The following is a 52,177-nucleotide window of genomic DNA, read 5'->3' on the forward strand; positions in this document are numbered from 1 at the left end:
ATGCGCCATGCGGCCGCCATGCTCGTGGCCGCGATGGAACAGCAGGATGGCACCCTTGCGATGTTCCGACAGCGCCGGCCAATAGCGATAAAAGATCTCGGTGCCGTCATGGCTCTTGAAGCTGCGCTCCTGCGCCACCCGCTCGACGTTGGCTGGAGCCACGGCGGCAACCGTCTGTTGGTGAAGCATGTTGTTCTCCCTGGCGAGACCGGAATTCAGCTGCCGTTCCCGTTAAGGCCGCCGCGTATCCGGTTGATGGCGGTCACCAGCGAGAGTGTAGCCATGGCCGGAAACACGAGCGGCGTGAGCGCCGGGACCCACAGGCCGGACGCGATAAGCACCGCGAGGATGCCAAGCGCCAGCGCCCGATCGCTTTTGCCGAAGGGGCCGGCATAGTTGCGCCCCGCTCCGGCCGCGATGCCGAGCACGCCGGCGAATTCCGCAATCACCGCCGCGATAGCGAATGCAACGACGGCCCAGGCAGGAAAAATGACGGCAAAGGCCAGGATCAAAGCGAGATCGGAGACAACATCGCAGAGCTCGTTGAGATACATGCCGAGCTTCGAGGCCTGGCCATGTTCCCTTGCCAGCATGCCGTCGATGGCATTCAGCGCCATTCGCGTAAACAGCACGAGCGGCATCAGCAGAAAGACCATGCGGTGGCCGGCAAGGGCTGCCACCACAAGGCCGGTGAAGAGCGAGAGGGCAGCGGCCAGCAGCGTGATCTGGTTGGCGGTGACGCCGGCCCTGGCCAGTCCGTCGGCAAGCGGCCGCAACCTGGCCTGAAAGGCCGGTTTCAGCGCATAAAGCGTCGGCATATGCGAACCCCCCGGCCGCGGTGCAAATAATGTTGGCGAGGATGGTCAATTGGCGCGCAAGACGCAAGGGCGTCGCCCTGCCACTTTTCGACATCCGGATGTGTCGGCGCTAGCTTTCGCTGTTGACATTGTCGCCCGGGAACAGTGCGGGCAAGCTTTGTTCGGCCGCCGCCCAGGCGCGACTGTGGTAACGCCGCAGGATGAGAATGCATGCGGCGAAGACCAGCAGCCCGCAAATCACGCCGAGCGTCATGCCCCCGCCAAACGCGGACTTTACAACGATGCCGGTGAAGACGCCGGCGATGGCGCCATTGATCGTGCCCACCATCCCCGCGGTGGTCATGAAATATTGCAGCGGTGAGGGCCTGAGGCCCTTGTCGACCAGCACCGCCGAGGGATCGTCATGGGTGGAATTGACAAGGTATCTTTGCAGGACGGGCGTCAGCTCGACGAAATAGTGGCGGATCCTGGCCATGCCGCGGGCATGCACCATGTCCTCGATGGCAACCTGCACCGCGCGCACGAAGGTGACCAGGCCGATGAAGAAAAGGCAAGGCAGCAAGATCAGGCTGAACAGCACGAACGGCCTGCCCATCTCCGTGACCTGCGCGACGAAGGACAAGGCAATGGTTGCGCTCGAGACCGAGGTCAGGAACAGATCGGCTCGCTGGTTCGCTTCCTGAATGGTCGCGGCGCGAGCATTTTGCAGCACGAAATGCTCGGTCGTCAGGCACTGCAGGGCTTGCTGCGCCTGGTCAGGCGGAACCGGAGCGTCGGGAGAACGGGTCATCGACAGTTGCCCCCTCTGCCCGCCGGAACCGGCAGGGCAGAAGGGAGGGTCGTCGTCCTGATGTGAGCCATCAGGACTTGCCGTTGCCGTCGTTGATGGCGATACGCTTGGCCTTGGCCTGGGCGCGCTCCGTCTTCGGCAGCGTCACGCTGAGCACTCCGTTCCGGAAGGCGGCGTTCACCTTGCCTTCGTCGACTTCGTAGCCGAGCGGGATACGCCGCTCGAAACGGCCATAGAAGCGTTCGGAGAACTGCCTGTCCTTGTCCTCGGTCTCTTCACGCTTCTCGCCGCGCAGCGTCAGTACGCCGTCATCGAGCAGCAGCTCGATGTCCTTCTCGTCCATGCCGGGGATCTCGGCGGTGACGCGGATCTCCTTTTCGCCATCGGAGATTTCGACACTGGGCCAGCTGGCGCGGGCAGCGGAGAAGCCACCGAGCGACGGCAGCCGCGTGTCGAAGCCGCGGAACGCCTCGTCGAACAAGCGGTTCATCTCGCGATGCAGCGTCAGGAAGGGATCGCGATCGCCGTCGCGGAACAGGCTGGGGGCCTGATTGTTCTCCCGGCCCCAGGGAATGAGATCACGAATAGCCATTGCATAGTCTCCTTTCTCGACTGGTGCATTCAGGCAGCCTGCTTGTTTGCTTCGTCTTGCGCGACCTTCGGCCCGGTCTTCGGCGAGGCGACATCGGTCGCGATGGCGATGCGCCGAGGCTTCATCTCCTCGGGCACCTCACGTACCAGATCGATGCTGAGCAGGCCGTTGTCGAGCGTGGCGCCCGCGACCTTGACGTGATCAGCAAGCTCGAAACGGCGGGTAAAGGGCCGTGCGGCGAGGCCATGATGCAGATACTCCGCGTTATCCGGCTCCTTGTGCTGGCCGGAGACAATCAGGAGGTTGGGTTCATGGGTGATTTCGAGGTCGTCCTCGGAAAAGCCAGCGACGGCGATGGTGACGCGGTAGTTGTTCTCGCCGCTGCGCGCGATGTCATAGGGCGGCCACGCGTCGAAAGCCTGCGGGGCATTTTCCAGCAGGTTGAAGACGCGGTCGAAGCCGATGCTCGACCGATAGAGCGGGGAAAAGTCGAATGCGGTTCTCATAGCTACATCCTCCATCGAGCAACATAGATACGAGGAGCGCCAAAGAGCTGGCGCTCCCTGGTTTCGCCGGCCCCATTTCGGCGACCGGTGCCATCGATCTGGTTATTGTCCGCCGCAAGTCAAGACCCGGCGGCTTTCGCGTTGCCGGTTTTTCGGTCGGTTCGGCGAGGCTGCCAATTCCCTATTTGCGGCGAGATGTCCGGCAGGAGATTGCCTGTTTGCCAGCTGGCTTCAATCGCCAACGCCGAGTTCCCCGGCGGGTTATTGTCTGCCGCAGGTCAAGACCCAGATTCCTCTGTTGCCGGGGCTCCGTTCCCGGCAATCGCAGATGGAGCTGACCATGACACGCGACGAGATCATTTCTGTGGTGGGCCCGGTCGACGACGCCGTTATCGCCGACATTGCGGCGACAGACGGGACGGTCCAAGAATTGCGTGAGGCCCTGGCCTGGATCGCCGCCGACGAGGCGCTGGTGAACGAGGGCCGACCGCTGCCGACGGCAAGAGTAGCGATGCTGATCGAACTGCTGCAAGGGCCGGACGAGGAGGAATAACCGGCCATTTCCGCGATGCTCTTGAACCGCGCAGAGAGACGAACCATGTCCTTCAGCGGCGCCGGCCGACCGCCGGTGCCCGCCAGCTTGACGTTGCTGCTCAAACAAGAAGACGATCACAAGACACGGAGGAAGTGATGGACGACGTCCGCTTTGCCGAGCCGATCACGTTGAAATTCCAATCCAGCGAGCGCAAGGTCGCCAGCAGTTGGGAGGCCATCGAATGCATGCGCCAGCAGTGGCCGGACCGTGCACGCGGCCGGAGTTGGCGCGCTGCCTATCGGACCTGCCGGGACGCGCTCGACGGTTGGCACACCGCGCGTGATGCGCGCAAGGCCTTCGCCAGGGCGGCGCGCAAGGCCGGGTTGCTCGCATCGGCCCGCAAGCCTGTCGACCACGCCGGCTAGTCCGGACCCCTCCGATATTGTGAGATCCAAAACAAGTGGGGAGAGGCAGCTGCCTTTCCCCCACTCCGGAGACTTTGTCCGCTGTCTAGTGGTACCCACCTGACTTGTACCCACTGACATAAGAGTCCGGCTCGGGATTTCCCTTGGCTACACGCGAAGGAGCGGGATTTTGCTTGGGCCAACTCAGTTAGTCACCGTCGTGAAAAGTTCGAGTACCAATTCCATTCCCACGTTCTGCCTGCATCAGCGGAGAACGCACGGCTGTAAATCGGGGTTTGCGGGTTGCGCTTATCCCAGTGGAATTTTGCGATAACGTCCTTGCCGGCCACAACCTCACGGCCGAAGAATTCGCCTTCGTCGCCATTGAACGAGCCCACCTTTCCGTCGTCGAGTTTGCCCGCGTTGCTGTCGGCCCAGTAGATCGTCCAGAGACGCGTCTTTGGATCGAACAATCGCACGGTGAGGCCCTCGAACGGCTTTCCTCCCAACTCCGTACGAAAAATGTCGAAGTTGCCCAAACCCACCAGGATTTGGCGGAACTCTTGGGTCGCGTCGAATTCCTCCCACTCGTCGCTGCCGGCCAGCGGTTCCTTCAACGTACGGTTCCTGATGTTCCAGTTGCCCACCAAATAGTCGAAGTCATTTTTGGACGACGTCTGGCTCGCCGTTATCGCAAGTTTCCCGTCCGATGAAAGAGAGAACGCACTCATCTACTTTCCTTTGGATCGACGTCGTGCCAGCACTGCCATCGCCGCGGACATGACGAATGTATGGGCGTTTCTGCGATGACTTCGGCGCGCTTCGCATGTCCAATCGCGGCAACAAGTGGATGGGACCCAACCGCGCGTCGTGAGGCACGCCCGCCGTCGCCTCCATGTTGCAACGCGTAAGCCGAAGACCCGTTCCGGACACGATCCGCTTCGGTTAGCTCCGCCACTCCGTCGCGAAGTCGCGTTGCTCCGCGCTCCACACAGGATTTGCTAACCGCCTTGAACCCCTGAACCGACCGCCCAACCGGATACCAAGTGTCAGATTCTGACCACTAGCGGCTGATCGGCTTGCTCTTCAGTGGACGGTGATGATGCCGTTTACGGCCCGCCATTCGGAGGGCTGGATCAGGTGATGATGGGCGACGCGCACCGAATGCAACGGGCCTTCGATCTCGCGCTCCCAGAAATCAAGGAAATGCTTCAGCGTCGGGAAATCAGGGGCGATATCGTATTCCTGCCAGATATAGAGCTGCAGCAGGCTTCGATGATCGGGTAGGCGGTAATGGATCTCCGCCGTGGTGAGGCCAAACCCTTGCATCTGGAGCTGAAAGTCCCTGCTGGTCATGCAATCTTCCTTCCGTTGAAATCTCCGTCCGCGAAAACGCCTCTTGTTCCACATAGGTTCCAGTCGCGTCGGGAGAGCGACGAATGTGCAAGCAATTACAGCACATTGGCACTCTCATTGGTCGAGTGCTAAAATTTTTGCGTGACCCTCTTGAAAGCAGAAAAAAGCGCGACTAGTTCGTATGCACGCGATGCCTGATGAAGGGGTCGCGCACCCCGTGCCGGGCCGATATTGCCGGTCCGGTCAGGAGGATCTTCGAAAATCTGTTTGTCCCGAGAGGAGAACGACATGACGTTCCGTCCATTGCACGACCGTATCCTGGTCCGCCGTATCGAGGTCGACGAGAAGACCGCCGGCGGCATCATCATCCCCGACACTGCCAAGGAGAAGCCGCAGGAGGGCGAGGTCATTGCCGCCGGCCCCGGTGCGCGCGACGACAGCGGCCAATTGCAGCCGCTCGATGTCAAGGTCGGCGACCGCATCCTGTTTGGCAAATGGTCCGGCACCGAGATCAAGCTCAATGGCGAGGATCTGCTCATCATGAAAGAGAGCGACGTGCTGGGCGTTATCGAGGGCGCCGGCGAGATGAAGAGGGCTGCCTGAGGGGGGCCTGAACAAGCATTCCAGTCAACGAAAAGCTGCCTATTCGAAGGAGTGATCCAATGGCTGCCAAAGATGTGAAATTTCATACCGAAGCCCGCGAGAAAATGCTGCGCGGCGTCGATATTCTCGCCAATGCGGTGAAGGTAACGCTCGGTCCAAAGGGCCGCAATGTCGTCTTCGATAAGTCGTTCGGCGCGCCGCGCATCACCAAGGACGGCGTGACTGTCGCCAAAGAAATCGAGCTCGAGGACAAGTTCGAGAACATGGGCGCGCAGATGGTGCGCGAGGTCGCCTCGAAGACCAGCGACACCGCAGGCGATGGCACCACGACCGCGACGATTCTTGCTCAGGCCATCGTCAGGGAAGGGGCCAAGGCGGTCGCTGCCGGCATGAACCCGATGGATTTGAAGCGCGGCATCGACAAGGCGGTCGACGCCGTCGTCGCCGACCTGAAATCCAATGCCCGCAAGGTGACCAGGAACGACGAGATCGCCCAGGTCGCCGCCATCTCTGCCAATGGCGATGCCGAGATCGGCCGCTTCCTCGCAGAGGCGATGGAAAGGGTTGGCAATGAGGGTGTCATCACTGTCGAGGAAGCCAAGACCGCTGAGACTGAGTTGGAAGTGGTCGAAGGCATGCAGTTCGACCGTGGCTACCTCTCGCCCTATTTCATCACCAACCAGGATAAGATGCGCGTCGAACTCGAAGAACCCTATGTGCTGATCCACGAGAAGAAGCTGTCCAACCTGCAGGCCATGCTTCCTGTGCTCGAAGCCGCCGTGCAATCCGGCAAGCCGCTGTTGATCATCGCCGAGGACGTCGAAGGCGAGGCGCTGGCGACGCTGGTCGTCAACAAATTGCGCGGCGGCCTGAAGGTTGCGGCCGTCAAGGCGCCGGGCTTCGGTGACCGCCGTAAGGCCATGCTCGAAGACATCGCCATCCTGACCGGCGGCACGGCGATCTCGGAAGACCTCGGCATCAAGCTCGAGAACGTCACGCTGGAGATGCTCGGCCGCGCCAAGAAGGTGCTGATCGAGAAGGAGAACACCACCATCGTCGACGGTGCCGGCCGCAAGGATGAAATCCAGGCGCGCATCAGCCAAATCAAGGCGCAGATCGAGGAAACCACCTCCGACTACGACCGCGAGAAGCTGCAGGAGCGGTTAGCCAAGCTCGCTGGCGGTGTCGCCGTCATCCGCGTCGGAGGCTCGACCGAGATCGAGGTCAAGGAGCGCAAGGATCGCGTCGACGACGCCATGCATGCCACACGCGCGGCGGTCGAGGAGGGTATCCTGCCCGGCGGCGGCGTGGCGCTGCTGAGGGCGGCGAAGGCGCTCGATAACGTTGTCGTCGACAATCCCGATCAGAAGACCGGTGTCGACATCGTGCGTCGCGCCATCGAAGCGCCGGTGCGCCAGATCGCCGAGAACGCCGGTGCGGAAGGTTCGATCATCGTCGGCAAGCTGCGCGAGACAACCGACTTCGGCTATGGCTGGAACGCCCAGACCAACGAGTTCGGCGACCTGTACGGGCAGGGCGTCATCGATCCGGCCAAGGTCGTTCGCACTGCGCTGCAGGGTGCCGCCTCTGTTGCCGGCCTGCTGGTGACGACCGAGGCGATGGTGGCCGAGAAGCCGAAGAAGGAAACGCCCATGCCTCCGATGCCCGGCGGTGGCGGCATGGACTTCTAAGATCAGGCTTTCAAAGCGAGATTTCGAAACGGCAGATGGGCCGTGTCCGCCAACGCGGGCACGGGCTTGCCGGTTCGGGTCGAATGCTGAGCAGGTGTTGCCATGGATATGACGGACAGTTTTGGGAAGATCGCGGCGCCGACCCGCCCGAAGAACGATTTCAACTATGAAACCGATTGCAGGGCGGCGCTGGCGCCTTTGGTCGACGGCCTGCTGGATATGGCCGAGTCGGCCGGCTGGGACCGCCGCAAGGCTGCCTACACGCTGATGTTTTTGTCGGCTCAACGCGTGGGAGCCGGCAAGGAAGGAGCGTAAATGATCGCGGCGCGGATGCGCGATTGCCTGCTCTAGTGGGGAAATTGGCAGCTTCGCCGACAGCGCTCTAAGCCATCGGTAGCAACCGGCGCATAATCAGCGAGGCGTGGCCGCCCACCCCGTGTGCAGCCGGCCGGCGCTCGACCACTTCGAAACCGTGCTTGCGATAAAAGGCGATTGCCCGGTCGTTGCCCTCGATCACCTCCAGCGCGATGCTGGGAATCCCCGCATGCGCTGCAAGAACCGCGTGCAAAAGATCGGCCGCCAGCCCGGTGCCGTACTCGCTTTTGTCGATATGGAGCCGCTCGAGCATGACATCGCCCTTGTTGCCCATCGCGGCCATCGCGTAGCCGGCGAGCGAGCCGTCCGCCCGCTCGGCTACGAACCACATCTTGCTGTCGTCCCCGAGCTCGGTCACCAGCCGCTCCGGCGCGTGCTTCTCATCCGACAGCCGTGCCGTGGTCTCGGCACCCAGGATTGGCGAATAGGTGTGGCGCCAGGATTGGCCCAGCAGCCGCGATACCGAGGGCACGTCCTGTTCGGTCATGGTTCTTATTTGGGTCATTGGCACCTCGCCTCAGAAACCTGCCCCTTTTGAGCGGAGATGTTCGGCAGGACAGAGAGGTGCTGTCCCGCCGATCCTGCACGGCCGAGTTCAGCGCACATCCGCGCCGGCCGTCATGACTATGTGCTGGCAGACATTGTCGATATCGCGAATGACGTCGTCGTTCCAGAAGCGCAGGATAGTCCAGCCGCTGCTCTCCAAATAGGCGCTGCGTATCCTATCCCGCTCGGTGTGCTCAACGTCGGCGTGCTGGCTGCCATCGACCTCGACGATGAGGCCGTGCGTCGGGCAGGCAAAATCCACAATGTAGGGTCCAATCGGCACCTGCCGGCGAAAGCTCAAATCCATGAGCCGATGCGCGCGAAGCTCATTCCACAGTTTCAGCTCGGCGTCGGTCATCGCGCGACGCATGGATTTTGCATTCTTGCGCTGGCGTGACGGAACGAGATCGTGCCCCACTAGGCGCTCCTGTCTTCGTGATTGGCGAAGTCATGGGTGACGGCCGATCTCCCCCCTTGTGGGGGAGATGCCCGGCAGGGCAGAGGGGGTGCTGTCCCGCCAGCTTGTCAGCCATTTGCAGTCTAATCCTCCTGCTGGAATGGGCTTGGAAGCGGCTTACATTGAGACGTTGGCGATCCTTCCCACCCCCCTCTGTCCTGCCGGACATCTCCCCCGCAAGGGGGGAGATTGGCTGTTGCCAGCGCTTTCGCCAACCTCTTGCTGCCTTGCAGCGAAAATCGTCGCCCCCGCCATCACCGCCTTACCCGCGATTTCAGCCAGCGGTCGAACGCGACGGCGAGGATGAGGATCAGGCCGATGACGATGCTTTGCGTGTATGACGAGACGTTGTTGAATTGCAGCCCGTTCTGCAGGACGCCGATCAGCCCTGCACCGACCACCGTGCCGCCGACGCTGCCGATGCCGCCGAACAGCGAGGTGCCGCCGATGACGACCGCCGAGATCACCGTCAGCTCGTAGCCGATGCCGGCGACGGCTTCGGAGGAGTTGAGCCGCGCCGACAAAACGAAGGCGGCAAGGCCGGCGAAGAAGCCGACGATGATGTAGACCGAGATCAGGATGCGGTCGACGCGCAGGCCGGAGAGCCGCGCGGCCTCGGCATTGCCGCCGACGGCGTAGACGGCGCGACCGTAGCGCGTGTAGCGCAGCACGATGTGGCACAGGATTGCGGCAATCGCGAAGATGATCGCCGGCACCGGCACCGGGCCGATCAGGCCGGTACCGAACCAGCGCATCGAGGCGTCGAAGCCGGAGATCGGGCCGCCATTGGAGATCGTCAGCGTTAGGCCGCGAAACACGGTGAGGCCGCCGAGCGTGACGACGAAGGGCGGTACTTTCAGCCTGGTGATGGCAAAGCCCTGGACACCGCCGGCCACGGCGCCGACGACGACGGCGGCGAGAAGGGCGGCGAACCAGCCATAGCCCAGCGTGCCCGTTGTCGACAGCGACAGCGTGTTGGCGGTGCCGCCCTTGGCCACCACCGCCGCGACCATGCCGCAGAAGGCGAGCAGCGAGCCGACCGACAGGTCGATGCCGGCGGTGAGGATAACGAAGGTCATGCCTAGCGCGATCAGGCCGGTGATCGAGATCTGGCGCATGATGTTGAACAGGTTGATCGGGTCGATGAAGCTCGGCTTCAGCACGGTGAAGACGACGATCAGCACCGCCAGGAACATCAGCGGGCCGAAGCTCATCAGCAGGCGCGCAAGATTGACGCCGCCGCGCTGGCTCCGTTCGGTCGTGCTGGTCATTGCGTTGCTTCCTGATTCTGGGCTTCCTGCTTCTGGTCGAGCGCCATCAGTTCCATCAGTTTCTCCTCGGTCGCCTCGATGCCAGGCATCTCGCCGGTGATGCGCCCGCGCCGCATGGTGACGATCCTGTCCGACACGGCAAGCACTTCGGGCAGCTCGGACGAGATCATCATGATGGCGATGCCGCGCGCGGCGAGCTCTACCAGGATCTGATGAACCTCCGCCTTGGCGCCGACGTCGACGCCGCGCGTCGGTTCATCGACGATCAGCACCTTGGGATCGCGTGCCAGCCAGCGGGCAAGGATGACCTTCTGCTGATTGCCACCGGACAGTCCCTCGATCGCCTGCTCGGGCGAGGCCATGCGGATCGACAGCATCTTCCTGTAGTTCGCCAGCGCTTCTCGCTCGCGCCGCTCGGCCATGAAACCGACATTGGAGTAGCGGTCGAGCGCGGCGATCGAGAAATTGGTGAGGATGGCGAGTGCGGCGAAGATCGCCTGGTGCTTGCGGTCTTCCGGCACCAGGCCGATGCCGAGCTCGATGGCATCGGCGGGTGAGGCCGGCGCGATCGGCCTGCCATCGAGCCTGATGGTGCCGGCGGCAATGCGGTCGGCGCCGAAGATGGCGCGGGCGAGCTCGGTGCGGCCGGAACCGACGAGCCCGGCGACGCCGAGGATTTCGCCCGCCTTGAGGTCGAGATCGACGCCTTCGAGCACGATGGCGTGCGGCGCCTGCGGATCGCGCACCGTGCGCAGGCCGCCCACCGAGAGCCGGACGTCGCCGGCGACATCGCGCTGCGTCGGCCTCGCATAGAGCTCGGAAGCGGCGCGGCCGACCATCTTCTCGATGATCTTCGGCAGTTTGATCGGCCCACCTTCGCGGTCGAGATGGCCGGCCAGCCTGCCGTCGCGCAGCACCGTCATACGGTCGCAGATTGCCGATGCCTCCTCCAGCCGGTGGGTGACGAACATGATGGCGACGCCGTCTTTGCGCAGCCGGCCCATAATCGCCATCAGCTTCTGCACTTCGGTTTCGGTCAGCGCCGAGGTCGGCTCGTCCATGATGATCAAGCGGCTCTTCAGCGATAGCGCGCGGGCGATCTCGACCAGCTGCTGTTCGGCCACCGACAGTGCGGAAACCGGCGTCGCCGGGTCGAGATCGAGGCCGACACGAGCGATGATCGCGCGGGAATCTTCCTCCATTCGCCGCCAACTGACCAGCCCGAACCGGCCGAGCGGTGCGCGGCCGATGAAAATATTCTCCGCCACGGTCAGCGTCGGGATCAGGCTCAGTTCCTGGTAGATGGTAACGATGCCGTGGCGTTTCGCATCCTGCGGATTGTGCGGATTGAATTCGACGCCGTCGAAGACGATGCGACCGCTGGACGGCGGCATCACGCCGGACAGGATCTTGAGCAGCGTCGATTTGCCGGCGCCGTTCTCGCCGAGCAGGCCGAGTATCTCGCCGGGGCGGACTTCGAGCGAAACGTCGTTCAGCGCGGTGACGCCGGCAAAGCGCTTGGTCACGCCCTCGACGGTGAGCAGGGCGGGGGAGGGCACAATAGCGGCTGCCTTGGGCAAAGTTTGCTCCTCGATCATTCGGTTGTACGCAAGGCTGGCGGGACAGCACCCCCCCTCTGTCCTGCCGGCCATCTCCCCCTCAAGTGGGGAGATTGGCAGCCTCGTTGGCCTCGCTTCTTCTGCAAGATCGAAAATTAGCGAAAGCCCGGGTAACATCCAATCTCCCCCTTGAAGGGGGAGATGGCCGGCAGGCCAGAGGGGGGTGCTGTCCCGCCGGCTTCGCCTACTTCGTCTCGCCCAGCCTCTCCGCCTTGTCGAGATTGTCCTTGCCGATGACGATCGGCGTCAAAAGCACCAGCTTTTCCTTCGGCTCGGTCTTGTCCCTGGCGTAGGCGACCGCGATCTGCACGGCGGTGCGCGACTGCTCGCCGGGGAATTGCTCGACCGTGCCGGCCAGCTTGCCGTCGCGCACAGCGACCAACGCTTCGGGAAGCGCGTCGAAGCCGTAGATCTTGACGTCGGTGAAGTTGCGCGCCGCGCAGGCTTCAACCGCGCCAAGCGCCATGTCGTCATTGGCGCAGATGATCGCGTCGGGCTTGCCGTTGGCGGCAAGGCCGGCCTCGGTGACGGACAGCGCCTCGGCGCGGGCGAAGTTGGCGGTCTGCTCGAAGATGATCTGGTACTTGTCCTTCATGGGATCAAGGACGTTGTGCACACCCTTGTTGCGGTCGATCGCCGGGCCGGCACCGGGCTGGCCCTGCAGATGGAAGATCTTGGCGCCGTTCGGGAACGCCGCCACCATGGCCTGTGCTTCGGCCTCGCCGCCCTTGACATTGTCGGCGCCGACATGGGCGAGGATGCCTTCGACGCCCTCGACGCGGCGGTCGATAGTGACGACGGGAACGCCGGCCTTCACCGCTTCCTCGATGGCTGGGGCCAGCGCGTTGACGTCGAGCGGCGAGATGACGATGGCGTTGACCTTTTGCACCAGTGCCGCCTCGATGTCGGCGGTCTGCTTGGGCGCCGAATTCTGGCCGTCGCTCTCGACCAGGTTGACGCCTTGCGCCTGCGCCTCAGCCTTGATCTGGTTCAGCATGTGCACGAAGAACGGAAAGCCGAGGCTCGGCACCGAACCGAGGATGGTCAGCTTGTCCTGGGCGAAAGCCAATTGCGGAGCGGCCAGCGCCAAGGCGCCCATCGCCGCGGTCGACAGCAGGAATTCACGTCTGTTGATCAATTTAGTCTCCTCCCAGATGAGCGCACGACCCCGAAACCGGAATGGGTTTTCCGGAAGGTTCCTTGCGTCGATTCAAAAATGGAGTGTCCTTCGAGCGCCCAACTCGTGTTTGAAGGGACGCAACGGCGCTCCAGCCGGTCCACCGCGACGTTCTCCTCCGCTCGGTGCCTGCCGGCGGATGCTAGCCAAGGCCGGAGCTTTGCGCAAGAACGGGTGGGACTTGCTCTTTCCCACAAGGGGTGAGGGGAAGATCTTTCGCTTACCGATCGATCATCACCATGGTGCGCTCGCCGTAGCGCGGACCGGCGACCTTGCCCGGCGCCAGCGCGTCGTCGAGCACCTGCATCTCGGCGGCGTCCAGCTTGATCGAAGCCGCGGCGACGTTCTCCTCGAGGTATTTTCTGCGCTTGGTGCCGGGGATCGGCACGATGTCGATGCCGAAGTCGCTCCCCTTGTGGAGCAGCCAGGCCAGCGCGATCTGGCCAGGCTTGACGCGCTTGGCCGCGGCGATGTCGAGTACCATGGCTGCCGCCTGCATGTTGGCGTCATAGTTGGCGCCCTGGTAGCGCGGATCGCCGCGCCGGTAATCGCCCTCTGGATAGTCTTCGGCGCGCCTGACATCGCCGGTGAGAAAACCGCGGCCGAGCGGCGAGAACGGCACCAGGCCGATGCCGAGCTCCTTCAGCAGCGGAATGATTTCCGGCTCGAGATTGCGCTCCCACAGCGAATATTCGCTCTGCACTGCCGACACCGGATGCGCCGCATGCGCCCGGCGGATGTTGGCGGCACCGGCTTCCGACAGGCCGAAGAAGCGAACCTTGCCCTGAGCAATCAGCTCGCCGACAGCACCCGCCACCTCCTCGATCGGCACCGCCGGATCGACGCGGTGCTGATAGAGAAGGTCGACATGGTCGGTGGCGAGCCTTCTCAGCGAACCTTCGACAGCCTCGCGGATATGCTCCGGCCGGCTGTCGCGCTCGGTGCCGACTTGCTTGCCGTTTTCGATGCGAAAGCCGAATTTCGTCGCGATCGTCACCTCATCGCGCCGGCCCTGCAGCGCGCGGCCGAGCAGTTCCTCGTTAGCGTGCGGCCCATAGACTTCCGCAGTGTCGAGGAAGGTGCAGCCGAGTTCGATGGCGCGGTGCAGCGTGGCGGTCGATTCCGCCTCGTCGGCCGGGCCGTAGGACTGGCTCATGCCCATGCAGCCGAGGCCGATCATGGAAACCTGCAGCCCCTGGCCGCCGAGTTTGCGTGTCGTCAACGTCATGTGAAGTTCTCCAGGTCAGCATCGCGTTCCAAGCCGCCACGTTCAATATAGCGCGCCGGCTCGGTTTCCACAGAGCGAGAGACGCCACCGCGCGAGGGCTCGCAGCGGCCGCCAAATTGACAGCCGACCCGCTCTCGGTCATCCTTAGGCATGCCGCCTTGCGGCTTTGTGCGTGAGTAACCAGCATGGCCAGTTCCGTCACCAGCCAGAAATCCAAGCGTGCCGCGGTGCGCAAGGCGCTCGACCGCCACAAGGTCTACATCACCGCGCAGCGTTTTTCCGCCGGCGGCTACAGTGCGCGGGTGCTGGTCGACGGCGAGGCCTATTGGGTCGACGAATTCCGGCTCAGCCAGCTGCAGCAGGGCCTGTCGCCGGCCGAGCTCGAATTGACGCCGGCCACCGACGATTGAGCGGCGTGACCTCCCATCCTTCGTCATCCCAGGGCGGAGCAGGAGCGAAGCGACGTCGCGGAGACCCTGGGATCCATGCCGTGACATTGGAGTGCCGCTGCGATGGGATTTTGATGCTGCGCTCGTTGCTTTTGCCCACCACCTACGCCTAGTCCATGCCAGCTCCTTCGAAGCTCAAGGCCTATCGCGCCAAGCGCGAGTTCACGAGGACGCCGGAACCGGCCGGTGGCCTGGCTGCCGGTGAAGGCAACCGCTTCGTCGTCCACAAGCACCACGCCACCGCCGATCACTATGATTTGCGCCTGCAGGTCGGCGACGTGCTGAAGAGCTGGGCGGTGCCGCGCGGCCCGTCGCTGAACCCGGCCGACAAAAGGCTGGCGGTCGAGACCGAGGACCATCCGCTCGAATATATCGATTTCGAGGGCGTCATTCCCGAAGGCGAATATGGCGGCGGACCGATGATCGTCTGGGACACCGGCGTCTGGGCGCCGATGGACGATGTCGAAAAGAGCCTGCGCACCGGCTCCTTCAAGTTCCGGCTCGCCGGCGAGAAGCTCAATGGCGGCTGGATGCTGACGCGGCTGAAACCGAAGCCCGGCGAGGATGAGGGCAAGAAGAACTGGCTGCTGTTCAAGGAGCGCGATCTCGCCGCCGATGCCACGCTCGACATACTGGAAGCCCGGCCGGAAAGCGTCAAATCCGGCCGTCGTATTGAGGAACTGGTGGCACCGCCGAAGCCTGCCGCCAAACCTGCCAAGCCGGTGGTGCTGAAACCCGGCGCTTTGCCGGGCGCCGTCAAGGCGCCCCCGCCTTCCCGGATCGAGCCGCAGCTGGCGACCTCCGTGGCCAAGCCGCCGGACGGTGAGGATACTGGGGTGGAATGGCTGCACGAGATCAAGTTCGACGGCTACCGCACCATGGCGCACCTGGCCGACGGTGCGGTCAGGCTGATCACCCGCGCCGGCCTCGACTGGACGAAGCGCTATGGCGACCTGCCGCTTGCCTTCGCCAGGCTGCCGTGCCGGGAGGCGATCATCGACGGCGAGGTCGTCGCGCTCGACGCCAAGGGCATCAGCCGCTTTGCCCTTCTGCAGGACGCGCTGGCCGAAGGCGCCGGCAACAAGCTCCACTTCTACGCTTTCGACCTCGTCTATCTCGACAGCTGGGACCTGACAAAAGCGCCGCTTCGGCGGCGCAAGGCGCTGCTTTCGCAACTTCTGTCCGGTCTCGGCGCCAACTCCGCCATCCAGCTCAGCGATCATGTCGAAGGCGACGGCCAGGCGCTCTATGACCAGGCATCCGAGATGGGGCTGGAGGGTGTGGTGTCGAAACGCGCCACGGCGATCTACCAGAGCGGCCGCACCAAAACCTGGACCAAGACCAAGGCGCTCCAGACCGGCGACTTTGTCATCGCTGGCTACACCGTCTCCGACGCGGCCGAGGGACTCGCTGCACTTGGCCTCGGCGAATTCGAAGACGGCGAGCTGCACTATCGCGGCAAGGTCGGCACCGGCTTCGATGCCGCGACCGCAGGCGAATTGCTGGCGCGGCTGGAGCCGTTGCGGGCCGGTGCATCCGCGCCCGAGGGCGTTCCGCGCGAGATCATGCGCGAGATGAACTGGGTGCGGCCGCTGCTTTCGGCGCATATCCATTACGCCAACCGGACCACCGACAATGCGCTGCGCCATGCCGTGTTCCGCGGCCTGCGTGACGTCGGCCTGTCGACGCCGGTTTCGGCCAAGCGCAAGCGGCTGATCGCCGAGGCCGACCTCGCCACAATCTGGGTGACCAACCCGACGCGGCGGCTGTTCGGCAAGACCGGCCCGACCAAGCTCGACATCGCCGTCTATTACGCGCTGGTCGGCGATTTCATGCTGCCGCACATTCTCGGCCGGCCGGTCTCGCTGGTGCGCTGCCCGACCGGCAAGCCGCAGGACTGTTTCTTCCAGCGCCACGCCTTCACCGGCATGCCTTCCTCGGTGGCGACCTTCGAGGCGACGAATTCGGAGGGCGAGACCAAATCCTATCTCTCGGTGGAAGACGCCAAGGGCTATCTGGCTCTGGCGCAGTTCGGCGTCGTCGAGTTCCACACTTGGGGCACCCATCGCACGCGGCTCGACAAGCCGGACCTGATCGTTTTCGACCTCGACCCGGGCGAAGGGATCGCCTGGCGCGAGGTGGTTGAGGCGGCGGTGCACATTAAGGGCGAGCTGGAAGCGCTAGGGCTGGTGCCGTTCGCCAAGACCTCCGGGGGGCACGGCATCCACATCACCGTGCCGGTGACGCAAAAGCAGAACTGGAAGAAACTGCACCAGGCGACCAGCGCCATCTCCACGCATCTTGCCGCCACCGCGCCCGACACTTTCACCACCACCATGGGCAAGGACAACCGCAAGCGGCGCATCTTCATCGATTTTCACCGCAATGCGCGCGGCCACACCTCGGCGGCTCCCTATTCACTGCGCGCCCGCACCAATTTGCCGGCCTCGACGCCGGTCAGCTGGAGCGATCTGGAATCCATCGATGCTCCGCAGGATCTGAATTATTCCTCGCTGCCGGGCCTTCTGGCGACGTCAGGCGACCCTTGGGCCGACATGGAAGATTTCGCCAGGGATTTGCCGGCGATAGGCACCGCGACGTAGTTCTGCGAGCGCGGCCCAGACTCCATCGACGCTCCGGAAAATTTGAATTATTCTTCGCCACGGACCTCTTGCCTGCAGGCGGCTCCCAGCGGAGGAAGATTTCGCTAGGGATTTGCCGGTATTGTAAGGGGCAATGTAGGATTTCGGCAGCCGCATTCGTCCTCCGGACGAAACAGCGCTGCGAACAGTTCGACAGCACAAGGCCGCGTAGGAGTATTTCATGGCGCCCAGGGCAAGTTGGAAAGGTTACCTCAAGCTCAGTCTGGTCAGCTGTCCGGTCCGGCTCTATCCGGCGACCAGTGCCAGCGAGCGCATCAGCTTCAACCAGCTGCACAAGAAGACGCACAACCGCATCAACATGAAGCCGGTCGACCCTGAAGTCGGGTTGGTCGAGCGTTCGGACCTGGTCAAGGGCTACGAATACGAGGACAAGCAATACATCATCATCGACGATACCGATCTCGACGCGGTGCGCATCGAATCCAACCATACGATGAACATCGAGGCCTTTGTCGACGAGCGTTCGGTCGACGTCATCTACCAGGACGCGCCCTATTACCTGGCGCCGGATGGCGCAATGGCCGAGGAGACCTTTGCCGTGTTGCGCGAAGCGATGCGCAAATCCGGCAAGCTGGCGATCGCCCGCCTTGTGCTGTCCAGCCGCGAGCGCGTGGTGACGATCGGCGCGCGCGAGAACGGCATGTTCGTCTGCACCTTGAGGAATCCGAACGAAGTGCGTGGCACGGCTGAATATTTCGGCAATATCCCGGCCGGAAACCCCGATCCGGAAATGCTGCAATTAGCCGAAGCGCTGATCAAGCAGAAGGAAACCACCTTCGACCCGAAGAATTACGAGGACCGCTACGAGATCGCGTTGATGACGATGATCCGCGAGAAGCTCAAGGGCCACAAGCCTATCATCGCGGCGGCACCTGAGCGCGGCAACGTCATCAATCTCATGGATGCGCTGAAGGCGAGCCTGTCGCAGTCGGCCAAGCCACCGGCCAAGTCGAAGAGCAAGGCCGATGAAACAGCCAAGCCTGCGGCGAAATCCGCCAAGGCCGGCGCTGGCGCGGCCAAGGAAAACCCGCTCAAGGCGAACCTTCTCAAAGCCGTCGGCAAGAGCAAGGCGTGACGGCTCTTGCCGGCACGGTCTTCGGCATCGTCGGCGCGCTGGCGGCCTTTCCGCTCAGGCTGGCGGCGCGCGAGGTCGCGCGCCAGCACGGCCAGTTGCGGCGCGGCGTCACTCGGCGCACCACGCATGTCGTGTTGGGCCGCATGTTGCTCGCCAGGGCCGGCGACATCGAGATCGAGCGCCGCGTCGCTGCGGAACGTGCAGCCGGGCGCAGGCTGGTCAGCGAGAACGGCTTCCTGCGGCTGCTCGGGTTGATGAAGGCACCGGAAGCCTCGACGCTGTCGCGGCAGTCGCTGATCGATCAGTCGCGGCTGACCGGCGCCGATCTCGACCTTTTGTCGCTGTTCGACGCCTTCGAGCATGATTGCGAACCGTATTCCTTCCGCGACCTGATCCTCGCCCGCAAATATGCCGGGCTGGTCGCCGGCGGCGCCTCATGGGGGGCGATCGTGCGGTCGGTGCATCGCTCCGGCCCGATCGCCTCGCTCACCGCCAAATCGCTGAATGTCGGCTCGCAGCACGGGCGGGCCGACGCGATCTATCTCGAGGGCGGCCAGAGCGAAGTCAACGGCCAGCTGCTGTTCGATCTGGGAACGCAGGATGACGACACGCTGGAAGAGCTGTTCGCCGATGCCGAGGCGGCGGAAGGGGCTGAAGACCACGAGCAGGCCGCGGCACTCTACCAGCGCTGCCTAGCCATCGACCCGAGCGATGCCATCGCCGCCTTCAACCGCGCCAACTGCCTGCGCGCCTCCGGCCACGCGGCCGAGGCGGCGCACGACTATGCCCGCGCCATCAAGTGCGACCCGGTGTTCGTCGAGGCATGGTTCAATCTTGCCGGGCTGATGAGCGAAGAGGGGCGGGTGGCGTCGGCTCGGCGGCATCTGCTGAAGGCGATTTCGCTAGATGCGAAGTACGCCGATGCGGTGTTCAACCTTGCGAGGCTGGAGTTCGACGCCGGCAATCTAGCCGAAGCGCGGCGGAACTGGGCGCGCTACCTCGAACTCGACGCGGATTCCGAATGGGCACGTATGGCGGCCAAGGGTATCCAGTTCGTCGATTTGCAGCTGGCGCGGATGTCGGCGGGTTAGGGCTTCATTTGGTCGCGCTTGAACACCCCCCTCTGTCCTGCCGGACATCTCCCCCGCAAGGGGGGAGATCGGCAGCTTCTCCTTACCGCCCGCCTTCCAACGTTGGTGATTGGCGAAAGCGATGGCGACATCCAATCTCCCCCCTTGCGGGGGAGATGGCCGGCGGGACAGAGGGGGGTGCGAAGGAACTCGGCCTTCATCTGCGGGCCACCCCATGACGACCTTCCTCTTCGATGGCCCCGACACTGCCCCAATCACCATCTTGCTCGCCCACGGCGCCGGGGCGCCGATGGACTCTGCCTCGATGACCGCGACGGCAAAAGCGCTGGCCGAGGCCGGCTTCCGCGTTGCGCGCTTCGAGTTCCACTACATGGCGGCCCGCCGCTACGGCCATCGCAAGCCGCCGCCGCGCGCCGAGACGGTTAACCCGGAATATATCAAGGCAATCGCCGATCTCAGGGCGAAGGGCGTGAAGGGTCCGCTCATCATCGGCGGCAAGTCGATGGGCGGACGCGTCGCTTCGATGATCGCCGACGAGATGTTTTCAAAGGGCGAGATTTCAGGGCTGCTGTGTCTCGGCTATCCCTTCCATCCGCCGGACAAACCGACGCAGCTTCGGACAAAACACCTCGCCGACCTCAAGACGCCGACATTGGTCTTCCAGGGCACGCGCGACGAGTTCGGGACCAAAGACGAGGTCGCGACCTATGCTCTGTCCGACGCAATCGAGATCTTCTGGCTGGAAGACGGCGACCATGATCTGAAGCCGCGCAAAAACATCTCCGGCTTCTCCACCGCCGATCATCTGAAGACGCTGGCTGATGCAGTGAAGGCGTGGACCGAACGGATCGTGCGCTGAAGCAGGCCGATGAAGATCGCCACCTTCAATGTCAACAACATCAACGGCCGGCTGCCAAACCTGCTCGCATGGCTGGCCGCCGCCAAACCCGACATCGCCTGCCTGCAGGAGCTCAAGGCCAGGCAGACGCAGTTTCCGCGCACCGCGCTTGCGGCGGCCGGCTACGGGGCGGTGTGGGTCGGGCAGCCGACCTGGAACGGCGTCGCCATCCTTTCGCGTGGCTCGGAGCCGGTGCTGACCCGCGAGGCGCTGCCCGGCGACGACGGCGACCAGCAGGCGCGCTACATCGAAGCGGCGGTCAACGGCATCGTCGTCGCCTGCCTCTACGCGCCGAACGGCAATCCGCAGCCCGGCCCGAAATTCCAGTACAAGCTGGCCTGGCACGAAAGGCTGGAGACGCATGCGGCGCAGTTGCTCGACACCGGCCTGCCGGTGGTGCTGGCCGGCGACTACAACATCGTGCCCGAGCCGCGCGACATCTACCCGACCCGCTCCTATGACGACAACGCGCTGGTGCAGCCGGAAAGCCGGGCATCGTTCCAGCGGCTGCTCGACCAGGGCTGGCTTGATGCGCTGCGCAAGAAGCACCCGACGGAGACGCTCTACACATTCTGGGACTATCGCCGCAATCGCTGGCCGCGCGATGCCGGCCTGCGGCTCGACCATATCTTGCTCAGCAAGAAGCTGTCGCGCCGGCTGGTAGCGGCGGGCATCGACCGCGACGTGCGCGGCGAGGTCGGCGCCAGCGACCACGCGCCGGTCTGGCTGGAGTTGAAGTGAGGCACGAAAGCTGGCGCCGCCTTTCCGGGCGGCAACCAGTCAGGTTGGCCGCGCCGCTTCGCGGGCGAACGCCTCGATCAAAGGGGCGTATCCCTCAAGGTCGGGCTGAGTAGCGAAACTGTAGGTAGCGGCGGTCGAAGCCCAGGGCAGCTTTTCCGAAGTGAAGACTTCGACGAAGGGCACGTACCAATGGTGCTCGTCCAGCATGGTCGCGCGCACGTTGACAAGGAAATCCAGGCCATGCGGACGCGTGAACATCCAGTTCTTGCAGTGCGGGCAATAGAGCTGCCGGTGCGGGCCGTGCAGGCCGCCGACCACCGGCTCGCCTTGCGTTATGGCGAAACCGTCGCTGGGCACGGCGATGGTCAGGGAATACGCGCTGGCGCTCAGCTTCTGGCAGCCGGTGCAGTGACACGCCGTCGTCAGCAAGGGCGGCGCGCTGATGCGAAAGCGTATTCCACCGCACAAGCAACCGCCGTCCCAAGGTAGCTTCCAATCGTCCATCGCTGGCCTCGCCTTAGCCTCTGCCAGCGATCTAGCGCGCGACCGCCAAGCTGCAATCTCACCCTTGAGGGTCCCAGAAGGGAGGAGATCGGCAGCTTCACGTCCTTCCGCCAGGAATCGTGAACACCACGTCGGCGCGGCCGTAGCCGCCATCGGCGACCTCCTCGATCAGCACCATCGTGTAGGGGCGCACGCCTTCGCCGAACATCTCGACGAACAGGGCTGTGGTCTTGTGGACCAGGTCTTCCTTTTGTCCGGCGGACAGCGCGCGCTCAGGCACCTTGAAATTTGCAAACGGCATGATGTCGATTTCCTGTTGGCTGTTGGAGGTAAAGTCAGACCGTGCCACCATTGGCGCGCAGCACCTGGCCGTTGACCCAGCCGCTGTCCGGTCCGGCGAGGAACGACACCACGCCGGCGATGTCGGCAGGCTGGCCGAGCCGCCCGAGCGGGATCATCCTGGTGATCGTCTCGACCAGTGCCTCGGACTTGCCGCCGAGGAACAGCTCGGTGGCCACCGGCCCCGGCGCCACGACATTGACGGTGATGCCGCGCGGCCCGAGTTCCTTGGCCAGCACATGGGTCATCGCCTCGACGCCGGCCTTGGTGGCAGCGTAGACACCGTAGGTCGGCTGGTAGAGCCCGACCACGCTGGACGAGAAGCTGATGATGCGGCCGCCCTGGCGCAGCCGCCTTGCGGCCTCGCGCATGCCGCGGAAGACGCCGCCGAGGTTCACCGCGACCTGTTGCTCGAAACCGGCGTCGTCCGTCTGCGCGATCGGCGCGAGCTTCATGATGCCGGCATTGTTGACCAGCACGTCGAGGCCGCCAAAGGCCTGCTCGGCTGCGTCGAACAGATGCGCGACCCCCTTGGGATCACCGACATCGGCTTGAACTGCGATCGCCGTGCCGCCTGCCGCCTCGATCTCGCGCACCACGCCTTCGGCGGCTTCTGCGCCTCTGGCATAGTTGACGACGACCGAAAAGCCGTCGCGTGCCAGGCGCCTGGCAATTTCGGCACCGATACCCTTCGAGGCGCCGGTCACCAACGCCACCTTTCCATTCCGCGCAGTCATGTCAGCTCTCCAATTCTTGTCGGCTGAAAATAGGCGATAAATCCTGCGGGATAATCGCTCGGGACTTGCCAACACCATTCGGATATGGCGAACAATGGCGATGGACAGTCTCGACCGGATGCGCCTGCTTGCCCGTGTGATCGAGCGCGGCAGCTTCACCGCGGCTGCCGCCGATCTCTCGATGTCGCGATCGACCGCCACCGAGGCGATCAAGGACCTAGAGGCGCGGCTGGGGGTGAGGCTGCTCGAACGCACCACGCGCCATGTCACCCCGACGTTGGACGGCCAGGCCTATTACCAGCGCTGCCTCGCCATCCTTGCCGATGTCGAGGATGCCGAGGCAGGCTTTCAATCGGCGCAGCCGCAGGGCCTTTTGAGGATCGACGTGCATGGCTTCATGGCCCGCCATTTCATCCTGCCGCGGCTTTCCGAGTTCCTCGACCGCTATCCCGGGATCGACCTGCATATCGGCGACGGCGACCGGCTGGTCGATCTGGTGCGCGAGGGCATCGACTGCGTGCTGCGTTCCGGCGAACAGGCCGACAGCGGCATGATCATGCGGCGGGTGGCAACATTGCGCGAAGTCACCTGCGCCAGCCCCGCCTATCTCGAAAAGCACGGCATGCCGGCAACCCCCGACGATCTCGAAGGCCATCTGATGGTCGGCTTCCGCTCGTCGCGGACCGGCGAGGTCATGCCGCTCGAATTCACCGTTGGCGGCGCGTTGCGCTATGTCAGCCTGCCCAACCGGGTGACGGTCAACGGCTCCGACACGATGGCGGAGCTGGCGCGCCTCGGCTTCGGCCTGGTGCAGGCGCCGCATTACCGCTTCGCCGGGGATTTCGCGCGCGGCACGCTTGTCGAAGTGCTGCCGGACTACCCGCCGTCACCGACACCGCTGTCGGCGCTCTACCCGCAGAACCGCCAGCTCGCGCCGCGGGTCCGCGTGTTCATCGACTGGGTGACCGGGATTTTTGGCGAGGATGGGACATCGGGCCGGGCGTGATCGTGCACCGGGGCCGCCAGGCTACTTTGCGAAGGGCCGCGATACTTCACGCCCCCCTCTGTCCTGCCGGACATCTCCCCCACGAGGGGGGAGATCGGCGGCTTCAACGGCGGCGCCGAGCATCCTTGACCCACCTACCACCCACGCTATGCTCGCATCCATGTCAGGGACCAGCCCCGCGGCCACCGCACCGCTCATCGTGATCGACCTTCAGACCGGCATGTTCGACGGCGTTGCCGAGCCGCCGATCCATGATGCCGACGGCATGGTTGCCCGGACCCGCGCGCTGATCGAATGGGCACGGCGCAACGGGCGCAAAGTCGCCTTCGTCCGGCATGATGGGCCGCAGGGCGATCCTCTGGCGCCGGGTGAGCCGGGCTGGCCGGTGTGGCCGGCGCTTGGCCAGGCCGAGGACGAGCCGACTTTCGCCAAGCGTGTCGGCGATGCGTTCAGCAATGCAGCCCTTGCAGAATGGGTGGCCGGGCAGGGCGCCGGCGAGGTCGTTCTCATCGGCGCGCAGACCGATTTCTGCGTGGCGGCCACGGTGAAGGGCGCCTTTGCAGCGGGCCTGGGCGTCACGGTGGTTTCCGACGCCCACAGCACGCTCGACGCCGCCAGCGAGACGGCCGCGGAGATCATCGCCCGGCACAATGCGGCATTTGCCGCCACCGGGGTTAAACTGGTGACGACAAAAGCCCTGACCGATAGCTGATCCGCCGGCTCATCCCTACGCCGTCAAAGCCTGATCCAGCCGGGAAGAAACTGGCGGGTTCAGACAATTTGGCGCGGGGCACCTCACCACTTGCGGGCTTCCGCAAGCGCGGCCTATCGCGTATTGGCGCGGGAACGCTCCTTTGGCCTTTCCCGGAAAACCATGATTCGTCTCGAAAGCATCAGCAAGCAGAACGGCAGGCAGATCGTCTTCATCGAAGCTTCGGCCGCCTTGCAGAAAGGCGAGAAGGTCGGGCTGGTCGGTCCCAACGGCGCCGGCAAGACGACGCTGTTTCGCATGATCGACGGCGAGGAGCAGCCTGACGAAGGCCAGGTCTCGGTCGATCGCGGCGTCACCATCGGCTATTTCAGCCAGGATGTCGGCGACATGTCCGGCCGCAGCGCCGTCGCCGAAGTGATGGACGGCGCCGGGCCGGTGAGCGAAGTGGCGGCCGAGATGCGCGAGCTCGAGCACGCCATGGGCGACCCTGACCAGGCCGACCAGATGGACGAGATCATCGCCCGCTACGGCGAGGCGCAGCACCGCTTCGAGGAACTCGACGGCTATGCGCTGGATGGGCGCGCCCGCGAAGTGCTCGACGGCCTCGGCTTCAGCCAGGAGATGATGGACGGCGACGTCGGCAAGCTGTCCGGCGGCTGGAAGATGCGCGTCGCGCTCGCCAGGATCCTTTTGATGCGGCCCGACGCCATGCTGCTCGACGAGCCGAGCAACCATCTCGACCTCGAAAGCCTGATCTGGCTGGAGCAGTTCCTGAAGAACTATGACGGCGCGCTGCTGATGACCTCGCACGACCGCGAGTTCATGAACCGCATCGTCAACAAGGTGGTCGAGATCGACGGCGGCTCGCTGACCGCTTACTCCGGCAACTACGAATTCTACCAGCAGCAGCGGGCGATTGCCGACCGGCAGCAGCAGGCGCAGTTCGAGCGCCAGCAGGCGATGCTGGCCAAGGAGATCGCCTTCATCGAGCGCTTCAAGGCGCGGGCGTCACATGCCGCCCAGGTGCAGAGCCGGGTGAAGAAGCTGGACAAGATCGACCGTGTCGAGCCGCCCAAGCGCCGCCAGAAAGTGTCGTTCGACTTCCAGCCGGCGCCGCGCTGCGGCGAGGACGTGGTGACGCTGAAGAACATCCACAAAAGCTATGGCAGCCGCTCGATCTACGAGGGGCTGGATTTTCAGGTGCGTCGCCGCGAGCGCTGGTGCGTGATGGGCATCAACGGCGCCGGCAAGTCGACGCTGCTGAAGCTGGTGGCTGGCGCTTCCGAGCCGGATAATGGCACGGTGGCGCGCGGCCCGAGCGTCAAGATGGGCTATTTCGCCCAGCACGCCATGGAAGTGCTGGAGGGCGAGCGCACCGTGTTCCAGACGCTGGAAGACGCGTTTCCGCAGGCCGGCCAGGCGCCGCTCAGGGCGCTGGCCGGCTGCTTCGGCTTTTCCGGCGACGAGATCGAGAAGAAATGCCGCGTGCTGTCGGGCGGCGAGAAGGCGCGGCTGGTGATGGCGCTGATGCTGTTCGATCCGCCCAATTTGCTGGTGCTGGACGAGCCGACCAACCACCTCGACATCGCCACCAAGGAGATGCTGATCACGGCACTGTCGCAGTACGAGGGGACCATGCTGTTCGTCTCGCATGATCGGCATTTCCTGGCGGCGCTGTCGAACCGGGTGCTGGAACTGACGCCCGAGGGGATTCATACCTATGGCGGCGGCTATACGGAGTATGTCGAGCGCACCGGGCAGGAGGCGCCGGGGTTGAGGAGCTGAGGCGCGGACCCAGCTCTGCCGCTCGATTCCTGAGGCTAAGCACGAGCTGCTCAGCCGTGTATCGCAATTTCGCGCAGCGGATCGCCGCCATCGATGAACAGCTGGCCTTGCGTGGTCAACGCGGCGCCGAGCCGCCGCAGGGCGATTTCTCCTGCTTCGGGATGACGCCCATCCAGCGCGCCGACGCGCACCGCAACGGCAATATCGAAGCGCTTCTCGTCGGCCTCCAACTCGAAGTCTTCGATCGCGACCTGGCGAAGACTCAACCGGCCTGCCGCAATCTCGGCGCGCGAGGCGGCCCTGGCCTGCACGATGGCCTTGGCCGAGCGGTCGATCGCCAGCACGTGCCCGCCGCCGATCCGGCGCGCGATCTCGCGCGCTGCAGCACCTGGTCCGCAGCCGATCTCCAGCACGCGCATGCCCGGCCGCAAGGGCAGCGCGTTGACGATCGCCAAAAGCCTTGGCGACAAGTCGTTCGCCATTCCCTGTTCTCCAGCTTTTTCGCGATCCGAGATTAGCGACCGCGGCCGGCGACGGGAAGAGACGCGGACATCGCCGATGCATTCACCCAGCTGCCGGGTCGAGGAGGGACATGATCAACATCGAAGAGAACTGGTCGGTCGCCTCAATTGCGGCGGCCGAGCGGCCCGGCGTCGTTGACCTGAGGGGTAGGGAGGGACTGGCGCCGAGCCTAACCGGTGGGGGGTAGATTACCGGCCGTTTATGTGTATACGCTCAAGCTAATATAAGAGCAAGCTAATGTTATGCGTCAGCGGGCGGGACGTTGGTTTCTGATCAGTGGACGGCCGCCGCCTCCTGGCCGCGCACTCCAACCGGCCCAACACCGCTTATTGCCTTCAAGTCGTGGCTCCAATGCTGTACCCAGCCCGAATTCAAGGAGCCTCCATGACCTCACATCCCGACATCCCCGACGCCAGCATGGCCGTCGATGCGGCCGGCATGACAGCCGATGACGAGCGTGCCGACGAGGCGGATGCCGCATGGCAGGACGATGTTCGCGAGGGCGTGCGGCACATAGGCGATCTGGATTCCCTGCCGCTGTCGCCTGCCGAGCGCGCGGCGGCCGAAGCCGCGGCCACGCGTCACAAGGTTCGCATTCCCAAGGCCTATCTCGACCTGATCGACTGGAGCGACCCGGCCGATCCGATACGGCTTCAGGTCATCCCGTCGCCCAATGAACTGACGGAGCAGGAGGGCGAGCTCGACGATCCGATCGCCGACCACGCCTTCAGTCCGGTGCCGAGATTGACGCATCGCCATGCCGACCGGGTTCTGCTGTTCCCGACCTATCAATGCGCGGTCTATTGCCGGTTCTGCTTTCGCAAGGAGTCGCTGACCTCGATCGGCCGGGGTTTTTCGCGCGAGGCGCTGGAGCCGGCGTTCGCCTACATCGAGTCCCATCCGGAAATCCGCGAGGTGATTCTGACCGGCGGCGATCCGCTCTCCCTGCCGGACAAGGCGCTGACGGAAATCCGCGCCCGCGTCGAGGCGATCCAGCACGTGCGGCTGTTGCGCATCCACACCCGCGTGCCCGTGGCGCTGCCCTCGCGCGTCACCGGCGGGCTGGTTCAAGCCTTGCAGGGCCGGCTGATGGTCACGGTCGTCACCCATTTCAACCATCCGCGCGAGATCACCGAGGCGACCGAGCGGGCCTGCCGTACTTTAAGGCAGGGCGGCTTCGTGCTGCTGAACCAGAGCGTTCTGCTGAAAGGCGTGAACGACACGGTCGAGGTGCTGGAAGAGCTGTGCCGCGAGCTGATGTACCGCCTTGGCGTCAAACCCTATTACCTGCACCACGGCGATCTCGCGCGCGGCATGGCGCACCGGCGCACCACGATCGCCGAGGGCCAGGCGCTGGTCAGCGCCTTGCGTGCGCGCCTGTCGGGCATCTGCAACCCCGTCTATGTGCTGGACCTGCCGGACGGCGGAGGGAAAGTGCCGCTCGGCCGGTCCTATCTCGAGGCGCGGGACGGGGAGACGTGGCAGATACGTGGGCTTGATGGGGTTGTGAGGGCGTACAGGGAGGTTGCTGGGGAGTAGGGGACGCGCAGCCACCGAACCGTCGAGGTCGCGTTCAGCTTATGTAGTAATGTCCCATATAGATATCATGGTCTAGACAGGACATGTTCGGTTCTGGGAATGTGCATTGGACGTTCCGCTAGTTTAGTCAACTAATATATATCGCCCAACTCATATCGTCGGTTTTGGGCTAGCGGGAAAACCTGCCTCCTGCTTGTACGACGGTGCCTGAGGCCACACTTTACAACCGGCTGGCAAAGCTCCCTTTTGTTGATGTCAGCCTAAATCCGGCTGGTGTTTCGATGCGGCGTTGAGGCTATAAAGCCGTTCAACCGGGCGGCCTTGAGATGCATTTCGGTCGGTCGAGAGGGGGTATGGTGATCGACGGAACGCCAAACGTGATTCTGCTGATCGGCAGCGCCCCCGATGTGGTGCGCTGCGCGGCCTGGCCCAAGCAGGCCTTCGGCAAGATCGTCGCCATCAACAATGCCTGGCGCGTGCGCCCCGACTGGGATTTCCTCGTCCATGCCGGCGATTTCCCGGCGGAGCGGATGCCGCAAGGCGATCCCCTGCAGCAGGCGCAGATCTTCAGCGCCTCGCATTACGTTCCGGCGCAAAACAGCTTTGGCGGCTTCGTCTTGCCGGCGGCACCATGTCGATGACGGCGGCCTACTGGACGATCCACAGCCAGAAGCCCGACGTGCTGGCATTCCTTGGCTGCGACATGATCTACGACCAGCCCGGCAACACGCATTTTTATGGCGTCGGCCGCGCCGACCCTTTGCGCAACGACGTCACGCTGCGCAACCTCGAGGCGAAGTCGGCCCGCCTGCTCATCCATGCGCTCCGGCGCGGGTGCCTGTGCGTCAACCTATCCGACCTGCCGCGCAGCCGGCTGATCTTCCCGCGGCTGACGCTCGACGAGCTCGGCGCGCTGTCTTCCTCGCAGCTTTCGGAAATGAAGGCGGAGATGCTTGCCGGCCTGCAACTCGATCAGGCGGAGGAGGCCGACAGGATCGAGAAGGAACTCGGCTATTTCTTCGAGGACGGCATGTACTGGAAGCACCTCGACAAGCTCGACGAGAAATTCCTGGCCGATATCGACCGGCTGTGGATGGCGGCGGTGGAGGCGAGCCAGCCGAAGCTGCCAATCTCCCCCACGAGGGGGGAGATCGGCGCGTCGTCCGCTTAGCTTTTGGCCGCCTCGAGCTTGTCTTGCGTCTTCGTCTCGAAGTCGCTGGCGTCATGGCGCTCGTGCAGCTGCATCGAAGGCTCGCCGAAGGTGCGATTGACCATGCGGCCGCGCTTCACCGCCGGCCGGGCGTCGATGGCGTCGGCCCAGCGCTGCACGTTCTTGTACTCTTCCACCTGCAGGAACTCGCCGGAATCATCATACATGCGGCCCTTGGCCAGGCCGCCATACCAGGGCCACACCGCGATGTCGGCAATCGTGTAGTCGCTGCCGCCTAAATACTCGCTTTCGGCGAGGCGCCGGTCAAGCACGTCCATCTGCCGCTTGGTCTCCATGGCGAAGCGGTCGATGGCATATTCGATCTTCATCGGCGCATAGGCATAGAAATGGCCGAAGCCGCCGCCGAGATAGGGCGCCGACCCCATCTGCCAGAACAGCCATGACAGGGTTTCGGCACGAGCCGGCTGCTCTGTCGGCAGGAATTCGCCGAATTTTTCGGCGAGATAGAGCAGGATCGAACCGGATTCGAAGATGCGGATCGGCTTTTTCCCGCTGCGGTCCATCATGGCCGGGATCTTGGAGTTGGGGTTGACCTCGACGAAGCCGCTGCCGAACTGGTCGCCGTCATTGATCCTGATCGGCCAGGCGTCGTATTCGGCGCCGCTGTGGCCGAGCGCCAGAAGCTCCTCCAGCATGATCGTCACCTTGACGCCGTTCGGCGTCGCCAGCGAATAAAGCTGCAGCGGATGCTTGCCGACCGGCAGTTCCTTGTCATGCGTCGGGCCGGCGATCGGCCGGTTGATGTTGGCGAAAGCGCCGCCATTTGGCTTGTTCCAGGTCCAGACTTTTGGCGGCGTATATTGGTCCGTTGTGTAGTCGTTCATGTCGGGAGGCCTTTGGATTGGAAGGATTGGGGATTGGAAGGATTGGGGAGGATCTCAGGGTATCAACTTGGGTGATGGAGGAGGAACTTTGCATAGGACAGCTTCGGATAGCCGTAGGTACAGATAGGGCGGCCGGCGCTGTTGCAAAACCCCGGCGCCAACGGCGAGGCGCCGGTCCACACCAAAGCCGGCGCCGCCTCTTGCGCCTGGTCACCTGCGCCATACCTATAGCCCATATCGGCCTGCGAACCTCATATCAGCCTGCGAACATTGCCAGGAACCAAAGCATGAATATCGAGCCCCTTTTGCGATCCATCGTGGCCGTCCGCGCCACCGTCCCCGAAGACGCCTTCACGGCAGACGCGCTGGGCACCCGCCGCGAAGGCAGCGGCGTCGTCATCCGCGGCGACGGGTTGGTGCTCACCATCGGCTATCTCATCACCGAGGCCGAGGAGGTCTGGCTGGCCGACCAGGACGGCCGCGTGGTGCCCGCCCATGCGCTCGCCTACGATCAGGAATCGGGCTTCGGCCTGGTGCAGGCGCTGGCGCCGCTCGGACTGCCCGCCATTGCGCTCGGTGATGCGTCCAGGGCGAAGATCGGCGATCCCGTCGTGCTCGCCGACGGCGTCGGCCGCTCGGTGCGGGCGCAGATCGTCACCAAGCAGGAATTCGCCGGCTATTGGGAATATCTGCTCGACGAAGCGATCTTCACGGCGCCGGCCCACCCCTCATGGGGCGGCGCCGGCCTCATCGGCGCTGATGGCAGGCTGCTCGGCATCGGTTCGCTGCGCCTGCAGATGAGCCGCAACGGTGAGGTCGCCGACATCAACATGGTGGTGCCGATCGATCTGCTGCCGCCTATCCTCGACGATCTCCTGACGCGCGGCCAGGTCGCCAGGCCGCCGCGGCCGTGGCTCGGCGCCTTCTCGGCCGAGAGCGACGGCAAGGTCGTGGTGATGAGCGTCGCCGAGGGCGGCCCGGCCGCCCAGGCGGGCCTACGCCAGGGCGACGTCATCTCGGATGTCCGCGACGCGGCGGTCGACGGGCTCGCCGATTTTTATCGCAAGCTGTGGAAGAGCGGCCCGGCGGGCGCCGAGATCCCGATCCGGGTGCTGCGCGACGGCCGCGAAACCTGGCTGCGTGTCAAATCCGCCGATCGCAACAGCCTGCTGTGGAAGCCGCCGCTGCAGTGAGGCAACCGAAACCTCTCACGCTCCGCAAGCGCTGAAGCCAGTGCCTGGGGTCCACTCCGCGAACGGGATGACCTTGCCTTCGACCGATACGGTCGCGTGCCTGGTGGTGCCGTCCGCCAGCTTCTTGCTGCTTTTGCCCTTGCCGGTCAGCACATTGTAGTCGCAGTGGCCGGCAACATTGTCGTCCATGTAATCCCAATATTCGTAGGCGAAACCGGCGACGACGAACGTGCCGTTGCGCCAGGCGAGCGTCAGCGTCTTGTTGGTCCGCTCGCTGCCGATCTCCATCGCCGGAATATAGAGCTTGATCGAGCCGTTGGGGAGCGCGGTGAGTTCGGGCTCGGCGTCGGATGTGGCGGGGCCTGGCCGGTCGTAGTCCTTCCATTCCGCGTAAATCTGTTCATGCACGACCCCGGCAGGCCTGAGAAAATTGCCGTCGCGGTCCCTGAGGAACAAATGCAGGTCCATGGAATAGCCGGGCTCGGTCTCGACGATCATCGCCAGATCGGCGGCGCCATCGCCGTTCCAGTCGCCGGTCGCCGCCGTGATGATCTTCTGGGTCTCGATCGGCTCCGCCAGGGCGGCGGCCGGCAGCAACAGGACCAGACCGAATATTGTCGATCGCATGTAAATCCCCCGAGCTTGGGCAGGCCTGAGACGCACGCGCTTCTCAGGAGGCCCGGCTCTGCCGCGTCTCGGAACGGCTCGTCTCGTTGAGCAGCCGGCAGAGCGAAACCGCTTCACGACGGCTCAGGCCGATCAGCGCGATCTGCGAAAATTGCGCCGGCAGATCGTGAACGATGTCCCACACCATCCATCGTCCGTTCGGCTCCAAGACACATTCGTAGCGCAATAGTTGTTCCTGCATCCGACCCCCCGGCTTTGCTCACCGGACTGGTACAGTGTCGAGGTAAATGAGTTGTTGCGCCGCGAGAGTATTCCACGGCTATCAAAACCAGGCGTTGAATCCCGCAGCGGCGAGCCTGACACACAGCAGGCCGCCCGGCGGGGCGGATCTCGACAAGGCGGCAGGGCAGGGACGCTTCTGGCGTGAGCGGCGCCGGCCGCCAACGTGGATCAGGCGTTGCGGCTCGCCATATGCGCGTCGAGCTTCCTCCTCGAGGGGCCGTAGCGCTTGATAATGGTCGCGGCCTCGCTTTGCGGTATGCCGTATTTGCGGGCAAACGCAGCGACCTCGTATGGCTCTTCGCCGGAGACCAGTTTGCGATCCTGCTTGGTCTTGGATTTGTCGTCGGCCATGGCGTCCTCCATCACATCTGGTCGTTATAGGGCTCCTTGGTCCGGCCGACCATCCTGGCCAGTTCGGCAAAGGACGGCACGCCGGTTTCGCCCTGGGCATTGTTGGCCGCCTGCAGCAGCCTGAGCGGAAAGCAGACGGCGTCGCGGTTGGACGGCGACATGTCTTCATAGAGACGCTCGTCGCTGGTCATCGCCGCCTCGGCTCGGCGCAACGCCATGTCGACTTCGTCGACCGATAACAGGCCCTTGTGGACCAGCGCGTTGTTGACGGCCGCGATTGCCATCATCAGTCCTTCGAGCTGGAGATTGGCGACGTTCATCGTCTTGCGTCCTTGCCGGGCTTCTTGACGGTAGCCTTGCCGTCTGGACGGATCGCTGCGCGCGGCGGGTTCTGGCCCTCCGAATGCCGGGTCTTGTCGTCGAAATCGTCAGCCGGCCTGGTCAATCCCATGCCGCCGGGAGGTGGCTTGTTGCCGGCCGCATCCTGCGAGAATTCGTCGGCCGCGTCGGGGCTCGTCTTTGCCGGATATTTCCTCGCTCCGGTCTCGTAGCGGTTCTGGTCGTCGGCCATGTCCTGTGCTCCGGTTGCAATGAGCAGATAACTTTCATGCGACGGCAGCGGTTCCGTGGCGAAATCGACCTTGCCGGTGCCGCAGCCTTAGCAATCTGTCGGGTTTTCGTGCATTCTTGTGCATGCCAACGATGCTTCGCTCCGACGCGCCGGCAAAATGCTGCTCCTACTGCGGTGGGCGTGACCACAATTACGAGGATTGCCCGAAGCGCAAAAGCGATGCCGAACGGCAGAAGGACGCGTCAGGCAACGCCTACCAGCGCGGCGCTGCGGCTGGAGTGGAAGTCCGCTAAAGCGGTTCCAGAAAAGTGTCGGCGGTTTTCCGTCCGGAACTGCGTCAAACAGACAAGCGGTTTTCAAAGCCAATCTCCATTGTCCGCCTAGCCTGATGGCGAGCTACCAATCGCTACCTTGCATAAACAGGTAGCGTGTTATATACAGCCATTGAATTGGAAGTTACGCATGACCGACTCGATCCAGGTGCAGTTGCGAAAAGGCGCTCTCGAGGTGTGCGTCCTGGCCGTGCTGTCGCGGGGCGAAAGCTATGGCTACGAGATCGCCAGCACGCTGGTCGCCGCTGTGAACATGGGAGAAGGCACGATCTATCCGCTGATGCGGCGGATGCAGAATGACGGCCTCGTCGCCACCCGCATCGTCGAGTCGAGCAGCGGGCCGCCGCGCAAATATTACCGGCTCACGCCGCTCGGCCAGCAGGCTTTCGAAGCTCATCACCGCGACTGGCGCTCGCTCGCGGGCGCAGTCGACAAACTTCTTGAGGATTTGCCATGACCAGGGATGCCTTCCTGCGAAAATTGAGACTGGGGCTCGCCGGCTGCCAACTCAGGAGATCGAGGATATTATTGGCGACTACGCCGCCCATTTCGCCGATGCCTCGGGCCGCAGCGAAGCGGAGGTCGCGGCGGCCCTGGGTGACCCGGCCAGGCTTGCCCGCGAACTCCGCGCCGAAGCTGGGCTGCGCCGTTTTGAAACTCATTGGAGCGTGTCGAACATGTTGGCGGCGACGTTCGCGCTTGCCGGCCTTGCCTTCGTCGACATCGTCTTCCTGCTGCCGCTGCTCATCACCGCGGTCGTGCTTGCGCTCGGCCTTGGCATCACGCTTGTCGCCATCGGTGCGCTGGGCATCAAGATCATTCTGACCACGCTGCTGTTCGAGCCCGGCGGCACGCTCACGGCGATGCTTGGCCGCGTCTTCATCGGCGCCGGACTGGTGTGCGGGTTCCTCGGCGGCGGCGCCCTGCTGTTGCTGGGGTCGAGCGCCGGCATACAGGTCTTCGGGCGCTATGCCCGGATGCATTCCCGTCTGACCCACCCGGACCGCAACCAGGCTTGAGCGGTGCCAAGATCGCAATTTGTCATCACGTTGAAGGAAACGGACCATGACTGGAAAACTGGCATTCGTCGCAGCGGCGGGACTGGCCGGCGCCGCGCTCTTCCTGGCCGTCGGCATCGGGCTGGCCGGGCCGGACTGGATCAACGCCGGGGGTTCATGGATTGGCGGACAATCCACCTGCGGAGCAACCACATCGACCAGAAAAGAGGTCACGCTGCCGTTCCGCAACGACGGCAGTTTCACGATCGCTTTGCCGGCTTCAGTCCGTTATCAGCCGGGTGACAAGGCCGAGGCCGTCGTCAGCGGCGAGTCGACCCTGATCGACCATGTGCGGATGGAAGGCAGCAGGCTCACCTTGGATTGCGAACCGGGCTGGTTCGCGTCCCGATTCGATGTCAGCGTGTCGGGGCCGGCAATTTCAGACTGGAAAGTGGTCGGCAGCGGCGACCTTGCCCTGTCGCAGATCAATCAGCCCGGGCTGCAGCTGAACATCCGCGGCAGCGGCAGCGTTACCGCAACCGGAACCGCCCAGACGGTCGATCTGGATATCCGCGGTTCGGGCACCGGCCGGCTCAGGAACCTTATCGCCCAATCCGCGCGGATCGAGATCCGCGGCAGCGGCGATGCGGAGATTACCGCACAAGCGTATGCGGACGTCACGATTTCCGGCAGCGGTGACGTCGACGTCTATGGGCACCCGACCATGCGGCGTTCGGAGGTCAGAGGCAGCGGCAGCATTACGCAGGTGCCGTAAAGCAATTTCGGCGTAGGGAATTGCCCTGGCCGGCCCGAACCACCCGGCCGGTCCGACCGGCCGGCGCGAACATCCTTCCATGTCCAGAGGATTGCAATGCCGCCACTATTGTGGGCAAAACCAGCACGGGCAATCAAGTTGGGGTGGGGCAATGACCGATACGCAAGGCAATTCGGGCCGTCCGCAGGGCAAGCCGGGGACGGCGTCGATCGGTTCCGGCCTGATCGCCCTCGTCATCGTGGCGCTCGGCGTCTTTGCGCTCCTGGGATCCTGGTACACGATCGACCAGGGCGACCGCGGCGTGCTCTTGACCAACGGGGCGCTGAGCTCGGTCGTCGATCCCGGGCTGCATTTCAAGCTGCCATGGCTGCAGCGCGTCGAGAAGATCAGCCTGCGCCAGCAGGTGCTCAAATGGGGCTGCGAGAACCAGAACGATTGCAGCGGCCTGCCGGCCATGCAGGCCTATTCGCGCGACCAGCAGCCGGCGGACATGCGCGTCACCGTCAATTTCCACGTGCCGGCCGCCGAAGTCAGCAACGTCTACACCAATTACGGGTCGATCGAGGCACTGGCCGACCGTGTCATCGCCAGGAAAGCACCGCAGGAAATCAAGACGGTGTTCGGCCAGTACGACGCGGTGTCGGTGATCCAGAACCGGGCGAAGTTCAACAAGGACGTCGCCGAGGCCATTGCGGCGGTAACCGATGGCCCGGTGATGATCGACAGCGTGCAGGTCGAGAACATCGACTTCTCCGACGCCTACGAGCAGGCGGTCGAAGCCAGGATGACGGCGCAGGTCGAGGTGCAGAAGCAGGAACAAAACCTGCAGCAGGAAAAGATCAAGGCCGACATCGCCGTCACCCAGGCCAAGGGCCGCGCCGACAGCGTCAAGGCCGAAGCCGAAGCCAGCGCCTACAAGACCAGGATAGAAGGCGAGGCGACCGCGGAAGCCATCAAGGCCCGCGCCGCCGCAATCGCCAACAATCCGCTGCTGGTCGAACTGACCAAGGCGGAGAGATGGAACGGGGAATTGCCGAAGTCGATGATCCCGGGCTCAACCGTACCGTTCCTCGAACTCAGCTCGCCGGCCGCAGCATCGAACTGAGGCGCGGCATCGCGGCGCAACCAGGTCAGGGCGGCGGCGCGGTAGCCGTCGTGATGCGGTCACGGCTGAAGCACGGCGCCTCGGGCGCTTGCTTGCGTTTGCCCGAGAAAAGCCGTCAGCAGCTCCATTCCCGCCGGCCAGTCGCCGAGCCCGCTGTCGCCATTGATGTGGCCAAGCGGTCCGGCGATATGGAGATCGCTGCCCCAGCGCTCGGATTTTGCCCTGACATAGTCCAGCGAGCCGTAGGGATCGTTGGTGCTGGCGACAATCAGCGAGGGAAAGCGAAGCCGTTGTTGCGGTGTCTCGGCGAAGGCGCGGGCGGAGGAGGGGAAGGCCGGCGACGCAGGGTCCGGAACCGCAACCAGCAACGCGCCGCCGACCTCGCGGGGCGAGATCCGCTGCCAGTGCGCGACCAGCAGGCAGCCGAGGCTATGGGCGACGAGCACCGGTGGTGTCCTTGCCAGGCCTACGGCGGCTTCCAGCGCAGCCACCCAGTCGTCGAAGTCCGGCGCGTCCCAACTCGCCGGGCTGAACCGCCGCATCGCCAGGTCCGCCTGTTGCCAACGTGTCTGCCAGTGGGCTTTGCCCGATCCGCCGATGCCCGGCACAATGATGAATTCGGTCATGCGAAGCCCTTCTCTCCTGATGCAACGCGCGCAATTCTAGGTCTTCTCCCAGGCGGCGGAATGAGAGATCATCGGAAAGCAGCGAAGAAATCCGATGGATTAAAGGTGATCATGCGGAACGGCGATTATCGGCCAAGGCTCGATCCCACCGATCTGGCGATCATCGAGATCATGCAGGAGGATGGCCGCATCGGCATCTCCGAGCTTGGCCGCCGCGTCGGCCTGTCCCAGCCCGCCGCTTCGGAACGGGTGAAGCGGCTGGAGGAGCGCGGCGTCATCACCGGTTACAAGGCGGTGATCAATTCGGCAGCGCTCGGGCTCGGCACCATGGCGGTCATCCGCTTGCGCACCACGCATGAGCATATCCAGGCCTGCCTGAAGAAGTTCGCCCAGTTGCCGGAGGTGATCGAGGTACTGCGGGTGACCGGCGAGGACTGTTTTCTGGTCAAGGTCGTCGTCCCGTCACCGCCCGACCTTGAAAGCATCGTCGACAGCATCGGCCACTACGGCACGGTGACGACAAATGTGGTTCTGCGCGCCGAGCCACCGAAGCGGCTGGGGCGCGAATTGGTGACGAGGGCCTGACCGGGGCGCCGCCCCGCCGCCCGTCTATCGCTTTGTCTGCGTATGCCCGACGGCATTGGCGAACGAGATGCCGCCCTTGATCTCGCGCATCGCCATCGAGGTGATCGTGCGCCGCACGCCGGGTAACCGGCTGAGCTCCTCGCGCAGCATCCTGTCGAGCGCCATCATGTCGACGGTGACGATCTGCAGGAGATAGTCGGCCTCGCCTGTCGTGGCGTGGCAGCGGCGGATCAGCGGATGCTTCTGCACTGCCGCCTCGAAGGCGTCCGACAGCTCGAAATCGATCGACACCTGGATAAAGGCTTCGATGCCGAAGCCGAGCTTGGCCGGGTCGATGCGGGTCGAGTAGCCGCGGATGACGCCGGCGTCCTCCAGCGCCTTGACCCGCTTCCAGCACGGCGTCTTGCTCAGGCCAACCTCGTCGGCGAGCGCGGCAAAGGAGATGCGGGCATCGCGTTCGAGCGCCGCGACGATCTTCCGGTCGACCGCATCCAGCATCATTCGTTCTTTCCTTCCGCTTCAGATGCAGTTTTTGTCCTTCGTTTCCCGCCAGCCGAATAACAGAAAGGGACAATGTTCGGCAAGAAAGCGATTAGACTCGGGAACCGGGACCCAACAAGCGCCTGCGGCCCGACGGCCGGGGCAAGGAGCATGGCCATGGACAAGCAGGACTATTATGCCCGCATCGAAACGCCTGAGATGCGCGACTATGGCGTCTACCTCAAATGCGACAGGCTGCTCGCCTGCCAGAAGCCGCTGGCCGAGATGGTCAATGCCGACGAGCTGCAGTTCCAGATCGTGCATCAGGTCGAGGAACTGTGGATGAAGCTCATCGCCTATACGCTGGTCGACGTCGTCGATTTCCTGGAAAAGCAGGACACGCATCGCATCGTCACGCTGATGGGGCGCGTGCACCGGCTGATGCGCATGATGACGGCGCAGCTCGACCTGCTCGAAACCATGTCGCCCAAGGAATACCAGCAGATCCGGTTGCAGCTCGGCAATGGCAGCGGCCAGGAATCGCCGGGCTTCAAGCAGCTGCTGCGGCTGCCGCCCGATCTGTGGCGGGCCTTCAAGGCGTCCTACCTCGATGGCCGCGGGCTCTCGGTCGAGGACGTCTACGATGCCGGCTACGATCACGGCGACAGCTATGTCGTTGCCGAAGCGCTGGTCGAGTTCGACGAGCTGTTCCAGAAATTCCGCGCCAACCACCTCTACCTCATCCACCGCACGATCGGCCTCGGCGCGAAATCGCTGAAGGGCCGGCCGGTCGAATTGCTGGAGGCCGGCGCCCGCCACCGCTTCTTCCCGGAGCTCTGGGACATACGCTGGGCGATGACCGACCGCTGGGGCAGCCAGTATGGAACGATACGGGAGCCGATCAGCAAGCCGGGGGCCAAGGTGGGGTAGTCCTGAACCTGGTTCCTCGCCCTAGTAAAGGCAGGCAATCGATAGGGAGTCCCCCTCATCCGGCCGCGGAGCCTGTCCTCGGGCTTGCCGGAGGCAAGACCCGTGGGCGGCCACCTTCTCCCCGCTGGGGAGAAGAGGCTGGCATCAACGCAGGCGACCTCCTCTCCCCTCGGGGAGAGGTCGGATTGCCCCGAATTGCCCTTCGCAATTCGGTTGGCAATCCGGGTGAGGGGGCACTTGCCCATATGCGCCCTGCCTCCATTGGGCGAGGAACCAGGTTCTGCAATGTCTGGCCCGCTACGCGCTTGTATCCTGCAGGTTTTTCGGGGGATGATGTCGGGCTTGCGGCTGGTGGTGCGTCCTTGGGGCGAAACCGTCGCAACTCTTGGGAGGACATCATGACCTTGGAAACCACTCAATCATCCGTTCAGTCGCCGTGGCAGACCGCGGCAATCCTTGTCGCCCGCCTGATCTTTGCCGCCGTCTTCCTGATGGCCGTGACCTTCAAATTCATCGATATCGGCGCCACCGCCGGCTATATCGCGGCGGCCGGATTTCCGTTCCCGCTGTTCCTGGCCTGGTGCGCAGCCCTGCTCGAGGTCGTCCTCGTCCTATGCTTCCTGACCGGCGCCTTCTTCTCCTGGGCAGCACTCGTCGCCGGCGCCTATGTGCTGTTCCTGGGCTTCGCCTTCCACGGGCCATCGCACTGGGCCGGCAACCAGGCGGAGTTCGGCTTCTTCGTCGACCATTTCACCTTCCTGGCCGGGCTGCTGTTTGCCGCCGTGCACGGGCCAGGCCGCGTCCTGGCGCTGAAGCTTGGCAGGGGGTGATGCCGGAATTTCGGATCCGGCGTCTCGATCCGCACCAGCATCGTCGTGACATCGAGCACGGCCGGGTCCCGTCATTCAGGCCATCGCAGGTCGAGTGCAATAAAAGCGACAGCTAAAGTAACGGGCGTTCTAGGTTTATGCTTTTTGTAGAGGCGCCTGCATTCCCTCTGTACTTCCAACTTTCGACGGGCTAAGCAAGACACGGGTCTTGAGGGGGAATTCATGAACATCGCCACGCGTTTTGCTGCCGCCATGATCGGCGCGTCACTGCTTGCCGGCTGCACCACGTTGACCGAAGGCGAATTCAACACGATGCATGCCACGCTTGAAGGCAGCCCTGCCGTGAAGCGCCTGGTCATCAAGGACTGCATTGCAAGAGAGAAATCCACGTCGCTCGGCGAAAAGAAGACTTACGCTGCGTTCATGAATGTGAGCGTGGCGAAGTACGAGACGGCCCTGTGCAGCCGTATCAGCAATGCCATTGCCAGTGGCAGACTGACCTACGCCGACTATGTGAAGCTGCATTCGCCAACCGCCGACAACAGCAAGGTCATCAGGATCATGCAGGGCCGCTAGCAGTCGCCGCCAGCCCGGCACGGCAGCCGTTATCGCTGTGTCAACTCCGATCGCGGCGCCAGTTATGATCGCCGCGTCACATCTGGTCGTTGTAAGGTTCCTTGATCTGACCGACCATGCGCGCCAGTTTCGAGAAGGACGGCATGTCCGTCTCCGGCTGACACTGATTGGCCAACTCCAGCAGTCGGATCGGGAAGTTGACGGCGTCGCGGCTCGACGCCGACATGCCTTCGGACCTTTCCTCGTTGGTCTCGCTGGCTTCGGCCTTGCGCAAGGCGATGTCTATCTCCTCGACAGAGAGCACGCCCTTGCGGACCAGCACCTGATTGATCGATGCGATGGCCATAAGCAGGCCTTCGAGTTGCAGATTGGCGACATTCATGGCTTTTGCTCCCATTGGCTAAGCTTCAAACGCGCGAATGCCTGTTCTGATCCGGACGGTGGCGTCTCGCCGGCCGGTGTGCCTCGCCCACCACCTCGCATTTTTTGCTGCCGCCACATTTTGTTCTTGCTTTGTGCCGGCAGCTATGCTACTAATCTGGGTATGGTGCTGATTCACACCGACGACCCGCCTCCCGAGGCGGGTTTTTTGTTTCAGGCCGGTTTGGAGACTATCACGGCGAGCGAGGCGAGCTTTCCGTCACTCAGGCTTCGGATGTAGTTGCGGCGGCGCTGCAGGAATTCCGCGCCCATGACGATTTCATTTGCCTGCTGCTGCGCCGGCGAGGGCACGATGCCGGAATTGGCTCTCTTCAGCGCCAGCTCAACATGTTCGCCGGTTTCGTCGACGATCTCGTCGATGCGAAACCCGGCATCGCCAAACAGGGCTTTCAATTTTTCCCGATCGGCGAGGTGACTGGTCGCCGGCGAAACCGCCCATGGCATGGGGTAGTATGGCGCGCCGCCGGCGAGCACGGCCTCGGTCCAGATCAGCCTGCCCCGCGGTTTCAGCACGCGCCAGGCCTCGTCGATGACCGCGGCCTTATTCTCGATGTTCATGCCGACATAGAAGCAGATCGCCGCATCGAAGGTGCTGTCGCCAAAAGGCAATTTCGTCGCGTCGGCCTGATGGAAGCGAACCTTGTCGGACAATCCGCTGAGGGCGGTCAGTCGGCTCGACGCGGCGACAAAGGCCGGCGTCAGGTCGATGCCGTCGACCTGGCAGCCATAGGTCGAGGCCAGAAACCTTGCCGGCCCGCCAATGCCGCTGCCGATATCCAGGATCCGATCTGTCGGCGAAGGCGCAAGACGGGCCGCATGCTCCCGCGTGGCGATCAGTTCGCGGCCATGGAGCTGATCGAATGGATAGAGTTGCGCGGCGGCGAGTTTGCCGGCCGGGTCGGCGTCCGGGATCGCGGCCAAGATGCGATCGATGATGCCGTCGCTGCCGTAGTGACTGGTGACATTGTCCATGACGCGTTCCCCTCAAGCGCAAACACCATCCCATCAACGCAAGTCTCACGCAATGCCCCGCCTTTCTCGCCAAAGAACCCCTCTTTCCAGCCGTCCACCGATGAAGGGTGCGAGGTCGTCAGTGCATTTTTTTCCGCTGATGCCACATTTTGTTCTTGCTTTGTGCCGGCAGCTATGCTACTAATTTGGGTATGGTGCCAATTGGCTCCAACGACCCGCCCGCCGAGGCGGGTTTTTTGTTTCAGGCTTCCTTTTCGACCAAACGTTACGTGAGCTGCCAGCTGTGGGGCCGGCAGGACAGGGGCGCGAAGGAACGCGACCTGACGATCGTCGGAACCGCGAAATCACCAACCATGAATCCCGCAACGCGCTCGTGCGCCCACCCCAGAGAACATCCCCATGTCCAACCGTTACGCCACCATCATCACCGACGATGACGGCCACGAGGTCGTCAGCGCCATTGGCGAGTTCGCCGGCGCCGCACCCTATGCACGCATCGGCCGCTTCGAACTGGTCGCCGCCGGCGTGCGGATCGGTATGCTGCGTGGCGGTACCGTCGATGCGGTCGGCGGCTTCGGCTTCCCGTCGGAAGCACTCGACGGCAAGGCGGTGGCAATTCTCAGGGCACGGCTGAATGCCTTGCCTGACGCCGGTGCGATGAAGCCCGGCACGCCGACTGATGCGAAGCCGGCGAGCCAGCCGCACAAGCCGAAGTCGGCACGCGCCGGCAAGAAGGCCAAGCCGCGCAAGCGCATTGTGCGGCCAGCCAACAAGAAGCCGGCGATCTCCGCCGGGACGGCAGAGTAGGGCATGGCCAAGGCTCCTTCCACCGGCGATCCCCAGCCGCACGATCAAGCACCCGGCAAGCGAACCAAGCGGGCGAAGAAGACGCTGGCCGACGGCTTCCTCGAAGCGATCCGCGCCGATTTCCGCGCCCATGGCGCCGGCGTCATCGCCGAGGTGCGCGCCGAAAAGCCCGATCAGTATCTGAAGCTCGTGCTCTCGGTGCTGCCCAAGGATCTTAGTGTCAACATCAACAATCTGGATGCATTGAGCGATGACGAAATCAGGCAGCGCATCCGCGGCCTCGAAGCCGTCCTTAGGCCGTTCCTCGAGAAGCCGGACTTCGCAAAAGGCTTCGCCCAGCCGGGCGGCAAGGAAGGAATATCTCAGCCTGCTGGCGGAGCTGGACCGGAGGCGCCGCACTAACCAGCTTGCCGCCTATCGGCCTTATCCCCGACAGGCCGAATTTCACGCAGCCGGCGCGACCAATCGCGAGCGCCTGTTCATGGCCGGCAACCAGCTCGGCAAGACCAGGGCGGGCGGCGCCGAGTGGGCGATGCACCTCACCGGCCGCTATCCCGATTGGTGGCAAGGCAAGGTTTTCGATTGTGCGGTACGGATGTGGGCGGCCGGCGTCACCGGTGAAAGCACGCGCGACAACCCGCAGCGCATCCTGATCGGCCCGCCACAGCAGCAGGCGGCCTGGGGCACCGGGATGATCCCGGCCGACGCCCTCGTCAGCACGATGGCGGGACGGGCGCCGGGCGCGCTCGACAGCGTCGTGGTGCGCTGGGGCGGCGGCGGCGATGTCCAGGCCGACGAATCGGTGCTGTCGTTCAAGAGCTACGAGAAAGGCCGCGAGAAATGGCAGGGCGAAACGCTGCACGGCGTCTGGTTCGACGAGGAGCCGCCGCTCGACATCTATTCCGAAGGGCTGACCCGCACCAACGCCACCGGCGGCATCACCATCGTCACGTTCACGCCGCTGCTCGGCATGTCGGACGTGGTGCTGCTGTTTTTGTCCGCGGAGCAGGTGGGAGGGATGGGGAGGGGATGACAGCGCTGCGAAATCGCGCAACTCGCGTTCCTTCGCGCCCCCCTCTGTCCTGCCGGACATCTCCCCCTCTAGTGGGGAGATTGGATGTCGCATTGGCTTTCGCCAATCTCCAATGCTTGCGGATAAGCGAGACGCTGAAGCTGCCATCTCCCCCCTTGAGGGGGAGATGTCCGGCAGGACAGAGGGGGGCGCTGTCCCGCCATCATGAAAACATCTTACCGAACAGCAGCATACGTCCAACACCTGCCACCATGATTCAATGCCGCGAGGGTGAAAAACAATGACCCGTCACGTCACCTTCATGACCATCGACGATGCCGAGCATTATACGCCGCAGCAGCGCGCCGAGATCATTGCCGCCTATCCGGCGCATGAGCGTGAGGCGCGGGCCAAAGGCATTCCGGTGCTCGGCTCCGGCCGCATATTTCCGGTGGCCGAGGAGCTGATCGCCTGTGAGCCGTTCCCGCTGCCGCGCTATTGGCCGCGGCTCGGCGCACTCGATTTCGGCTGGGACCATCCCTCGGCGGCTGTCGAGCTCGCCTGGGATACGGAGGCCGATGTCGTCTATGTCACAAAGGCCTGCCGCGCTTCGCAGCAGACTCCCGCCATGCAGGCGCTGACGTTGAAACCATGGGGCGAATGGCTGCCATGGGCATGGCCGCGCGACGGCCGCCGCGAGACGCTGGAAGGCGCCGGCACCGCACTTGCGAAGCAATATTCAGCCCATGGGCTGAACATGCTCGCCAGCCATGCGCAGTTCGCCGACGGTTCGGTCTCGGTCGAGGCCGGGCTGATGGACATGCTCGATCGCATGCAATCAGGCCGCTTCAAGGTGTTTTCGACGCTTTTGCCGTGGTTCGAGGAGTTCCGGCTCTATCACCGCCGGGATGGCCAGGTGGTGAAGTTGCGCGACGATTTGATGGCGGCGACCCGCTATGGCGTGATGATGCTGAGGGAAGCGGTGGTCGACCCGGCGGTGTTCAAAGCCGCGCGGCGCAAGGCCGGGCAGAGCGATCCGCTGGGGGCGTTTCGGTGAGCGTGCTAACTGCGGCGTGGCTGGCCGACGCGATCAAGCCTCCGCGATACGTGCCCGCATTCATTCAACTGGAATTGTTGTGTTCTTCCGTGCGGTGCCACACAGTCTCGCGGCGCTTATCGGGAGCGACAAATATTACGAAGCTGAAGTTTGTCACCCGAGAATGAGAAAACATATCTTCATACGATACGCGCCCCCGAACATGAAAAAAAAGCTTTCCGCGTACCAATTCTCTAAGTTGCTGACTAGAAAGTCTGGTGCCAATCGTAGTATGTCTCATCATTTGGCGCGGAGACATGCTCGTTACGCTTGCTAAACCGGTTCCAGCGGGTGGAGCATTCATCGAATAGTCGAAACCAATTGGTACAATCGGATTGCTTAATATTTCAACATTGCTGAGAATTCTTACCTCGTTGGCTGGAGTTAAGCCGTTGTTGACTATGGTGAGGTAAAAATGGAAGAGCTGATTTTTACTTTGTCTGGAATTGGTTTGGCTATCAACTGAGATGTATGCCCTCAGTTGCCTCTCGGCAGTCTTGTCGGCTCCTTGAACCAGTCGCCGAGTGGACCACCACAACGCGACGGTCGCAAAGAATAGAAGCAAAGTGAAAACTACCAAAAGCGAGTCGGTAATTTTCAATCGGTGCCCCAGCAGCGCCCAATATTCGGAAATTTCCTCGCCGCCATTTTGCGCGTTGGGCTTAGATTCGTCATATGCGGGCGCGGTATGATTGCCTTGGACTGCAACAAGTCCTTGGGCCTCTTGCGCTCCTGTGTGCGTGGTCAGTAACATAAATAGAACAATAAATAGAAATCGCACGATCGTCCCTCCTGCCTCTGCCATGATGCTTTGACACCCCGGACTCCACAAGGCGTTTCATTTCATGCGTGGCGAACTGGGGCGCGGCTGGTAGGGCACTGTGGGTGAAATGAGGGTTGCAGAAGGTGCAGAACAAAATTGTTTCGATGCGAGATATTGAGCGAAGCCTTGGTGCTTATTCGGTTTGCTTTGCTTCGGTGGGGAACCCTGAACGAGCGATCTCAGCCGGATCTGGTTCTTTGGTGCGGATTGGCGAGCGCCGTGGCGTGATGACGGCGCGTCATGTGCTTGATGAACTCCCCGGCGAAGGAGAAGTCCCGTTTTTGGACTTTGGTCGCCCCGACAAACAGCGACAAAAACACCACCTTGTCATCGAACACTGTCGCAGATTTGACCTTCCCGACAACGATCGCGGCAGGGACGTTCCCGATCTTGCTTTTTTGCAGTTGCCTGTGAACGAGGTCGTGAGACTTGAAGCGCTGGGCTGCTCCTTCCACAACCTTTCAAGAAACTTTAGCGAGCCATTCCCCACGGGGTTCCCAAAGGATAGTTTCATCGACGTTGTCGCCGGCGTTGTTGAGGAATTTTCTGAAGCCTCTGTGTCCGATACCGACGGACTGACGACAATGTTCACTACGCTCCCCACGCTTGCCAGTGTCATTGGCGAACGCGCTGTTGGTGGATACGATATCAAAGAAGTCACTTTTCACTTCGATGACGATATGCGTCGCCCAACTACTTATGGCGGCATGAGCGGTGGTGCTCTTTGGCGGATATTTGCCGAGCGCGTCGGCGAGACCGGTTATGAGGTTCATCGAAAGTACATTTTTGGTGTCGCCTTTCACCAGTCATCACAGAACGAGGCAGGCGACCGGATAATTTCCTGCCACGGTCCCGCATCTATCATTCGCCTGCACGACGTGGTGGCGGCTGCCTAACGTCGAAAAATACCCGTGACAAGGAAGGCCACGCCATGGCTCTGGCCTCCACATGACCATCCGCATCATTCCCGCCACTTTGCGCGATCTCTCCTAGATCGCCGCCAACCTGCGGCCGGAGGACCGAGCCGAGATCGACTGCCAGTTCGACGAGTGGTCGCCGGCTTTGCTTGCGCTGACGGCGCTGCAGGGATTTGCCTATGTCGCCGAGCTCGACGGCAATCCGGAGGCCGGCTTCGGCGCCGCCGAACAGCGCAGCGGGCTGTGGATCGCCTGGAGCTGGGGCACGCGCCGCATGAGGCGCTGCGTGCCTGGGATTACGGAATTCTTTCACGCCGTGCTCGGGCCGCAGGTTGCGGCGCACGGCGCCTGGCGGGTCGAGGCGCGAGCGCTGGCCGCCAATGAATTGGCGCTGCGCTGGCTGGCCCGGCTTGGTGCCACGCAACGCTGCCGCCTGCCGGGCTACGGCCGGAACGGCGAGGATTTTCTGCTCTACGACTGGACGAGAAGCTCTCACTTTGGAGAAAACCATGTGCCTTTTTCAAAAGCCGCGGGCGCTGAAGCCGTTGCCGCCGACACCGACCATTGCCGACAAGGACGTGCAGGCGCGCGAGGCCGCGTTGCGGGCCCAGCTGGCGGCCAATGATGGGACCGCGGGAACGGTGAAGACCGATTTGTCGCCCAGTGAGCTCACCGGCCAGCGCCGCGTGCTGCTGGGGGTTTGACATGGGCGCGATGAGAAGAGTGTTCCGCAACCGCGTGCTGGCGTGGTGGTACTGGCGCCGGCACGCAAGGTTGGTGAAGAAGAGAGGCGGGTGATGCTGCCGATCTCCCCCACGAGGGGGGAGATCGCAGCTTCCGCGTTTTCCGTAACAACCGAGCGCAAATCGTGTTCCTTCCGCACGGTTGACATTCTTCCCTCAGCCGCCATGCTGCATTGCAACATGGCTATCGAGAAGTTCGGCATGACGGAAGCATCGCGCATCGAGTGCCTGGACGGGCTTCGGGCGCTCGCCGCGATCTGGGTGCTTATCGGGCACTGCCTGCTGTTGACCGGCTGGCAGGTTCCTATCCTCGGCGAACCGGACCTCGGCGTCGATCTGTTCATCATGCTGTCCGGCTTCCTGATGGTGTTCCATTACCAGTTGCGCCAGGACAAGGAGCCCTGGCAAAGGCCGGAAACCTGGCTGAAATTCTGGACCCGCCGCTACTTCAGGATAGCGCCGCTGTTCTACGTCATGCTGTTCGCTGCCCTGGCGCTTGGCCCCTATCTCTACCAGTCGAGGATGGTCATCGACGAGTTCCTGCTGAGGTCGCCGCAGGCGCCCGAGCGTTATCTCGACAGCGGCCTGAAGAATATTGGCGCCCATCTGCTGTTCCTGTTCGGCCTGGTGCCGAATTTCGCCTATCGCACGCCGCTGCCGGACTGGAGCCTCGGGCTGGAGATGCAGTTCTATGCGGTGTTTCCGGCGATCATGCTGCTGGTGCGCAGGCTTGACTGGGTATGGAGCGCCATTCTGGTCGCGGCCACCGGCAGCGCGATCGTGTTGTTGATGGGGCAATTGTCGGTGCATTTTCCGATGCCGTCGTTTCTGCCGCTGAAGATGCAGATTTTCCTGTGCGGGATGCTGCTGGCGGGCGTCGTCCATCAAAGGCAAAAGCGGCCCTTCGCATATCTGGCGTTGGCCATGGCTCTGGCCGCGCTGCCCTTCGGCGGCGGCTATGGGCTTGGCAAGCTTTTGATGCGGGAAGCGCTCGTATTGGGTTTCTTTGCCCTGGTTCTCTACCGGATGCTGCCGGGAATGATGGGCATCGTGGCCAGAAAGATCGCCATGACGCTCGCCAACAGGTTCTTTCATCTGATGGGTGAGCTTTCCTTCAGCATCTATTTGATCCATCTGCTGGTTCTCCAGCCGGTCGCGGCCCTGGTCATCACCCAGTTCGGCTACGAATTGTCGGCGCCGCTGCGCTTTGCGGTCGTCACTGTCGTCGTTCTGCCGGTGGTGTGCCTGCTGTCCTGGATCACCTACACGCTGATCGAAGTGCCCGGCCAGAAGATGGGACGTTTCGTGGTGCAGCGTTTTGGGCGGAGCCCGGCGCTCGAGGGCAGCGCATGATCAGCTGAAACTGCCGATTTCCCCCTCGTGGGGGAGATGCCCGGCAGGGCAGAGGGGGGCGCTGTCCCGCCGGCTTGTGGATCATTTGTAACGCGACGTTAGGCGAATTCCGGTTGGGCGAATCCGGTCGGAAAAACATAAAAAACGCAGGCTTGCGATCCTTCGCGCCCCTCTGTCCTGCCGGACATCTCCCCCACAAGGGGGAGGTCGGCAGCTTCGGCGTCCCGCCGCTTCTTTTCAATCAAATCCATCAAGCGAGGCTGACCATGAGCGATTCCCGTGCTCGCGATATTCTGTCGCGACAGGCAGAACTGGAGAGCGAACGCAGCCAGTACGAGCATGTCTGGGAGGCGGTGTCCGAATTCTGCGACCCCGATGCGCCCGATATGTGGAGCGGCCGCCGCCAGGCCGGCACGGATTCGCAGGCCGAACGGCAGGAGCGGCGCGGTGCGCGCGTCTACGCCAACACCATCAACTCGGCCGCCAACCGGCTGGCCGCCGGGCTGGAAAGCCTGATCATCCCGCAGTCAGAGAAATGGCATGGGCTGTCGACCGCGGCAATCAACGACGAGGAAACCGACGAGGAAAAGGAATGGGCGGAAGCGCTGCGCGATTTCCTGTTTTCGCTGCGCTACTCCGCCAATTCGAACTTCGTGCCGGCAACACAGGCATGCCTGCGCAATGTCGTGCGCTACGGCCCAGCCTATCTCTACGCCGAGGAGGGTTTTGGCGGCACGCTGATCCGCTATGCCTCGATCCCCGTGGTCGAGGGCTATCTCTCGCGCAACCGCTGGGGCCAGGTCGATATTTTCCACCGCCGCTACGAGCGCACGGCGCGGCAGGCGGCGCAACTGCTCGGCTATGAAAAGCTGCCGGTGCGGATCAAGGTTCTGGTCGACGACCCCTCGAAATGCGAGACGAAGATCTCGCTGATCCAGTGCATCCAGCCGCGCGACGAGCGCAAGATGTACAGTCTGAGCGGCACCTATCAGTATCTCGATACGGCGTTCGCTTCCTATCACGTCATCGAGGACGAGGAGGTGATCGTCAGGGAAAGCGGTTTTCGCTCGTTCCCGGTATCGTGCTTCAACTGGCGCCGCTACGAGGGCGATCCCTACGGCATCTCGCCGACCATCGAGGCGCTGACGACGGTGCGCGAGGAGAACGCCGTGCGGCGCTCCGGCCTGCGCGCCCTGCAGCAGATCACCGATCCGGCGACCGCGTCCAAGGCGCGGCTCGACTATGTGCCGGTGCTCAATCCCGGCGAGAATTATCCGGGCCTGATCGACGATGCCGGCCGGCCGCTGATCGCGCCCATCGCCACCGGCCAGAACCCGACCTATGCGTTCAATTATGCCGACAGCCGGGCCGAGGAGATCCGCGACATGATGTTCGTCAACCTGTTCCAGACGCTGGTGCAGAACCCGCAGATGACGGCGACCGAGGCCTTGATCCGGCAGGAGGAGAAGGGCGCGCTGCTCGGGCCGAGCGGCTCGATCATCCAGGCCGGCTTTGCCAGCAATCTCGACCGCGAGCTGGGTATTCTGGAAGACAAGGGACTTTACGAGGAAGACAGCCGCTTCCTGCCGCCGGCGAGCCTCGCCGGCAAGGCGCTGCGGCCGACCTTCACCGGCCCGCTCGACGTGCTGCGCCGCTCGGCCGAAGCCCGCGACACCATCCAGGTGGTGACGACGGCCATGCAGATGGCGCAATTCGATCCCGGCATCATGGACAACATCGACGGCGATGAAGCACTGAAGATCGTGCAGGGCGCGGGCCGCAGCCCGCAGCGCATCTTTCGCCGCCAGGACGAGGTGGCCGGTATCCGCGATGCCAGAGCCAAAGCGCAGCAGGAACAGGCCGGCATGGCGGCGGTCGCCGCCGCCGGCAAGGTCGCCAGGGATGCGGTGCCGGCGGCCGTACAGGCGCGCGATCGCGGCCTGCTGGATGGACTCGGCGAGCTGATGCCGCAGGGTGTGCAAGATGCTTCGGGCGGGCAGGGCGTATGAGTGGCAAACGCTTCGCCCATTCCAGCCAGGCCGGCGGCCCGGCCAAGGCGCAAGATGCGCTGGCCAAGGCCTATCTCAGGGTGTTCTCAGGCCAGGACGGCGAAATGGTGCTGGCCGACCTGACGGCCGCGACCGGCTATTATCGCCGGCCATCCTATGGCGAGTGGCTGGCCAAGACGAAAACTCCGAACGGCTTCGAGCTGCACAGCGCGCTGAGCAACGCCCGCGCCGAGGTGGTGCAGCACATCATGGGGTTCCTGACGCTGGACGAAGCGCAACTGGCGGCACTGGAGAAGGCGGCGAGGGCGGAGGGGAGGTAGGGTTTGGGGCTACAGGATATCTGAACGCGAATAGCCATCGGTTCTGCGGTGCATCAATTCTGCAAGGCGCAGTCCAAATACCACGTGTTCAGATATGTTGGAGTTTGCAGCGTGACCCGCGCCTTGGTCGGAGGACCTTCAATATCTGCTGTCCTCATAACGAACGTGTCGAGCATGAATGTCGTGCTATCAAATGCAGCGACCTGATACACGCTGCGTTGGAAGATATCGTATTTCGTTGAGGATGGTTTGAACGTGCTCGATTTGCTGGTTACAATGAAGTGATCGGCAAATTCTTGGATATCGAATTTCCTGGCCTTGTTATTTGCGACGAATTCCGGGCTACCAGATGACGGTATGTCGGACCACGTGCGGAAGTCGCTCACCGTACATAAGAAGACGTCGCTGTCTTTCGAGTTTGCCGGCTCCATCGCAAACAAGCAAGCCAGCAAAAGGATTACGAGGCGGAGGATCACCGGCCTCGAAGTTGCAATAGCCCGCATCGCTCGTCCCCCTTGGTAGGGAAGATAGCGCTGACCTCTAATCAGCGGAAGGACCAAATCAGGGAAAAGGATGCGCCGAGGCTGAAGCTGCTTCCCTCTCCCCGTTTTACGGGGAGAGGATGCCGGCAGGCAGGTGAGGGGCGGTGCCGGCATTTCAGAAGTTTGCGCTGCCCCTCATCCCCCTGCCGGGACCTTCTCCCCGCAGAACGGGGAGAAGGGGGCACGCTCAATAATCGCCGTTATAATAGCGGTCGTCACAGGGGGCGGTGTAGATGCGGCCGCTGTTGCGATCCTGATAACGGCAAAGCTGTTCGCCGCGCGGCTGCGGCGTGGTGGCGTTGCCAACCACGGCACCCAGAAGGGCGCCGGCGCCCGCGCCGATGACCGTGCTCTTGGTGTTGCCGCCGATCGCCTGGCCGGCGAGAGCGCCGGCGCCGGCACCGAGCAGCGCACCGGTGCTGGTTCTCTGCTGTGCTTCGGTCTGCGCGCAGCCTGCCAATGCGGCAGTCACAAGCATGGCGGCAATGGCTTTGTACATGGTCATCATCTGGTACTCCCTTGAAGCCTATGAACTAATACGCTGGCTGATTTTGCCAAGTGCGGTGGCATTTGCGGCGGAACATAGGCACTGAGCCTCACGAAATAAGACATGGTTGTTTTAGTCTGACAGCTCGGTTTCGGAAAGAAATGTAACCGAACAAGACGACGGAGCTTCATCTCAAATCGACCTTCGAGGGGCTACGCTGCCTCGATCTGCATCACCTTTTTTGCCGCAGCGGTCAGAAATCCGGATCGGCTGTAGCCGTGGCGCTCTGCATATCGATCGATCTGATCGA

The 52,177-nt window shown here is 63.3% G+C and carries 66 protein-coding genes and 1 pseudogene (2 of these 67 cut by a window edge); 36 read left to right on the forward strand and 31 right to left on the reverse strand.

Annotated features, from left to right (window positions below):
* The 5 genes from NKH91_RS20145 to NKH91_RS20165 form a co-directional block, all read right to left on the reverse strand.
* On the reverse strand, positions 1-189 hold the start of the coding sequence (locus tag NKH91_RS20145; RefSeq protein ID WP_352844598.1) for a bifunctional alpha/beta hydrolase/class I SAM-dependent methyltransferase. Its footprint begins 1,599 nt before the window's first position; the window shows 189 of its 1,788 coding nt (coding positions 1-189); its start codon is at positions 187-189; its stop codon lies off the left edge, out of view.
* A gap of 26 nt (positions 190-215) precedes the next feature.
* Positions 216-818 carry a CDP-alcohol phosphatidyltransferase family protein gene (locus tag NKH91_RS20150; protein WP_352844596.1) on the reverse strand — a complete coding sequence of 201 codons (603 nt, stop codon included), beginning with the start codon at positions 816-818 and terminating at the stop codon, positions 216-218.
* Between the two features lie 109 nt (positions 819-927).
* A complete protein-coding gene (locus NKH91_RS20155; RefSeq protein ID WP_036244507.1) occupies positions 928-1,608 on the reverse strand; it encodes a hypothetical protein in 681 nt (226 codons plus the stop codon).
* A gap of 70 nt (positions 1,609-1,678) precedes the next feature.
* A complete protein-coding gene (locus NKH91_RS20160; protein ID WP_352516320.1) occupies positions 1,679-2,200 on the reverse strand; it encodes an Hsp20/alpha crystallin family protein in 522 nt (173 codons plus the stop codon).
* A gap of 29 nt (positions 2,201-2,229) precedes the next feature.
* On the reverse strand, positions 2,230-2,706 hold the full coding sequence (locus NKH91_RS20165) for an Hsp20 family protein (RefSeq protein WP_023718098.1): 477 nt from the start codon (positions 2,704-2,706) through the stop codon (positions 2,230-2,232).
* Between the two features lie 340 nt (positions 2,707-3,046).
* Here NKH91_RS20165 and NKH91_RS20170 point away from each other — a divergent pair, with 340 nt between their 5' ends.
* Entirely contained in the window at positions 3,047-3,259 is a 213-nt protein-coding gene (locus NKH91_RS20170; protein ID WP_245278542.1) for a hypothetical protein, read from the forward strand.
* Positions 3,260-3,396: 137 nt separating this feature from the next.
* A complete protein-coding gene (locus tag NKH91_RS20175; protein WP_023718100.1) occupies positions 3,397-3,666 on the forward strand; it encodes a DUF982 domain-containing protein in 270 nt (89 codons plus the stop codon).
* A gap of 191 nt (positions 3,667-3,857) precedes the next feature.
* Here the strand turns inward: NKH91_RS20175 and NKH91_RS20180 are convergent, their stop codons facing one another.
* Together NKH91_RS20180 and NKH91_RS20185 are read right to left on the reverse strand one after the other, a co-directional pair.
* Entirely contained in the window at positions 3,858-4,376 is a 519-nt protein-coding gene (locus NKH91_RS20180; protein WP_023718101.1) for a DUF1579 family protein, read from the reverse strand.
* Positions 4,377-4,731: 355 nt separating this feature from the next.
* Entirely contained in the window at positions 4,732-5,001 is a 270-nt protein-coding gene (locus NKH91_RS20185) for an usg protein (RefSeq protein ID WP_023718102.1), read from the reverse strand.
* Positions 5,002-5,289: 288 nt separating this feature from the next.
* Between NKH91_RS20185 and NKH91_RS20190 the strand changes: the two genes are divergently transcribed.
* The 3 genes from NKH91_RS20190 to NKH91_RS20200 all read left to right on the forward strand — a co-directional run bounded on the left by NKH91_RS20190 (position 5,290) and on the right by NKH91_RS20200 (position 7,610).
* Complete coding sequence (locus tag NKH91_RS20190; RefSeq protein ID WP_023718103.1) at positions 5,290-5,604, forward strand: co-chaperone GroES; 315 nt, start codon at positions 5,290-5,292, stop codon at positions 5,602-5,604.
* 59 nt (positions 5,605-5,663) lie between these two features.
* Entirely contained in the window at positions 5,664-7,295 is a 1,632-nt protein-coding gene (gene groL, locus NKH91_RS20195; RefSeq protein ID WP_023718104.1) for a chaperonin GroEL, read from the forward strand.
* Between the two features lie 102 nt (positions 7,296-7,397).
* Complete coding sequence (locus NKH91_RS20200) at positions 7,398-7,610, forward strand: hypothetical protein (protein ID WP_023718105.1); 213 nt, start codon at positions 7,398-7,400, stop codon at positions 7,608-7,610.
* 67 nt (positions 7,611-7,677) lie between these two features.
* Here NKH91_RS20200 and NKH91_RS20205 read toward each other — a convergent pair whose 3' ends face one another.
* The 6 genes from NKH91_RS20205 to NKH91_RS20230 form a co-directional block, all read right to left on the reverse strand.
* Complete coding sequence (locus tag NKH91_RS20205) at positions 7,678-8,157, reverse strand: GNAT family N-acetyltransferase (RefSeq protein WP_023718106.1); 480 nt, start codon at positions 8,155-8,157, stop codon at positions 7,678-7,680.
* A gap of 108 nt (positions 8,158-8,265) precedes the next feature.
* On the reverse strand, positions 8,266-8,634 hold the full coding sequence (locus NKH91_RS20210) for an endonuclease domain-containing protein (RefSeq protein WP_023718107.1): 369 nt from the start codon (positions 8,632-8,634) through the stop codon (positions 8,266-8,268).
* 293 nt (positions 8,635-8,927) lie between these two features.
* Positions 8,928-9,944 carry an ABC transporter permease gene (locus NKH91_RS20215; protein WP_023718108.1) on the reverse strand — a complete coding sequence of 339 codons (1,017 nt, stop codon included), beginning with the start codon at positions 9,942-9,944 and terminating at the stop codon, positions 8,928-8,930.
* Entirely contained in the window at positions 9,941-11,524 is a 1,584-nt protein-coding gene (locus tag NKH91_RS20220) for a sugar ABC transporter ATP-binding protein (protein ID WP_352844593.1), read from the reverse strand. Before NKH91_RS20220 ends, NKH91_RS20215 begins: the two co-directional genes overlap by 4 nt.
* Before the next feature lie 223 nt (positions 11,525-11,747).
* Positions 11,748-12,698 carry a substrate-binding domain-containing protein gene (locus NKH91_RS20225; protein ID WP_023718110.1) on the reverse strand — a complete coding sequence of 317 codons (951 nt, stop codon included), beginning with the start codon at positions 12,696-12,698 and terminating at the stop codon, positions 11,748-11,750.
* Positions 12,699-12,960: 262 nt separating this feature from the next.
* Positions 12,961-13,968, reverse strand: coding sequence for an aldo/keto reductase (locus NKH91_RS20230; protein ID WP_352844592.1), 1,008 nt, complete (start codon positions 13,966-13,968; stop codon positions 12,961-12,963).
* 185 nt (positions 13,969-14,153) lie between these two features.
* Here NKH91_RS20230 and NKH91_RS20235 point away from each other — a divergent pair, with 185 nt between their 5' ends.
* The 6 genes from NKH91_RS20235 (at position 14,154) to NKH91_RS20260 (ending at position 20,885) form a co-directional block, all read left to right on the forward strand.
* Positions 14,154-14,378, forward strand: coding sequence for a hypothetical protein (locus NKH91_RS20235; RefSeq protein WP_023718112.1), 225 nt, complete (start codon positions 14,154-14,156; stop codon positions 14,376-14,378).
* 155 nt (positions 14,379-14,533) lie between these two features.
* Positions 14,534-17,020, forward strand: a complete 2,487-nt coding sequence (ligD, locus tag NKH91_RS20240; protein WP_352844591.1) for a DNA ligase D — start codon at positions 14,534-14,536, stop codon at positions 17,018-17,020.
* A 220-nt stretch (positions 17,021-17,240) separates the two neighbouring features.
* On the forward strand, positions 17,241-18,155 hold the full coding sequence (ku, locus tag NKH91_RS20245) for a non-homologous end joining protein Ku (protein WP_352844589.1): 915 nt from the start codon (positions 17,241-17,243) through the stop codon (positions 18,153-18,155).
* On the forward strand, positions 18,152-19,246 hold the full coding sequence (locus NKH91_RS20250; RefSeq protein ID WP_352844588.1) for a tetratricopeptide repeat protein: 1,095 nt from the start codon (positions 18,152-18,154) through the stop codon (positions 19,244-19,246). Before ku ends, NKH91_RS20250 begins: the two co-directional genes overlap by 4 nt.
* A 214-nt stretch (positions 19,247-19,460) precedes the next feature.
* A complete protein-coding gene (locus tag NKH91_RS20255; RefSeq protein WP_352844587.1) occupies positions 19,461-20,105 on the forward strand; it encodes an alpha/beta hydrolase family protein in 645 nt (214 codons plus the stop codon).
* Between the two features lie 9 nt (positions 20,106-20,114).
* Positions 20,115-20,885, forward strand: a complete 771-nt coding sequence (locus NKH91_RS20260; RefSeq protein WP_352496062.1) for an exodeoxyribonuclease III — start codon at positions 20,115-20,117, stop codon at positions 20,883-20,885.
* A 39-nt stretch (positions 20,886-20,924) separates the two neighbouring features.
* Here the strand turns inward: NKH91_RS20260 and NKH91_RS20265 are convergent, their stop codons facing one another.
* From NKH91_RS20265 to NKH91_RS20275, 3 genes are all read right to left on the reverse strand, one after another.
* Complete coding sequence (locus tag NKH91_RS20265; protein WP_352481634.1) at positions 20,925-21,389, reverse strand: GFA family protein; 465 nt, start codon at positions 21,387-21,389, stop codon at positions 20,925-20,927.
* 97 nt (positions 21,390-21,486) lie between these two features.
* A complete protein-coding gene (locus NKH91_RS20270; protein ID WP_292656388.1) occupies positions 21,487-21,690 on the reverse strand; it encodes a tautomerase family protein in 204 nt (67 codons plus the stop codon).
* Between the two features lie 34 nt (positions 21,691-21,724).
* Positions 21,725-22,465, reverse strand: coding sequence for an SDR family oxidoreductase (locus NKH91_RS20275; RefSeq protein WP_352643618.1), 741 nt, complete (start codon positions 22,463-22,465; stop codon positions 21,725-21,727).
* A 100-nt stretch (positions 22,466-22,565) separates the two neighbouring features.
* Between NKH91_RS20275 and NKH91_RS20280 the strand changes: the two genes are divergently transcribed.
* The 3 genes from NKH91_RS20280 to NKH91_RS20290 all read left to right on the forward strand — a co-directional run bounded on the left by NKH91_RS20280 (position 22,566) and on the right by NKH91_RS20290 (position 25,968).
* On the forward strand, positions 22,566-23,471 hold the full coding sequence (locus NKH91_RS20280) for a LysR family transcriptional regulator (RefSeq protein WP_352844855.1): 906 nt from the start codon (positions 22,566-22,568) through the stop codon (positions 23,469-23,471).
* 160 nt (positions 23,472-23,631) lie between these two features.
* Positions 23,632-24,183, forward strand: a complete 552-nt coding sequence (locus NKH91_RS20285; protein WP_352844586.1) for an isochorismatase family protein — start codon at positions 23,632-23,634, stop codon at positions 24,181-24,183.
* A gap of 162 nt (positions 24,184-24,345) precedes the next feature.
* A complete protein-coding gene (locus tag NKH91_RS20290; protein ID WP_352643612.1) occupies positions 24,346-25,968 on the forward strand; it encodes an ABC-F family ATP-binding cassette domain-containing protein in 1,623 nt (540 codons plus the stop codon).
* A 50-nt stretch (positions 25,969-26,018) separates the two neighbouring features.
* Here NKH91_RS20290 and NKH91_RS20295 read toward each other — a convergent pair whose 3' ends face one another.
* Positions 26,019-26,450 carry an SAM-dependent methyltransferase gene (locus tag NKH91_RS20295; protein ID WP_352844585.1) on the reverse strand — a complete coding sequence of 144 codons (432 nt, stop codon included), beginning with the start codon at positions 26,448-26,450 and terminating at the stop codon, positions 26,019-26,021.
* A 457-nt stretch (positions 26,451-26,907) separates the two neighbouring features.
* Here NKH91_RS20295 and NKH91_RS20300 point away from each other — a divergent pair, with 457 nt between their 5' ends.
* From NKH91_RS20300 to NKH91_RS20310, 3 genes are all read left to right on the forward strand, one after another.
* Positions 26,908-28,029, forward strand: coding sequence for a KamA family radical SAM protein (locus tag NKH91_RS20300; RefSeq protein WP_502899009.1), 1,122 nt, complete (start codon positions 26,908-26,910; stop codon positions 28,027-28,029).
* A gap of 377 nt (positions 28,030-28,406) precedes the next feature.
* Complete coding sequence (locus NKH91_RS20305) at positions 28,407-28,670, forward strand: hypothetical protein (protein ID WP_352884853.1); 264 nt, start codon at positions 28,407-28,409, stop codon at positions 28,668-28,670.
* A complete protein-coding gene (locus NKH91_RS20310; RefSeq protein WP_352884854.1) occupies positions 28,661-29,200 on the forward strand; it encodes a hypothetical protein in 540 nt (179 codons plus the stop codon). The genes NKH91_RS20305 and NKH91_RS20310 overlap by 10 nt, the downstream gene beginning before the upstream one ends.
* Here the strand turns inward: NKH91_RS20310 and yghU are convergent.
* Positions 29,197-30,084, reverse strand: coding sequence for a glutathione-dependent disulfide-bond oxidoreductase (yghU, locus tag NKH91_RS20315; RefSeq protein WP_352844584.1), 888 nt, complete (start codon positions 30,082-30,084; stop codon positions 29,197-29,199). The two genes, NKH91_RS20310 and yghU, sit on opposite strands and share 4 nt — an antisense overlap.
* Positions 30,085-30,371: 287 nt before the next feature.
* Here yghU and NKH91_RS20320 point away from each other — a divergent pair, with 287 nt between their 5' ends.
* The gene (locus NKH91_RS20320) at positions 30,372-31,277 is read left to right on the forward strand and encodes a S1C family serine protease (RefSeq protein WP_023718127.1); all 906 of its coding nucleotides are present in this window, start codon (positions 30,372-30,374) and stop codon (positions 31,275-31,277) included.
* Between the two features lie 15 nt (positions 31,278-31,292).
* Here NKH91_RS20320 and NKH91_RS20325 read toward each other — a convergent pair whose 3' ends face one another.
* From NKH91_RS20325 to NKH91_RS20345, 5 genes are all read right to left on the reverse strand, one after another.
* Positions 31,293-31,904 carry a hypothetical protein gene (locus NKH91_RS20325; protein WP_352844583.1) on the reverse strand — a complete coding sequence of 204 codons (612 nt, stop codon included), beginning with the start codon at positions 31,902-31,904 and terminating at the stop codon, positions 31,293-31,295.
* 43 nt (positions 31,905-31,947) lie between these two features.
* Positions 31,948-32,145 (reverse strand): hypothetical protein, encoded by a 198-nt coding sequence (locus tag NKH91_RS20330; RefSeq protein WP_031193725.1) that lies wholly within the window; start codon positions 32,143-32,145, stop codon positions 31,948-31,950.
* Between the two features lie 209 nt (positions 32,146-32,354).
* Positions 32,355-32,537 (reverse strand): DUF3606 domain-containing protein, encoded by a 183-nt coding sequence (locus tag NKH91_RS20335; RefSeq protein ID WP_023675702.1) that lies wholly within the window; start codon positions 32,535-32,537, stop codon positions 32,355-32,357.
* A gap of 11 nt (positions 32,538-32,548) precedes the next feature.
* Positions 32,549-32,857, reverse strand: a complete 309-nt coding sequence (locus tag NKH91_RS20340; RefSeq protein ID WP_023675703.1) for a hypothetical protein — start codon at positions 32,855-32,857, stop codon at positions 32,549-32,551.
* Positions 32,854-33,108 carry a hypothetical protein gene (locus NKH91_RS20345; protein WP_023718130.1) on the reverse strand — a complete coding sequence of 85 codons (255 nt, stop codon included), beginning with the start codon at positions 33,106-33,108 and terminating at the stop codon, positions 32,854-32,856. The genes NKH91_RS20340 and NKH91_RS20345 overlap by 4 nt, the downstream gene beginning before the upstream one ends.
* A gap of 122 nt (positions 33,109-33,230) precedes the next feature.
* Between NKH91_RS20345 and NKH91_RS20350 the strand changes: the two genes are divergently transcribed.
* The 5 genes and pseudogenes from NKH91_RS20350 (at position 33,231) to NKH91_RS20370 (ending at position 36,318) form a co-directional block, all read left to right on the forward strand.
* Positions 33,231-33,401: a hypothetical protein gene (locus NKH91_RS20350; protein ID WP_352642923.1), complete on the forward strand. Its 171-nt coding sequence runs from the start codon at positions 33,231-33,233 to the stop codon at positions 33,399-33,401.
* A gap of 169 nt (positions 33,402-33,570) precedes the next feature.
* The gene (locus tag NKH91_RS20355; RefSeq protein ID WP_352844582.1) at positions 33,571-33,897 is read left to right on the forward strand and encodes a PadR family transcriptional regulator; all 327 of its coding nucleotides are present in this window, start codon (positions 33,571-33,573) and stop codon (positions 33,895-33,897) included.
* A pseudogene (locus NKH91_RS20360) lies at positions 33,894-34,459 on the forward strand (DUF1700 domain-containing protein). The gene NKH91_RS20355 and the pseudogene NKH91_RS20360 overlap by 4 nt, the downstream one beginning before the upstream one ends.
* A gap of 46 nt (positions 34,460-34,505) precedes the next feature.
* Positions 34,506-35,213 (forward strand): GIN domain-containing protein, encoded by a 708-nt coding sequence (locus NKH91_RS20365; RefSeq protein WP_352481626.1) that lies wholly within the window; start codon positions 34,506-34,508, stop codon positions 35,211-35,213.
* Positions 35,214-35,364: 151 nt separating this feature from the next.
* Positions 35,365-36,318 carry a prohibitin family protein gene (locus tag NKH91_RS20370; RefSeq protein WP_023718135.1) on the forward strand — a complete coding sequence of 318 codons (954 nt, stop codon included), beginning with the start codon at positions 35,365-35,367 and terminating at the stop codon, positions 36,316-36,318.
* A 59-nt stretch (positions 36,319-36,377) separates the two neighbouring features.
* Here the strand turns inward: NKH91_RS20370 and NKH91_RS20375 are convergent, their stop codons facing one another.
* Positions 36,378-36,944 (reverse strand): RBBP9/YdeN family alpha/beta hydrolase, encoded by a 567-nt coding sequence (locus NKH91_RS20375; RefSeq protein WP_352481625.1) that lies wholly within the window; start codon positions 36,942-36,944, stop codon positions 36,378-36,380.
* A 111-nt stretch (positions 36,945-37,055) separates the two neighbouring features.
* On the opposite strand from NKH91_RS20375, the gene NKH91_RS20380 reads away from it, so the two are divergent.
* Complete coding sequence (locus NKH91_RS20380; protein ID WP_023718137.1) at positions 37,056-37,529, forward strand: Lrp/AsnC family transcriptional regulator; 474 nt, start codon at positions 37,056-37,058, stop codon at positions 37,527-37,529.
* Positions 37,530-37,553: 24 nt separating this feature from the next.
* On the opposite strand, the gene NKH91_RS20385 is transcribed toward NKH91_RS20380, so the two are convergent.
* Entirely contained in the window at positions 37,554-38,027 is a 474-nt protein-coding gene (locus NKH91_RS20385) for an Lrp/AsnC family transcriptional regulator (RefSeq protein WP_036244522.1), read from the reverse strand.
* A gap of 159 nt (positions 38,028-38,186) precedes the next feature.
* Here NKH91_RS20385 and NKH91_RS20390 point away from each other — a divergent pair, with 159 nt between their 5' ends.
* From NKH91_RS20390 to NKH91_RS20400, 3 genes are all read left to right on the forward strand, one after another.
* Positions 38,187-38,939 (forward strand): tryptophan 2,3-dioxygenase family protein, encoded by a 753-nt coding sequence (locus NKH91_RS20390; protein WP_352481624.1) that lies wholly within the window; start codon positions 38,187-38,189, stop codon positions 38,937-38,939.
* Positions 38,940-39,337: 398 nt separating this feature from the next.
* Positions 39,338-39,769 (forward strand): DoxX family protein, encoded by a 432-nt coding sequence (locus NKH91_RS20395; protein WP_352481623.1) that lies wholly within the window; start codon positions 39,338-39,340, stop codon positions 39,767-39,769.
* A gap of 222 nt (positions 39,770-39,991) precedes the next feature.
* Positions 39,992-40,345, forward strand: coding sequence for a hypothetical protein (locus NKH91_RS20400; protein ID WP_023718140.1), 354 nt, complete (start codon positions 39,992-39,994; stop codon positions 40,343-40,345).
* 76 nt (positions 40,346-40,421) lie between these two features.
* Here NKH91_RS20400 and NKH91_RS20405 read toward each other — a convergent pair whose 3' ends face one another.
* Positions 40,422-40,727: a hypothetical protein gene (locus NKH91_RS20405; RefSeq protein WP_023675713.1), complete on the reverse strand. Its 306-nt coding sequence runs from the start codon at positions 40,725-40,727 to the stop codon at positions 40,422-40,424.
* Positions 40,728-40,939: 212 nt separating this feature from the next.
* Positions 40,940-41,758: a class I SAM-dependent methyltransferase gene (locus NKH91_RS20410; RefSeq protein WP_023718142.1), complete on the reverse strand. Its 819-nt coding sequence runs from the start codon at positions 41,756-41,758 to the stop codon at positions 40,940-40,942.
* A 399-nt stretch (positions 41,759-42,157) separates the two neighbouring features.
* Between NKH91_RS20410 and NKH91_RS20415 the strand changes: the two genes are divergently transcribed.
* The 4 genes from NKH91_RS20415 to NKH91_RS20430 all read left to right on the forward strand — a co-directional run bounded on the left by NKH91_RS20415 (position 42,158) and on the right by NKH91_RS20430 (position 44,634).
* Positions 42,158-42,565, forward strand: a complete 408-nt coding sequence (locus tag NKH91_RS20415; RefSeq protein WP_352481621.1) for a hypothetical protein — start codon at positions 42,158-42,160, stop codon at positions 42,563-42,565.
* Positions 42,566-42,568: 3 nt separating this feature from the next.
* Positions 42,569-42,967 carry a hypothetical protein gene (locus NKH91_RS20420; protein WP_023718144.1) on the forward strand — a complete coding sequence of 133 codons (399 nt, stop codon included), beginning with the start codon at positions 42,569-42,571 and terminating at the stop codon, positions 42,965-42,967.
* Between the two features lie 79 nt (positions 42,968-43,046).
* Positions 43,047-43,598, forward strand: coding sequence for a terminase large subunit domain-containing protein (locus NKH91_RS20425; RefSeq protein WP_352496073.1), 552 nt, complete (start codon positions 43,047-43,049; stop codon positions 43,596-43,598).
* Between the two features lie 280 nt (positions 43,599-43,878).
* Complete coding sequence (locus NKH91_RS20430; protein ID WP_352816574.1) at positions 43,879-44,634, forward strand: phage terminase large subunit family protein; 756 nt, start codon at positions 43,879-43,881, stop codon at positions 44,632-44,634.
* 64 nt (positions 44,635-44,698) lie between these two features.
* Here NKH91_RS20430 and NKH91_RS20435 read toward each other — a convergent pair whose 3' ends face one another.
* Positions 44,699-45,478: a DUF8453 domain-containing protein gene (locus tag NKH91_RS20435; protein WP_352815641.1), complete on the reverse strand. Its 780-nt coding sequence runs from the start codon at positions 45,476-45,478 to the stop codon at positions 44,699-44,701.
* Positions 45,479-45,570: 92 nt separating this feature from the next.
* On the opposite strand from NKH91_RS20435, the gene NKH91_RS20440 reads away from it, so the two are divergent.
* The 5 genes from NKH91_RS20440 (at position 45,571) to NKH91_RS20460 (ending at position 50,838) form a co-directional block, all read left to right on the forward strand.
* A complete protein-coding gene (locus NKH91_RS20440) occupies positions 45,571-46,392 on the forward strand; it encodes a hypothetical protein (RefSeq protein ID WP_352815642.1) in 822 nt (273 codons plus the stop codon).
* 166 nt (positions 46,393-46,558) lie between these two features.
* Complete coding sequence (locus tag NKH91_RS20445) at positions 46,559-47,038, forward strand: hypothetical protein (protein ID WP_352844580.1); 480 nt, start codon at positions 46,559-46,561, stop codon at positions 47,036-47,038.
* Positions 47,039-47,336: 298 nt separating this feature from the next.
* A complete protein-coding gene (locus NKH91_RS20450) occupies positions 47,337-48,509 on the forward strand; it encodes an acyltransferase family protein (RefSeq protein ID WP_352844578.1) in 1,173 nt (390 codons plus the stop codon).
* A gap of 266 nt (positions 48,510-48,775) precedes the next feature.
* The gene (locus NKH91_RS20455; RefSeq protein ID WP_352844577.1) at positions 48,776-50,518 is read left to right on the forward strand and encodes a portal protein; all 1,743 of its coding nucleotides are present in this window, start codon (positions 48,776-48,778) and stop codon (positions 50,516-50,518) included.
* Positions 50,515-50,838: a Bbp19 family protein gene (locus NKH91_RS20460; RefSeq protein WP_352788691.1), complete on the forward strand. Its 324-nt coding sequence runs from the start codon at positions 50,515-50,517 to the stop codon at positions 50,836-50,838. The genes NKH91_RS20455 and NKH91_RS20460 overlap by 4 nt, the downstream gene beginning before the upstream one ends.
* Before the next feature lie 53 nt (positions 50,839-50,891).
* Here NKH91_RS20460 and NKH91_RS20465 read toward each other — a convergent pair whose 3' ends face one another.
* The 3 genes from NKH91_RS20465 to NKH91_RS20475 form a co-directional block, all read right to left on the reverse strand.
* The gene (locus NKH91_RS20465; RefSeq protein WP_352884861.1) at positions 50,892-51,494 is read right to left on the reverse strand and encodes a hypothetical protein; all 603 of its coding nucleotides are present in this window, start codon (positions 51,492-51,494) and stop codon (positions 50,892-50,894) included.
* 73 nt (positions 51,495-51,567) lie between these two features.
* The gene (locus NKH91_RS20470; protein ID WP_352524211.1) at positions 51,568-51,885 is read right to left on the reverse strand and encodes a YMGG-like glycine zipper-containing protein; all 318 of its coding nucleotides are present in this window, start codon (positions 51,883-51,885) and stop codon (positions 51,568-51,570) included.
* 194 nt (positions 51,886-52,079) lie between these two features.
* On the reverse strand, positions 52,080-52,177 hold the 3' portion of the coding sequence (locus tag NKH91_RS20475; RefSeq protein WP_023718152.1) for a type II toxin-antitoxin system HicB family antitoxin. 304 nt of this gene lie beyond the right edge of the window; only the last 98 of its 402 coding nucleotides appear in the window; the start codon falls outside the window, past its right edge; it ends in the stop codon at positions 52,080-52,082.

It is taken from the genome of Mesorhizobium sp. M0894, from assembly GCF_040319725.1.
Classification (GTDB): domain Bacteria; phylum Pseudomonadota; class Alphaproteobacteria; order Rhizobiales; family Rhizobiaceae; genus Mesorhizobium.

Bases quoted from the DNA above. Each gene is read 5' to 3' on its own strand.
- NKH91_RS20150 (WP_352844596.1), bottom strand. From the start codon at position 818: ATGCCGACGCTTTATGCGCTGAAACCGGCCTTTCAGGCCAGGTTGCGG.
- NKH91_RS20155 (WP_036244507.1), bottom strand. From the start codon at position 1,608: ATGACCCGTTCTCCCGACGCTCCGGTTCCGCCTGACCAGGCGCAGCAA.
- NKH91_RS20160 (WP_352516320.1), bottom strand. From the start codon at position 2,200: ATGGCTATTCGTGATCTCATTCCCTGGGGCCGGGAGAACAATCAGGCC.
- NKH91_RS20165 (WP_023718098.1), bottom strand. From the start codon at position 2,706: ATGAGAACCGCATTCGACTTTTCCCCGCTCTATCGGTCGAGCATCGGC.
- NKH91_RS20170 (WP_245278542.1), top strand. From the start codon at position 3,047: ATGACACGCGACGAGATCATTTCTGTGGTGGGCCCGGTCGACGACGCC.
- NKH91_RS20175 (WP_023718100.1), top strand. From the start codon at position 3,397: ATGGACGACGTCCGCTTTGCCGAGCCGATCACGTTGAAATTCCAATCC.
- NKH91_RS20180 (WP_023718101.1), bottom strand. From the start codon at position 4,376: ATGAGTGCGTTCTCTCTTTCATCGGACGGGAAACTTGCGATAACGGCG.
- NKH91_RS20185 (WP_023718102.1), bottom strand. From the start codon at position 5,001: ATGACCAGCAGGGACTTTCAGCTCCAGATGCAAGGGTTTGGCCTCACC.
- NKH91_RS20190 (WP_023718103.1), top strand. From the start codon at position 5,290: ATGACGTTCCGTCCATTGCACGACCGTATCCTGGTCCGCCGTATCGAG.
- groL (WP_023718104.1), top strand. From the start codon at position 5,664: ATGGCTGCCAAAGATGTGAAATTTCATACCGAAGCCCGCGAGAAAATG.
- NKH91_RS20200 (WP_023718105.1), top strand. From the start codon at position 7,398: ATGGATATGACGGACAGTTTTGGGAAGATCGCGGCGCCGACCCGCCCG.
- NKH91_RS20205 (WP_023718106.1), bottom strand. From the start codon at position 8,157: ATGACCGAACAGGACGTGCCCTCGGTATCGCGGCTGCTGGGCCAATCC.
- NKH91_RS20215 (WP_023718108.1), bottom strand. From the start codon at position 9,944: ATGACCAGCACGACCGAACGGAGCCAGCGCGGCGGCGTCAATCTTGCG.
- NKH91_RS20230 (WP_352844592.1), bottom strand. From the start codon at position 13,968: ATGACGTTGACGACACGCAAACTCGGCGGCCAGGGGCTGCAGGTTTCC.
- NKH91_RS20235 (WP_023718112.1), top strand. From the start codon at position 14,154: ATGGCCAGTTCCGTCACCAGCCAGAAATCCAAGCGTGCCGCGGTGCGC.
- ligD (WP_352844591.1), top strand. From the start codon at position 14,534: ATGCCAGCTCCTTCGAAGCTCAAGGCCTATCGCGCCAAGCGCGAGTTC.
- ku (WP_352844589.1), top strand. From the start codon at position 17,241: ATGGCGCCCAGGGCAAGTTGGAAAGGTTACCTCAAGCTCAGTCTGGTC.
- NKH91_RS20255 (WP_352844587.1), top strand. From the start codon at position 19,461: ATGACGACCTTCCTCTTCGATGGCCCCGACACTGCCCCAATCACCATC.
- NKH91_RS20260 (WP_352496062.1), top strand. From the start codon at position 20,115: ATGAAGATCGCCACCTTCAATGTCAACAACATCAACGGCCGGCTGCCA.
- NKH91_RS20265 (WP_352481634.1), bottom strand. From the start codon at position 21,389: ATGGACGATTGGAAGCTACCTTGGGACGGCGGTTGCTTGTGCGGTGGA.
- NKH91_RS20270 (WP_292656388.1), bottom strand. From the start codon at position 21,690: ATGCCGTTTGCAAATTTCAAGGTGCCTGAGCGCGCGCTGTCCGCCGGA.
- NKH91_RS20275 (WP_352643618.1), bottom strand. From the start codon at position 22,465: ATGACTGCGCGGAATGGAAAGGTGGCGTTGGTGACCGGCGCCTCGAAG.
- NKH91_RS20280 (WP_352844855.1), top strand. From the start codon at position 22,566: ATGGACAGTCTCGACCGGATGCGCCTGCTTGCCCGTGTGATCGAGCGC.
- NKH91_RS20285 (WP_352844586.1), top strand. From the start codon at position 23,632: ATGTCAGGGACCAGCCCCGCGGCCACCGCACCGCTCATCGTGATCGAC.
- NKH91_RS20290 (WP_352643612.1), top strand. From the start codon at position 24,346: ATGATTCGTCTCGAAAGCATCAGCAAGCAGAACGGCAGGCAGATCGTC.
- NKH91_RS20295 (WP_352844585.1), bottom strand. From the start codon at position 26,450: ATGGCGAACGACTTGTCGCCAAGGCTTTTGGCGATCGTCAACGCGCTG.
- NKH91_RS20300 (WP_502899009.1), top strand. From the start codon at position 26,908: ATGGCCGTCGATGCGGCCGGCATGACAGCCGATGACGAGCGTGCCGAC.
- NKH91_RS20310 (WP_352884854.1), top strand. From the start codon at position 28,661: ATGTCGATGACGGCGGCCTACTGGACGATCCACAGCCAGAAGCCCGAC.
- yghU (WP_352844584.1), bottom strand. From the start codon at position 30,084: ATGAACGACTACACAACGGACCAATATACGCCGCCAAAAGTCTGGACC.
- NKH91_RS20320 (WP_023718127.1), top strand. From the start codon at position 30,372: ATGAATATCGAGCCCCTTTTGCGATCCATCGTGGCCGTCCGCGCCACC.
- NKH91_RS20325 (WP_352844583.1), bottom strand. From the start codon at position 31,904: ATGCGATCGACAATATTCGGTCTGGTCCTGTTGCTGCCGGCCGCCGCC.
- NKH91_RS20330 (WP_031193725.1), bottom strand. From the start codon at position 32,145: ATGCAGGAACAACTATTGCGCTACGAATGTGTCTTGGAGCCGAACGGA.
- NKH91_RS20335 (WP_023675702.1), bottom strand. From the start codon at position 32,537: ATGGCCGACGACAAATCCAAGACCAAGCAGGATCGCAAACTGGTCTCC.
- NKH91_RS20340 (WP_023675703.1), bottom strand. From the start codon at position 32,857: ATGAACGTCGCCAATCTCCAGCTCGAAGGACTGATGATGGCAATCGCG.
- NKH91_RS20345 (WP_023718130.1), bottom strand. From the start codon at position 33,108: ATGGCCGACGACCAGAACCGCTACGAGACCGGAGCGAGGAAATATCCG.
- NKH91_RS20350 (WP_352642923.1), top strand. From the start codon at position 33,231: ATGCCAACGATGCTTCGCTCCGACGCGCCGGCAAAATGCTGCTCCTAC.
- NKH91_RS20355 (WP_352844582.1), top strand. From the start codon at position 33,571: ATGACCGACTCGATCCAGGTGCAGTTGCGAAAAGGCGCTCTCGAGGTG.
- NKH91_RS20365 (WP_352481626.1), top strand. From the start codon at position 34,506: ATGACTGGAAAACTGGCATTCGTCGCAGCGGCGGGACTGGCCGGCGCC.
- NKH91_RS20370 (WP_023718135.1), top strand. From the start codon at position 35,365: ATGACCGATACGCAAGGCAATTCGGGCCGTCCGCAGGGCAAGCCGGGG.
- NKH91_RS20375 (WP_352481625.1), bottom strand. From the start codon at position 36,944: ATGACCGAATTCATCATTGTGCCGGGCATCGGCGGATCGGGCAAAGCC.
- NKH91_RS20380 (WP_023718137.1), top strand. From the start codon at position 37,056: ATGCGGAACGGCGATTATCGGCCAAGGCTCGATCCCACCGATCTGGCG.
- NKH91_RS20385 (WP_036244522.1), bottom strand. From the start codon at position 38,027: ATGCTGGATGCGGTCGACCGGAAGATCGTCGCGGCGCTCGAACGCGAT.
- NKH91_RS20390 (WP_352481624.1), top strand. From the start codon at position 38,187: ATGGACAAGCAGGACTATTATGCCCGCATCGAAACGCCTGAGATGCGC.
- NKH91_RS20395 (WP_352481623.1), top strand. From the start codon at position 39,338: ATGACCTTGGAAACCACTCAATCATCCGTTCAGTCGCCGTGGCAGACC.
- NKH91_RS20400 (WP_023718140.1), top strand. From the start codon at position 39,992: ATGAACATCGCCACGCGTTTTGCTGCCGCCATGATCGGCGCGTCACTG.
- NKH91_RS20405 (WP_023675713.1), bottom strand. From the start codon at position 40,727: ATGAATGTCGCCAATCTGCAACTCGAAGGCCTGCTTATGGCCATCGCA.
- NKH91_RS20410 (WP_023718142.1), bottom strand. From the start codon at position 41,758: ATGGACAATGTCACCAGTCACTACGGCAGCGACGGCATCATCGATCGC.
- NKH91_RS20415 (WP_352481621.1), top strand. From the start codon at position 42,158: ATGTCCAACCGTTACGCCACCATCATCACCGACGATGACGGCCACGAG.
- NKH91_RS20420 (WP_023718144.1), top strand. From the start codon at position 42,569: ATGGCCAAGGCTCCTTCCACCGGCGATCCCCAGCCGCACGATCAAGCA.
- NKH91_RS20425 (WP_352496073.1), top strand. From the start codon at position 43,047: ATGGCCGGCAACCAGCTCGGCAAGACCAGGGCGGGCGGCGCCGAGTGG.
- NKH91_RS20430 (WP_352816574.1), top strand. From the start codon at position 43,879: ATGACCCGTCACGTCACCTTCATGACCATCGACGATGCCGAGCATTAT.
- NKH91_RS20435 (WP_352815641.1), bottom strand. From the start codon at position 45,478: ATGGCAGAGGCAGGAGGGACGATCGTGCGATTTCTATTTATTGTTCTA.
- NKH91_RS20450 (WP_352844578.1), top strand. From the start codon at position 47,337: ATGGCTATCGAGAAGTTCGGCATGACGGAAGCATCGCGCATCGAGTGC.
- NKH91_RS20455 (WP_352844577.1), top strand. From the start codon at position 48,776: ATGAGCGATTCCCGTGCTCGCGATATTCTGTCGCGACAGGCAGAACTG.
- NKH91_RS20460 (WP_352788691.1), top strand. From the start codon at position 50,515: ATGAGTGGCAAACGCTTCGCCCATTCCAGCCAGGCCGGCGGCCCGGCC.
- NKH91_RS20465 (WP_352884861.1), bottom strand. From the start codon at position 51,494: ATGCCGGCACCGCCCCTCACCTGCCTGCCGGCATCCTCTCCCCGTAAA.
- NKH91_RS20470 (WP_352524211.1), bottom strand. From the start codon at position 51,885: ATGACCATGTACAAAGCCATTGCCGCCATGCTTGTGACTGCCGCATTG.